51 protein-coding genes, 6 tRNA genes and 3 rRNA genes (2 of these 60 only partly in view) are annotated in these 57,671 nt (G+C 41.9%); 52 read left to right on the top strand and 8 right to left on the bottom strand.

All coding sequences use genetic code 11. The features are described from left to right. The 11 genes from nusA to ACFSN5_RS08975 all read left to right on the top strand — a co-directional run. Positions 1-575, top strand: partial view of a transcription termination factor NusA gene (gene nusA, locus ACFSN5_RS09025; RefSeq protein WP_398600680.1) — the end only. It extends 658 nt beyond the left edge of the window; only the last 575 of its 1,233 coding nucleotides appear in the window; its start codon lies beyond the left edge, outside the window; it ends in the stop codon at positions 573-575. 20 nt (positions 576-595) lie between these two features. Further along, positions 596-892, top strand: a complete 297-nt coding sequence (rnpM, locus tag ACFSN5_RS09020) for an RNase P modulator RnpM (RefSeq protein WP_165213232.1) — start codon at positions 596-598, stop codon at positions 890-892. Further along, a complete protein-coding gene (locus ACFSN5_RS09015; RefSeq protein WP_398600678.1) occupies positions 885-1,187 on the top strand; it encodes a YlxQ-related RNA-binding protein in 303 nt (100 codons plus the stop codon). The genes rnpM and ACFSN5_RS09015 overlap by 8 nt, the downstream gene beginning before the upstream one ends. A gap of 19 nt (positions 1,188-1,206) precedes the next feature. After that, positions 1,207-3,954 carry a translation initiation factor IF-2 gene (gene infB / locus ACFSN5_RS09010; protein WP_398600676.1) on the top strand — a complete coding sequence of 916 codons (2,748 nt, stop codon included), beginning with the start codon at positions 1,207-1,209 and terminating at the stop codon, positions 3,952-3,954. A 35-nt stretch (positions 3,955-3,989) separates the two neighbouring features. After that, a complete protein-coding gene (gene rbfA / locus ACFSN5_RS09005; RefSeq protein ID WP_165213238.1) occupies positions 3,990-4,343 on the top strand; it encodes a 30S ribosome-binding factor RbfA in 354 nt (117 codons plus the stop codon). Positions 4,344-4,738: 395 nt separating this feature from the next. Next, positions 4,739-5,287: a nucleotidyltransferase family protein gene (locus ACFSN5_RS09000; RefSeq protein ID WP_165213240.1), complete on the top strand. Its 549-nt coding sequence runs from the start codon at positions 4,739-4,741 to the stop codon at positions 5,285-5,287. A gap of 115 nt (positions 5,288-5,402) precedes the next feature. Next, on the top strand, positions 5,403-5,825 hold the full coding sequence (locus ACFSN5_RS08995; protein ID WP_398600673.1) for a CopY/TcrY family copper transport repressor: 423 nt from the start codon (positions 5,403-5,405) through the stop codon (positions 5,823-5,825). Between the two features lie 23 nt (positions 5,826-5,848). After that, complete coding sequence (locus tag ACFSN5_RS08990) at positions 5,849-8,086, top strand: heavy metal translocating P-type ATPase (protein WP_398600671.1); 2,238 nt, start codon at positions 5,849-5,851, stop codon at positions 8,084-8,086. 176 nt (positions 8,087-8,262) lie between these two features. Then, entirely contained in the window at positions 8,263-8,466 is a 204-nt protein-coding gene (gene copZ / locus ACFSN5_RS08985; protein WP_165213246.1) for a copper chaperone CopZ, read from the top strand. A 78-nt stretch (positions 8,467-8,544) separates the two neighbouring features. Then, positions 8,545-8,859, top strand: a complete 315-nt coding sequence (gene trxA / locus ACFSN5_RS08980; protein ID WP_165213248.1) for a thioredoxin — start codon at positions 8,545-8,547, stop codon at positions 8,857-8,859. 138 nt (positions 8,860-8,997) lie between these two features. Continuing rightward, the gene (locus ACFSN5_RS08975) at positions 8,998-10,044 is read left to right on the top strand and encodes an alcohol dehydrogenase catalytic domain-containing protein (protein WP_165213250.1); all 1,047 of its coding nucleotides are present in this window, start codon (positions 8,998-9,000) and stop codon (positions 10,042-10,044) included. 45 nt (positions 10,045-10,089) lie between these two features. Here ACFSN5_RS08975 and ACFSN5_RS08970 read toward each other — a convergent pair whose 3' ends face one another. Further along, a complete protein-coding gene (locus tag ACFSN5_RS08970) occupies positions 10,090-10,518 on the bottom strand; it encodes a YjdF family protein (protein ID WP_165213261.1) in 429 nt (142 codons plus the stop codon). Between the two features lie 353 nt (positions 10,519-10,871). On the opposite strand from ACFSN5_RS08970, the gene ACFSN5_RS08965 reads away from it, so the two are divergent. Together ACFSN5_RS08965 and ACFSN5_RS08960 are read left to right on the top strand one after the other, a co-directional pair. Beyond that, on the top strand, positions 10,872-11,150 hold the full coding sequence (locus ACFSN5_RS08965; protein ID WP_165213252.1) for a hypothetical protein: 279 nt from the start codon (positions 10,872-10,874) through the stop codon (positions 11,148-11,150). Between the two features lie 74 nt (positions 11,151-11,224). Next, positions 11,225-11,377: a hypothetical protein gene (locus ACFSN5_RS08960; protein ID WP_165213254.1), complete on the top strand. Its 153-nt coding sequence runs from the start codon at positions 11,225-11,227 to the stop codon at positions 11,375-11,377. A 62-nt stretch (positions 11,378-11,439) separates the two neighbouring features. On the opposite strand, the gene mutY is transcribed toward ACFSN5_RS08960, so the two are convergent. Continuing rightward, the gene (gene mutY / locus ACFSN5_RS08955) at positions 11,440-12,600 is read right to left on the bottom strand and encodes an A/G-specific adenine glycosylase (RefSeq protein ID WP_346773321.1); all 1,161 of its coding nucleotides are present in this window, start codon (positions 12,598-12,600) and stop codon (positions 11,440-11,442) included. Between the two features lie 1,156 nt (positions 12,601-13,756). Between mutY and ACFSN5_RS08950 the strand changes: the two genes are divergently transcribed. From ACFSN5_RS08950 to rpsR, 10 genes are all read left to right on the top strand, one after another. Beyond that, positions 13,757-14,038 (top strand): bacteriocin, encoded by a 282-nt coding sequence (locus ACFSN5_RS08950; protein ID WP_165213256.1) that lies wholly within the window; start codon positions 13,757-13,759, stop codon positions 14,036-14,038. Between the two features lie 2,613 nt (positions 14,039-16,651). Then, positions 16,652-18,955, top strand: coding sequence for a peptide cleavage/export ABC transporter (locus ACFSN5_RS08945; protein WP_165213258.1), 2,304 nt, complete (start codon positions 16,652-16,654; stop codon positions 18,953-18,955). A 14-nt stretch (positions 18,956-18,969) separates the two neighbouring features. After that, entirely contained in the window at positions 18,970-19,893 is a 924-nt protein-coding gene (locus ACFSN5_RS08940) for an HlyD family efflux transporter periplasmic adaptor subunit (RefSeq protein WP_398600665.1), read from the top strand. A 252-nt stretch (positions 19,894-20,145) separates the two neighbouring features. Beyond that, positions 20,146-20,319 carry a ComC/BlpC family leader-containing pheromone/bacteriocin gene (locus tag ACFSN5_RS08935; RefSeq protein ID WP_165213401.1) on the top strand — a complete coding sequence of 58 codons (174 nt, stop codon included), beginning with the start codon at positions 20,146-20,148 and terminating at the stop codon, positions 20,317-20,319. Between the two features lie 337 nt (positions 20,320-20,656). Beyond that, entirely contained in the window at positions 20,657-20,911 is a 255-nt protein-coding gene (locus ACFSN5_RS08930; RefSeq protein WP_165213399.1) for a hypothetical protein, read from the top strand. Positions 20,912-20,981: 70 nt separating this feature from the next. Next, entirely contained in the window at positions 20,982-21,212 is a 231-nt protein-coding gene (locus ACFSN5_RS08925; RefSeq protein ID WP_398600662.1) for a bacteriocin, read from the top strand. A gap of 85 nt (positions 21,213-21,297) precedes the next feature. After that, positions 21,298-21,528: a bacteriocin gene (locus ACFSN5_RS08920; RefSeq protein WP_165213397.1), complete on the top strand. Its 231-nt coding sequence runs from the start codon at positions 21,298-21,300 to the stop codon at positions 21,526-21,528. A 526-nt stretch (positions 21,529-22,054) separates the two neighbouring features. Next, complete coding sequence (rpsF, locus tag ACFSN5_RS08915) at positions 22,055-22,345, top strand: 30S ribosomal protein S6 (protein WP_165213395.1); 291 nt, start codon at positions 22,055-22,057, stop codon at positions 22,343-22,345. An 11-nt stretch (positions 22,346-22,356) separates the two neighbouring features. After that, positions 22,357-22,839 carry a single-stranded DNA-binding protein gene (locus tag ACFSN5_RS08910; protein ID WP_165213393.1) on the top strand — a complete coding sequence of 161 codons (483 nt, stop codon included), beginning with the start codon at positions 22,357-22,359 and terminating at the stop codon, positions 22,837-22,839. Between the two features lie 60 nt (positions 22,840-22,899). Continuing rightward, a complete protein-coding gene (rpsR, locus tag ACFSN5_RS08905; protein WP_000068664.1) occupies positions 22,900-23,139 on the top strand; it encodes a 30S ribosomal protein S18 in 240 nt (79 codons plus the stop codon). 42 nt (positions 23,140-23,181) lie between these two features. Here the strand turns inward: rpsR and ACFSN5_RS08900 are convergent, their stop codons facing one another. After that, positions 23,182-23,862: a DUF1129 domain-containing protein gene (locus ACFSN5_RS08900; protein ID WP_004226573.1), complete on the bottom strand. Its 681-nt coding sequence runs from the start codon at positions 23,860-23,862 to the stop codon at positions 23,182-23,184. A gap of 44 nt (positions 23,863-23,906) precedes the next feature. Beyond that, complete coding sequence (locus ACFSN5_RS08895) at positions 23,907-24,851, bottom strand: magnesium transporter CorA family protein (protein WP_165213391.1); 945 nt, start codon at positions 24,849-24,851, stop codon at positions 23,907-23,909. A gap of 213 nt (positions 24,852-25,064) precedes the next feature. Between ACFSN5_RS08895 and gmk the strand changes: the two genes are divergently transcribed. The 13 genes from gmk (at position 25,065) to ACFSN5_RS08830 (ending at position 40,314) form a co-directional block, all read left to right on the top strand. Continuing rightward, entirely contained in the window at positions 25,065-25,679 is a 615-nt protein-coding gene (gene gmk / locus ACFSN5_RS08890) for a guanylate kinase (RefSeq protein ID WP_165213389.1), read from the top strand. Between the two features lie 22 nt (positions 25,680-25,701). Beyond that, positions 25,702-26,019, top strand: a complete 318-nt coding sequence (rpoZ, locus tag ACFSN5_RS08885) for a DNA-directed RNA polymerase subunit omega (protein WP_004229934.1) — start codon at positions 25,702-25,704, stop codon at positions 26,017-26,019. Between the two features lie 655 nt (positions 26,020-26,674). Beyond that, entirely contained in the window at positions 26,675-29,059 is a 2,385-nt protein-coding gene (locus tag ACFSN5_RS08880; RefSeq protein ID WP_165213387.1) for a primosomal protein N', read from the top strand. A 35-nt stretch (positions 29,060-29,094) separates the two neighbouring features. After that, positions 29,095-30,036 carry a methionyl-tRNA formyltransferase gene (fmt, locus tag ACFSN5_RS08875; RefSeq protein WP_165213385.1) on the top strand — a complete coding sequence of 314 codons (942 nt, stop codon included), beginning with the start codon at positions 29,095-29,097 and terminating at the stop codon, positions 30,034-30,036. Further along, positions 30,020-31,345, top strand: coding sequence for a 16S rRNA (cytosine(967)-C(5))-methyltransferase RsmB (gene rsmB / locus ACFSN5_RS08870; protein WP_165213403.1), 1,326 nt, complete (start codon positions 30,020-30,022; stop codon positions 31,343-31,345). Before fmt ends, rsmB begins: the two co-directional genes overlap by 17 nt. Positions 31,346-31,369: 24 nt before the next feature. After that, entirely contained in the window at positions 31,370-32,113 is a 744-nt protein-coding gene (locus tag ACFSN5_RS08865) for a Stp1/IreP family PP2C-type Ser/Thr phosphatase (RefSeq protein ID WP_165213383.1), read from the top strand. Further along, on the top strand, positions 32,110-33,969 hold the full coding sequence (gene pknB, locus ACFSN5_RS08860; RefSeq protein ID WP_165213381.1) for a Stk1 family PASTA domain-containing Ser/Thr kinase: 1,860 nt from the start codon (positions 32,110-32,112) through the stop codon (positions 33,967-33,969). Before ACFSN5_RS08865 ends, pknB begins: the two co-directional genes overlap by 4 nt. 204 nt (positions 33,970-34,173) lie before the next feature. Next, positions 34,174-34,872 (top strand): cell wall-active antibiotics response protein LiaF, encoded by a 699-nt coding sequence (gene liaF / locus ACFSN5_RS08855; protein ID WP_165213379.1) that lies wholly within the window; start codon positions 34,174-34,176, stop codon positions 34,870-34,872. After that, complete coding sequence (locus tag ACFSN5_RS08850; RefSeq protein ID WP_165213377.1) at positions 34,869-35,906, top strand: sensor histidine kinase; 1,038 nt, start codon at positions 34,869-34,871, stop codon at positions 35,904-35,906. Before liaF ends, ACFSN5_RS08850 begins: the two co-directional genes overlap by 4 nt. After that, entirely contained in the window at positions 35,884-36,534 is a 651-nt protein-coding gene (locus ACFSN5_RS08845) for a response regulator (protein ID WP_206221368.1), read from the top strand. Before ACFSN5_RS08850 ends, ACFSN5_RS08845 begins: the two co-directional genes overlap by 23 nt. A gap of 571 nt (positions 36,535-37,105) precedes the next feature. Beyond that, positions 37,106-37,774 (top strand): fructose-6-phosphate aldolase, encoded by a 669-nt coding sequence (locus ACFSN5_RS08840; RefSeq protein WP_165213373.1) that lies wholly within the window; start codon positions 37,106-37,108, stop codon positions 37,772-37,774. A 777-nt stretch (positions 37,775-38,551) separates the two neighbouring features. After that, positions 38,552-39,949 (top strand): bifunctional Cof-type HAD-IIB family hydrolase/peptidylprolyl isomerase, encoded by a 1,398-nt coding sequence (locus ACFSN5_RS08835; protein ID WP_398600653.1) that lies wholly within the window; start codon positions 38,552-38,554, stop codon positions 39,947-39,949. Continuing rightward, entirely contained in the window at positions 39,949-40,314 is a 366-nt protein-coding gene (locus ACFSN5_RS08830; protein ID WP_398600651.1) for a S1 RNA-binding domain-containing protein, read from the top strand. Before ACFSN5_RS08835 ends, ACFSN5_RS08830 begins: the two co-directional genes overlap by 1 nt. 44 nt (positions 40,315-40,358) lie before the next feature. Here the strand turns inward: ACFSN5_RS08830 and cysK are convergent, their stop codons facing one another. Together cysK and ACFSN5_RS08820 are read right to left on the bottom strand one after the other, a co-directional pair. Further along, complete coding sequence (gene cysK, locus ACFSN5_RS08825) at positions 40,359-41,288, bottom strand: cysteine synthase A (protein ID WP_398600649.1); 930 nt, start codon at positions 41,286-41,288, stop codon at positions 40,359-40,361. Between the two features lie 99 nt (positions 41,289-41,387). Then, the gene (locus ACFSN5_RS08820) at positions 41,388-42,017 is read right to left on the bottom strand and encodes a YigZ family protein (protein WP_398600648.1); all 630 of its coding nucleotides are present in this window, start codon (positions 42,015-42,017) and stop codon (positions 41,388-41,390) included. Between the two features lie 46 nt (positions 42,018-42,063). Between ACFSN5_RS08820 and ACFSN5_RS08815 the strand changes: the two genes are divergently transcribed. The 12 genes from ACFSN5_RS08815 (at position 42,064) to ACFSN5_RS08760 (ending at position 50,914) form a co-directional block, all read left to right on the top strand. Beyond that, a complete protein-coding gene (locus ACFSN5_RS08815) occupies positions 42,064-43,362 on the top strand; it encodes a DEAD/DEAH box helicase (RefSeq protein ID WP_398600646.1) in 1,299 nt (432 codons plus the stop codon). Further along, positions 43,363-44,031, top strand: a complete 669-nt coding sequence (locus ACFSN5_RS08810; protein WP_165213365.1) for a ComF family protein — start codon at positions 43,363-43,365, stop codon at positions 44,029-44,031. 75 nt (positions 44,032-44,106) lie between these two features. Further along, complete coding sequence (gene hpf / locus ACFSN5_RS08805) at positions 44,107-44,655, top strand: ribosome hibernation-promoting factor, HPF/YfiA family (protein ID WP_165213363.1); 549 nt, start codon at positions 44,107-44,109, stop codon at positions 44,653-44,655. Between the two features lie 342 nt (positions 44,656-44,997). Further along, positions 44,998-46,545, top strand: a 16S ribosomal RNA gene (locus ACFSN5_RS08800). A gap of 202 nt (positions 46,546-46,747) precedes the next feature. After that, a tRNA-Ala gene (locus ACFSN5_RS08795) sits at positions 46,748-46,820 on the top strand. A 278-nt stretch (positions 46,821-47,098) separates the two neighbouring features. After that, positions 47,099-49,997: ribosomal RNA gene (locus tag ACFSN5_RS08790) — 23S ribosomal RNA — on the top strand. A gap of 190 nt (positions 49,998-50,187) precedes the next feature. Continuing rightward, positions 50,188-50,303, top strand: a 5S ribosomal RNA gene (gene rrf / locus ACFSN5_RS08785). Together the 16S, 23S and 5S rRNA genes with 6 tRNA genes alongside form the textbook arrangement of a ribosomal RNA operon. A 27-nt stretch (positions 50,304-50,330) precedes the next feature. After that, positions 50,331-50,403 (top strand) — tRNA-Val (locus ACFSN5_RS08780). A 114-nt stretch (positions 50,404-50,517) separates the two neighbouring features. Next, positions 50,518-50,590 (top strand) — tRNA-Asp (locus ACFSN5_RS08775). Between the two features lie 75 nt (positions 50,591-50,665). Further along, a tRNA-Lys gene (locus ACFSN5_RS08770) sits at positions 50,666-50,738 on the top strand. 5 nt (positions 50,739-50,743) lie between these two features. Next, positions 50,744-50,825 (top strand) — tRNA-Leu (locus tag ACFSN5_RS08765). 16 nt (positions 50,826-50,841) lie between these two features. Further along, positions 50,842-50,914 (top strand) — tRNA-Thr (locus ACFSN5_RS08760). 97 nt (positions 50,915-51,011) lie between these two features. Here the strand turns inward: ACFSN5_RS08760 and ACFSN5_RS08755 are convergent. Both ACFSN5_RS08755 and recX read right to left on the bottom strand, forming a co-directional pair. Next, entirely contained in the window at positions 51,012-51,545 is a 534-nt protein-coding gene (locus ACFSN5_RS08755; protein WP_004226094.1) for a nucleoside tri-diphosphate phosphatase, read from the bottom strand. Between the two features lie 95 nt (positions 51,546-51,640). Then, the gene (gene recX, locus ACFSN5_RS08750) at positions 51,641-52,417 is read right to left on the bottom strand and encodes a recombination regulator RecX (RefSeq protein ID WP_165211776.1); all 777 of its coding nucleotides are present in this window, start codon (positions 52,415-52,417) and stop codon (positions 51,641-51,643) included. Positions 52,418-52,549: 132 nt separating this feature from the next. Here recX and rlmD point away from each other — a divergent pair, with 132 nt between their 5' ends. From rlmD to ACFSN5_RS08730, 4 genes are all read left to right on the top strand, one after another. Further along, positions 52,550-53,902, top strand: coding sequence for a 23S rRNA (uracil(1939)-C(5))-methyltransferase RlmD (gene rlmD / locus ACFSN5_RS08745; RefSeq protein WP_165211773.1), 1,353 nt, complete (start codon positions 52,550-52,552; stop codon positions 53,900-53,902). A 172-nt stretch (positions 53,903-54,074) separates the two neighbouring features. Continuing rightward, positions 54,075-54,653, top strand: coding sequence for a DUF6287 domain-containing protein (locus tag ACFSN5_RS08740; protein WP_165211770.1), 579 nt, complete (start codon positions 54,075-54,077; stop codon positions 54,651-54,653). Between the two features lie 631 nt (positions 54,654-55,284). Continuing rightward, the gene (locus tag ACFSN5_RS08735; protein ID WP_165211767.1) at positions 55,285-57,432 is read left to right on the top strand and encodes a GBS Bsp-like repeat-containing protein; all 2,148 of its coding nucleotides are present in this window, start codon (positions 55,285-55,287) and stop codon (positions 57,430-57,432) included. Positions 57,433-57,597: 165 nt separating this feature from the next. Next, positions 57,598-57,671, top strand: the start of a protein-coding gene (locus tag ACFSN5_RS08730) for a hypothetical protein (protein WP_165211764.1). It continues 568 nt past the right edge of the window; only the first 74 of its 642 coding nucleotides appear in the window; its start codon is at positions 57,598-57,600; its stop codon lies off the right edge, out of view.

Genomic DNA, 57,671 nt, shown 5'->3' with positions numbered 1-57,671 from the left:
TTGAAATCATGAGTGTCTCTCGGGAAGCTGGGGATCGCACCAAAGTTGCGGTTCGCAGTCACAACCCTAATGTGGATGCTATCGGAACGATCGTTGGTCGCGGCGGTGCTAATATCAAGAAAGTTGTCAGCAAGTTCCATCCAGTTCGCCTAGATCCTAAGTCAGGTTTAGCTGTTCCTGTCGAAGAAAATATCGACGTTATTCAATGGGAAGAAGATCCAGCTGAATTTATCTATAATGCAATTGCGCCAGCGGAAGTAGATTATGTTATCTTCGATGATGAAAATAGCAAGCACGCTACGGTGGTTGTTCCAGACAACAAACTGTCATTGGCAATCGGCCGTCGTGGTCAAAATGTTCGTCTAGCCGCTCACCTGACTGGTTATCGTATCGATATTAAGTCAGCGACAGAATACGAAGCGGCCATGGAAGCAGAAGAAGCTTATGAAACTGAGGCTGATGACTTGGTGGAAGATACAAATTTGGAAACAGTTGACCAAGTACAAGCAGAAGAAGTTGCTCGGGCTAACCTTGATGCTGAACTGACCCAAGCTGAGTCAGCAGAAGCAGAATAAGAAGTTAAGGAAGGTGTTTTATGGCTAAAACAAGAAAAATACCTTTAAGAAAATCAGTTGTTTCAGGTCAAGTGATTGACAAGAGAGATCTCCTTAGAATTGTTAAAAATAAGGAAGGTCAAGTTTTCATTGATCCAACAGGTAAGCAAAACGGTCGAGGAGCCTATATCAAACTAGATAATGAGGAAGCCCAGTTGGCCAAGAAAAAGCGGGTTTTTAACCATAGTTTTTCTATGACTATTCCCGAAGAATTCTACGATGAATTGATTGCTTATGTGGATCACAAGGTCAAAAGGAGAGAGTTGGGCCTTGACTAGTTTAGAGAAATTATCAAATCTATTGGGTCTAGCTCAGCGAGCCGGAGCACTTATCTCTGGTGAAGGCTTGGTCATCAAGGCTATCCAGAAGCATCAGACCAGATTAGTTTTTCTGGCAAATGATGCTGCTCCAAATTTGACCAAAAAAGTAACTGATAAATGTCAATATTATGATATAGAAGTCTCCACAGTGTTTTCATCACTGGAATTAAGCGTTGCCATCGGTCGCTCCAGAAAAGTTTTGGCCGTGACTGACGCTGGATTTGCAAAGAAAATGAGGACTCTTATGAACTAAAAGAATAGGAGGACATGATTTGTCTAAGAAAAGATTGTACGAAATTGCCAAAGAACTCGGCAAACCAAGTAAAGATGTGGTGGAAAAGGCTAAGAGTTTAGGTTTGGATGTTAAGAGCCACGCTTCTAGCGTAGAAGATACCGATGCCAAACGCATTGTCAGTAGTTTTTCATCGGCTGCCAAGCCCCAAGCCCCAAAAGCAGTAACGCCAAAGGCTGACCAAGCTGACAGTAAGGTTACGGCTAAGTCGAATCAATCAGCTAAGTCTGAAGCAGAAGCTAAGCCAGCTCAAGGGACCAAACCAGCCTCAGAAAAAGCTGCTCAGGTTAAACCAACTGCCAAGTCAAAGCCCAAAATTCGTAATTTTAAAGCAGAACGTGAAGCTAAGGCTAAGGCAGAAGCAGAGCGTCGACAAAATCAAGGAAACAAAGGTAAGCAGAATAGCCGTGGTGATCGTCGCAATAATGATCGCCGTCGTGATCGCGACAATCGTTCAGGTAATCGTAATGATCAAAGAAACAATCGCAATCAGACCAATCAAGGCCCACGGATTGATTTCAAAGCTAGAGCTGCTGCGCTTAAGGCCGAACAAAATGCAGAATATTCGCGCCAAAGTGAAGTTCGTTTCCGCCAAGAGCAAGAAAATAAGGCAGCGATGGCGCGCCAACAAGAAGAAGCTCGTAAAAATAAACGAACAGCCCAAGATCAAGTTCAGGATCAGCCTGCTAAACCAACTCAAGTGGCCCCTGCTCCAGCAGCAGTCGCTTCTAAGCCAGCCCCAGCTAAGGATACTCGCCGCAAGAAATCCAATCGTTCAGACAAATCACGTGACTTTTCACATAAGAATGAAGATGGACCAAAACAAAGCAGAAATAAGAAGTGGAATAATCAAAATCAAGTGAGAAATCAAAGAAATAGTAATTGGAATCATAAGAAGAAAAAAGGGAAGAATAACCGCAATAAGGATGTGGCTCCAAAGCCAGTCACCGAGCGTAAATTCCATGAGTTGCCTAAGGAATTTGAATATACTGAAGGTATGACAGTTGCAGATATCGCAAAACGTATCAAACGCGAACCTGCTGAAATTGTTAAAAAGCTCTTTATGATGGGCGTAATGGCCACACAAAATCAATCCTTGGATGCAGAAACAATTGAGCTTTTGATGGTAGATTATGGTATCGAGCCTAAGAAAAAGGTTGAAGTTGACGATGCCGACATCGAGCGTTTCTTTGTCGATGATGACTATCTCAATGAAGACCAGTTAGTTGAACGGGCTCCAGTTGTAACAATTATGGGACACGTTGACCATGGTAAAACAACCTTACTGGATACCCTGCGCAATTCTCGTGTTGCTACGGGTGAAGCTGGTGGTATTACCCAACATATCGGGGCTTATCAGATTGATGCCAACGGTAAGAAGATCACCTTCCTAGATACTCCAGGACACGCGGCCTTTACTTCAATGCGTGCGCGTGGTGCCTCTGTTACTGATATCACGATCTTGATCGTCGCTGCGGATGATGGGGTTATGCCACAGACCATCGAAGCTATCAATCACTCCAAGGCTGCTGGCGTCCCAATTATTGTAGCCATCAATAAGATTGATAAGCCAGGAGCCAATCCTGAACGAGTTATCGGTGAATTGGCCGAACATGGGGTTATCTCGACAGCTTGGGGCGGTGAGTCAGAATTCGTTGAAATTTCGGCTAAATTTGGTCAAAATATTGATGAGCTCTTAGAAACTGTCCTTCTGGTTGCAGAATTGGAAGAGCTCAAGGCAGATCCAACCGTTCGTGCTATCGGTACCGTTATTGAAGCCCGTCTGGATAAAGGAAAAGGTGCTGTGGCTACCCTCTTGGTTCAACAAGGAACGCTGCACGTCCAAGATCCAATCGTTGCGGGCAATACCTTTGGCCGAGTTCGTGCTATGGCTAATGATTTGGGGCGCCGTGTTAAGACTGCCTTGCCATCTACGCCAGTTTCTATCACTGGGCTTAATGAAGCGCCTATGGCTGGTGATCATTTCGCCGTCTATGAAGACGAAAAAGCTGCTCGGGCAGCTGGTGAAGAACGGGCTAAACGGGCTCTACTCAAACAACGTCAAGTTAATCATCGCGTCAGCTTAGAAAATCTCTTTGATACTCTGAAAGATAGTGAAGTTAAGTCTGTTAATGTGATTATCAAGGCTGATGTGCAAGGTTCTGTTGAAGCCTTAGCTACCTCTCTTCAAAAGATTGAAGTGGAAGGTGCCAAAGTTACCATCGTTCACTCGGCTGTCGGTGCCATCAATGAATCTGATATTACTCTGGCTGAGGCTTCTGATGCGGTTGTTATTGGTTTCAATGTTCGCCCTACTCCGCAGGCTCGTGCTCAAGCTGAAAGTGATGAAGTTGAAATTCGTCTTCACAGCATTATCTATAAGGTTATCGAAGAAATTGAAGATGCCATGAAGGGTATGCTGGATCCTGAATACGAAGAAAAAATCATGGGTGAGGCTATTATCCGTGAAACATTCAAAGTATCTAAGGTCGGTACTATCGGTGGATTCATGGTTACCAGTGGTAAAGTCACTCGTGACTCTAGCGTCCGAGTTATTCGTGATGGTGTTGTTATCTACGATGGGAAGTTAGCCAGCTTGCGTCACTTCAAAGATGATGTCAAAGAAATTGGTAACGCTCAAGAAGGCGGTCTCATGATTGAAGGCTATAATGATATTAAAGTGGATGATACTATTGAAGCCTATATCATGGAAGAAATTGAGCGCTAAGCCTCTTGCTATACGAAGAAAGAAGGAGTGAGCGCATGGCCAATTCATTTCGTACCGATCGGGTTGGAATGGAGATTAAGCGGGAAGTCAATGAAATTCTGCAAAAGAAGGTTCGTGATCCCCGTGTCTCTGGTGTAACCATCACCGATGTCCAAATGCTAGGAGACTTATCCATGGCTAAGGTCTACTACACCATTATGAGTGACCTAGCTTCGGATAATCAAAAAGCCCAAACGGGTCTAGAAAAGGCCAAGGGAACTATTAAACGGGAACTTGGTAAGAATCTCCAAATGTATAAAATTCCAGATTTAACTTTCATCAAAGATGAATCTATTGCCTATGGTAATAAGATTGACCAGATGTTGCGCGATTTGGAAAGTAAGAAATAAATAGTTAGAGACTGAGAGAGACAGCCAATTCGCTATAGTGGTTGGCAGTAGTTATGAATGTGGGGCATTGAGACAAAAAATCTTGCTGTAGCTTAATGAAACTGCGCAGGGGATAGCAATCTATTTCCATTCGAACCTTAAAATGGAAGTGCGAAGAAAAATGAAGTCGCTATTTTATGGTGGATTTACCGATTTCTGTCCAACTCTCATAAAACCATTTTCATTGTGAGATCATTTATCAGCAATTCCTGTCTCTTGATACAAAAATCAAAAAACGAGCAAAATTAGAATTTTCAGCATTAGAAAACTAACTTTGTTCGTTTTTTTGTGCTGTTATCAGTCTTTTATTTTATACTTGTATTCAGTAGCCAATTGAGGATAGGTAGGAGAATAGAATGGATATAAAGGAGTTATTTGAAAGAGATTCGGATATCGTGAGAATTTTAACGATCATAGATCAGCTGGGACTTTCAGATGCATGGCTGGCAGCAGGAACCTTACGAAATTTTGTCTGGAACAAATTATCTGGTTATCCAGCTTTTGATAAAGAGACAGATGTTGATGTTGTTTTCTTTGATCAGACTATAACCTATGAAGAGACATTAGAAATAGAAAAGCGACTCCGCAAAGAGCATCCAACTTATAATTGGGAGCTGAGAAATCAAGCAGTTATGCATAGCCATAGTCCTAACACTCGCCCCTATACTAGTTCCAAAGATGCCATTAGCAAATATCCTGAGAGATGCACAGCAATTGGGGCTAGGCTTGACAACGACCAACACATAGAATTATTTTTGCCCTATGGGATAGAGGATATTCTATCTTTTAAGATTAGACCCACCCCTCATTTTCAAATAGATAAAGATAGAATGACTGTTTATCATGACCGTTTAGCTCAGAAAAATTGGCAATCTAAGTGGCCACAGTTAAAAATTGAAAACTGACCGTTAGGGAACCCAGATAACTTATTTCTTGCAGGTCATTTTGGTTTACATTTGTAAACAACTCTGTTATAATATATCTACAATTGTAGATGAAGAAATTTTGAAGGAGGCTGATATGATTTCAAATGCAGAATGGGAAGTCCTGCGAGTCGTCTGGACAAAAGGTCGGGTCACTAGTAAACAGATTATCGCTGTTTTGGCTAGTAAAAAGGATTGGTCAGAGTCCACTATCAAGACTTTGATTGGCCGTTTAGTTGATAAGGGCATTTTGCTTAGCCGCCGCGAGGGACGCAGCTATCTTTATTGGACAGAAGTATCAGAAGATGATGCAAACCTAGCCTGCCTGAAGGGGGAGCTGGATAAGATTTGTGTCACTAAGCATACAGGCCTTTTGGGAAAATTGCTAGGAGAAACACCCATGACGGCGCAAGATATCAAGACGCTGCAGGATATCTTGTCTGCGAAACAGGCCGTTACTGAGGTAACCTGTGACTGCACGCCTGGTCAGTGCCGCTGTCATGAAACTGGTGCAGCCTAATAGATTGGTAAGGAGGTGATCTCATGGTTAAAGAGACTTATGTTGTTGATGGGATGGTCTGTGCCGCTTGTGCTGCTACAGTCGAAGGAGCTGTTAAAAAATTAAGAGGTATGGAAAGTTGCGCTGTTAATTTAACTACCGAAAAGATGTCAGTGACCTATGATCAAGAACAATTGGATGCTGATCAGATAGCAAAAGCGGTTGCAGACTCGGGTTACAGTGCCCATGTGTTTGATGAAAAGAAAGATGCTAGTCAAGAAGAGCGGGAACTACAGCGTCTTGCTGGTATGAAAATTCGCTTGATTTGGTCTGCAATCTTTACCCTCCCTCTCTTATATATATCAATGGGAAGTATGGTAGGACTGCCCCTGCCGCAGATTGTAGATCATCACTCTCATCCGCTGGTTTTTGTTCTGAGTCAGCTTCTATTAACAGTACCAGTTATGGTATTGGGCTGGCACTTTTACAGATCAGGATTTAAATCTCTGAGCAAGGCCCATCCTAATATGGATAGCCTAGTTGCAGTAGCAACCAGCGCAGCCCTTCTTTACAGTCTTTACAGTACCTACCATGTGATTTTGGGACATCACCACTACATTCATCAACTTTATTTTGAGTCTGTTGCGGTTATTTTGACACTGATTACTCTCGGAAAATTTTTTGAAACCCTTTCTAAGGGCCGTACCTCTGAAGCGATTAAAAAGCTCATGCACCTTTCGGCCAAAGAAGCCTTGGTGATCCGAAATAATCAGGAAATACTGTTGCCTATTGAGGAATTGGTCATTGGTGATCGCGTTTTAGTTAAACCAGGTGAAAAAATTCCAGTCGACGGTCAAATAGTAACTGGTCAATCGTCAATTGATGAGTCCATGCTGACAGGGGAATCTATCCCCGTTGAAAAAACTGTTGGTGATCAGGTTTATGGTGGTTCTATCAATAGTCAGGGAGTTCTAACCGTTCAGGCTGAAAAATTGGGCAAAGATACCCTGCTTTCACAGATTATTCAATTGGTTGAGGAAGCACAAGAAACCAAGGCACCGATTGCTAAAATTGCCGATCAGGTTTCAGGCGTTTTCGTACCGATTGTCATGGGAATCGCCTTTGTGACAGGTCTGGTTTGGTTCTTCATCGGTGGAGAGTCCTTTACTTTTGCTTTGACTGTGGCCGTTAGTGTTTTAGTGATAGCTTGTCCTTGTGCTCTGGGGCTGGCAACACCGACTGCAATCATGGTTGGGACAGGCCTGGCAGCTGAACATGGTATTCTTTTCAAATCTGGTGATAGTCTTGAATTAGTTCATCAAGTTGATACCATTGTTTTTGACAAGACAGGAACGCTGACCCAAGGGAAGCCAGAACTGCTATCGGTTTACAACTATGCAGGCGATTTAGATCAGGCATCTTTACTGACTGTCATAGCTAGTCTAGAGGCCAATTCTAGTCATCCTATCAGTTCAGCAATCGTTGCTAAGGCTAAAGAAGACCAGCTTCAGTTATTAGATGTAGAGCAGTTTGAGAACCTAGCTGGTTTTGGACTTAAAGGCCAAATCAATGAGCAAGAATGGTTAATTGGTAATAAAAATCTGATGGAGCAGGCCTCTATTGATCTCACCCCAGCTCGCTCTGATTTTGATTTGTTGACACAGCAAGGACAGACCCCAATCTACGCTGCCAGTCAAGGACAGTTAATGGGGTTATTAGGAGTGGCTGATCAGCTTAAGCCAGACAGTCAAGAAGCTTTGAGCCAGCTTAAAGAACGTGGCTTTGATCTCGTTATGTTAACAGGAGATAATGAGCAAACGGCACAAGCTATTGCTCGAAAGGCAGGACTTGACCACGTGATTAGCCAAGTGCTTCCTGATCAAAAAGCCCAAACAATCAGTGATTTACAAGCTCAAGGTAAAAAAGTCGCCATGGTCGGTGATGGTATCAATGATGCACCAGCTTTAGCAACAGCTGATGTTGGCTTAGCCATGGGGGCTGGGACTGATATCGCTATTGAATCAGCCGATGTTGTGCTGATGAAGCCTGATTTAATGGACGTTGCTAAGGCCATGACGGTCAGTCAAGCCACCATTAAAACTATTAAGGAAAATCTTTTTTGGGCTTTTATCTATAATATTTTAGCTATTCCCGTTGCTATGGGTGTGTTGTACTTATTTGGAGGGCCACTTTTGAATCCTATGCTGGCAGGTCTTGCCATGAGCTTTAGTTCGGTTTCAGTAGTTCTCAATAGTCTTCGATTGAAGTATCGAAAGGTATAATATAGAAGAACGGTTATAAGTTATAATCATCAGAGCAGACATCATCAATCGAAAAAAGCTATTTTGGACTCTTCTTCTAAATTTCGGCTTCTTTGAAACTTTGATGATTCTTCAGTAACTTGTCTATTTTCTCTTGAATCGCTTAACAGCTTAATATCTTATAAAAGGAGTTTATTATGTCAAAAATCTATCAAGTATCAGGAATGAAATGTGATGGCTGTGCTAAAACAGTCACTGACAAACTTTCAGCAGTTAAAGGCGTCGAATCAGCTACTGTTGATCTTGAAAAAAATCAGGTCACCATCGAAGGAAAAGCTTGGAAATGGTCGCTGAAGCACGCTTTGAAAGGGACCAACTACCAATTAGGTCGTGAAGTTTAATTCTCGTAGCAAATATTTGGCAAAGTCATCTTTTTCCGTTAGAATGACACTATAATCAAAAGAAATGGAGATCTAATTATGGCAGAAGTCGTAACAGATAACACCTTTGAAGAAGAAACAGCCCAAGGTCTTGTCCTTGTAGATTTTTGGGCAACATGGTGCGGCCCTTGTCGCATGCAATCACCAATCTTGGAGCAAATGTCTGAAGAGTATGATGAAGACGAGTTGCGCGTGCTTAAAATGGACGTTGATGAAAATCCTGAAACAGCTCGTAAATTTGGCATCATGTCAATTCCTACCCTCCTCTTCAAAAAAGATGGTCAAGTGGTCAAACAAGTAGCAGGTGTCCACACTAAAGATCAAATTAAACAAATTATAGCTGAAGTAGGATAACTAAAAGGCAGCGTTCCCGTAAGGTTCGCTGTTTTTGCTGAGTGTTGCAAGTAGAATATCTATAGATATTAGGTATCTAATTTTGGTTAGCCAAACTACTACACTACATAAAAGTAATATAGTTAAGGAGTAGAAAAAATGAAGACTGCTATTTTTGAAAAAGCCGGTCAAATGATCGTTGAAGACGCACCAATGCCAACAATTCAGGCTGCTGATGATGCCATTATTAAAATTGTTCGTGCTTGTGTTTGTGGTTCGGATCTCTGGTCATACTCACACGGCGATGAACGCGAAGAACGCTCTGTAAACAGTGGTCACGAGGCACTTGGCATCGTCCAAGAAGTAGGACCTGATGTCATTAATGTCAAACCGGGTGATTTTGTTATCGTACCATTTACCCATGGCTGTGGCGAATGTGATGCTTGTCGTTCTGGATTTGATGGGACCTGTGATAACCATCCAGCACCAACTAACTGGGGCGGCGGTTTTCAATCTGAATATCTTCGCTTCCACTATGCTAACTGGGCTCTCATCAAGATCCCTGGTCAGCCATCAGACTATTCAGAAGGCATGATTAAGTCACTTTTGACTCTTGCTGACGTTATGCCAACAGGCTACCACGCAGCACGAGTGGCTCGTGTCGCTCCCGGTGATAGGGTTGTCGTTATTGGTGATGGTGCTGTTGGTCAATGTGCGGTTATTGCTGCTAAAATGCGCGGAGCTTCCCAGATTGTCCTGATGAGCCGTCATGAGGATCGTCAACAAATGGCCTTGTCTTCCGGTGCAACTGCTGTTGTTGCTGAACGCGGAGAAGAAGGTATTGCTAAGGTTCGCGAAATTCTTGGCGGCGGGGCAGATGTTGCTCTGGAATGTGTCGGTACAGAAGGGGCACTTGAGCAAGCTCTCGGTGTCCTGCATAATGGCGGCCGTATCGGCGCTGTCGGCGTGCCCCATTATGGCGATCATCGCATCGGTTCGACTTTTGCTCAAAACATCTCAATCGCAGGTGGCTCAGCTTCTGTTACAACCTATGACAAACAAATCTTGCTCAAGGCTGTTTTGGATGGCGACATCAATCCAGGTAAAGTTTTTACAAACACCTATAGCCTAGATGACATTAACCAAGCTTATCAAGATATGGCGGATCGCAAAACTGTTAAATCAATGCTGGTAGTAGCAGAATAAAACAAAAGGAACCTCTTTGATAAGGTTCCTCACAGGGACGCTAAATCAGTGTCCTTTTTTCTTTTGCCGGCGCTTTTCCTGCTTGAGCTGAAACTGTCTCTCCTTATATTCCTGCCGCTTTTGCCGTTTGGAGGCTTTCTTTTCCAGTTTCAGCAGCTCATGACTAGCCTGCATGGCATGTTGAGCCTTAGAGGATAGCGCAGGCTGTTTCAGCTGCTTGCTAATTTCTCTTTGCATTCGCTTAGGATTGATGGATTTATGCACAAGAGATGTATCTGGTTCGTCACTGACTAAGCCCAGCCTTTCTTGTTTTTGCATCAATTCAGTCAAGTGACGATAGACAAAATCAAGTATTTCGCTGTCCTTGGGCTCCTTGCCAAAGGGATAGCGAAAGGCTTGGTAGCCAAGCTGTTTGTCCTGATATTCAACCAAACCAAACCAGAAACCGCCGTCAAAAAATACTGTCATTTTCATGCCAGCCCTCCAAAAATGATAAATATTTTGATAAGGGACGACCGGAGGGAAGGTTACTGACACTTGTTGAAGATAAACAAAAGCAATGACCATGCATGATGGCTGCCTAATGCTGGAAATTTCCAGTCCTGACATGCCAGCTCTCCAAGTTGATCATTCCGCAAGTGCGTGCAGACTACCCAACTGCACCTGTGTTTTTATATCAATAGGGTTATTATAGCACTTTAAGTCTGCACCTGCTCAAAGGTTTCAATCATTATGTTTTTTTGCGTTCGACTGACACTCGCAAATGACTTTTTATTTTGATACAGTTAAGACAATGACTAGTGTTCAGAAAGGATGAAGGTTATGTTATGGATGGGAAAAAGAGTTTTCTTGAGCGACATGAATGGATTGGAATTATAGTAGATTGGGTGATATTTTTGGAAACGACTATTGTCTTAGGGGGTATCTTGTCTCAAGTCCTAAAAGATGGTGATTATTTTATTCCAATACTTGCTCTTCTAGTGGTCCCCATTTTTAGCTTTTATGTCAATATTCTTCGCCCGTCTAAAAGTGAACGGCTAAAGGAGTGGAAGGGTTATTTCTCGGGAAATGGTTTCTTCGCTTTGATTATCTGGGGCTGTCACTAGACGATTGGCCTCTATGGCAAATACAGACTGGCACAAGGTCCTGTCTGGAAGATGGGGCCAAGAAAGCTGTGCCTATGTTTGTCCTTGAAGGAGCGGTAACAGGCCTCTGGTTTCTCCTGGCCTATATCAGTAAAAAATACAATTGGCAAACGACTAAGTCACAACCAACTGATGAGCAAGAAGTGGCTATTATCGAAATAGCTACGAAAAACCGAAAAAAGGGCTGAGCTCCAGTGGAGCCAGTCCTTTTGCATGGTCAGAATTCAGTACATTAAGTTGCTTGTCCCATCTATTCTTGTACCTTCTCAAAGGCGTCAATCATTTTTTTCTGAGGTGTCGCCATAGGAAAATGCTCAAAGTCCTCAGGGGCTACCCAGCGGAGCTCACGCGAGCTAGAAAACTGGGCTTTCCCAACTTTTCCAGCTATGAGCTGGACCTGCCATTTTTGGTGGCTAAAGGTGTGCTTGACCAAGGGATAGTTGGTTTCTTGCCAGACAGGATTGATTTGGTAATCGTCCTCGAAAACCTTTAGCAATGAAAGGCTGTCCAGGACCTGGTTGTCAGTTTTGTCGAAGAGTGATAGTTGTTTCCCCACCAGCTGAGTCTCCATGATGGGGAAGGACCAAAAGCCAGCCAAGAGACCATCTTTTTGGTTTTTCTCAAGGAGAAATTCGCCCTTGTCATTTTGGATAACAAAAGCTTGTAAAGTCATGGGTTTTGGCTTTTTCTTAGGCAATTTAATCGGATATTTATCATAGGTGCCGTGCAGGTAAGCGGCATTAAAAGCTCGGATGGGGCTCTCGTCAGGTCTGGGATTTTTAGCCGATTCAATATCCGTTCCTAGGTCCATCAGAGCCTGATTGAAATCTCCAGGACGCTTGGGATCAATCAGCTCTTCCATAATGGCTTGGAAGAGCTTACGATTACTGGGATTGCCGATATCATAATCCACCTCGAAAAGACGGGCTATGACGCGCATAACATTACCATCAACGGCAGGCTCTGGTAAATCAAAAGCAATACTGGCAATAGCCCCTGCAGTATAAGGGCCAATCCCCTTTAGGGAGGCAATCTCATCATAGCTCTTCGGAAATTCTCCGTCGAAGTTCCCCACGATCTGCTGGGCTGCTACCTGCATATTACGAACACGAGAGTAATATCCTAGCCCCTCCCAAGCCTTGAGCAATCGCTCTTCGGGAGCACTCGCTAGATCGTCTACAGTCGGGAACAAGTCCAAAAAGCGTTGGTAATAAGGAATTACTGTCTGAACTTGAGTTTGTTGCAGCATAGTCTCTGAAATCCAAATGTAGTAAGGATTCTTTGTTCGTCTCCAAGGTAGGTCGCGTTTTTCTCTGTCGTACCAATCTAGGAGGGTTCGTCTAAAGGCGAAAATCGTAGGTTGATCCCACATCTCAATACCAAAATCACGTAAATTCAGCTTTTTCTTCATAGGAAAAATTATAACAAAAATATTAACTAAAAAAGCAATAAAAGCTTGACAAAAGAAAACGCTTACAATATAATAAGAGTGTAAACAAGATAAGACTTAATCAAGGAGGAATTCTCTATGATTAGACAAAACATTTCAAGGTACAAGAACGGTGACAGGCCTTAGACGGTAGGCAAAAAAAGATTAATTTTACAGTAAGTATTGTCACTAGTTCGTATGAGATATTGTGTTAAGTGGTGAAAGAAATGATTAACATGAATAAATCTCGGTACAAAAATGGAGACAGTCGTTTTAATGAAAATAAGCAAAATTATTCGATCCATGGTTGATTACTCGTTTTAGTTTGAGAAAAAGTGATAAGAAAATTTTTAAAGTGAAGCTCACAGTCCTAACAGTAGTTAATCATCAGTTTTTAAAACTTGCCAAAGTGTCGGAGGAAGGCTTATGTTGAAGTTTAACCTGAGTCGTTATAAAAATGGAGATAACTTAAGCTGTCGTCTAAAATAGCTTAAGGGGTGAAACCGATGTAATATTAATAGTTTATACTTAATGAAGACCCGATGTAAGCTTAGTTTGTAGGTGAGATGCTTGTCAGAAAGCCAGTATAACTAAGAAATAGATTTCTTCGTAGAGTGTCATGTTAAATATTGTTGAAGAGGTGGTCTTATGCTAAAGATGAATTTAGGTCGTTATAAAAACGGAGATACTGAGTTACTTTAACCTCCTTATGAGAAAATGAAAGGTGTGATGCCAGTGACTGAAAGTGAAATAGAAACGTAGAATCCGATTCTAAGCGTGCAAGAATCGGATTTTTTTGTGCTTTGGTAACGATATCAGATATTCCAATTATAAAGCCAGTCTAAAACGTAAATTTCTTAAGAATTTACTGTCGCCTTTACCTATACCTAAGAAAAACTACCAGGGTTCTACTGCCTAATCTATTACTGTTTTTAGTAAGATAATTACTTTTTTCTAATTTATCGATAAATCTTCTAAAAGATTCGTTTTATTTTACATAACGATTGCTGCTATCTAACATTTTTTAATCAATCTTGAAAAAAACTAAAAAATATAATAAAATGAACCTATATTAACAGATGAGTTGGTACCACTATATCTATTAGTATAAACTATTAACAAATTTAAGGAGAATTTTATGAATTCATTAGCATTTGAAGATTTTGAAGTCGCAACTACAGATAGCCTTTCTGAGATAGAAGCAGGCGGAGTCCTTTTAGGTGTTTTAGGAGCAGTAGGCGGTGGAGTTGGTGGCTTCTTCACAGGCGGGGTTGCTGGAGCAGCTGCTGGAACAATAACTTTGCCAATCGTTGGAACAATTTCAGGGGCTGCAGCTGGAGCTATCGGTGGAGCAGCAACTGGCGCCGTTACTGGTGGTTTAGCTGGAGCCGGTGTTAACACTTGGGGTAAATGGATCTAATCTACCCTAAGAAAAGGAGATGCGTATGTTGTCACCTAAGTTATGCTGGTTTGTTTTAGCTAGCTATCCTATCATGTTACTTATTCCTATGCTATTTCCACAGATAAAAAATATTAAGCTTATCGTATTTTCTATACTATTGGTAGAAAATTTACTGGTAATAGCCCTTTATTTAAAAGGTAAGTATTACAGCTAATTAGGTATGTTTCATGGGTGCTTCAGCACTTGTTCCTCTACTTTCTAATAGCTTAACTACTGCTATATAAGCATAGAATCCGATTTTAAGCGTGCAAGAATCGGATTTTTTTGGCTCTTTGTCAACTGTAGTGGGTGATGAAAACAGGTGGACTATAGAGAATTCTAATAAAAAGTAGATAAACAGGAGTTAAATTATAAGCTTATTTGACAAAAGGTTATTCTATCAGTTAAACTAGCGGAAAAAATTTAAGGGGGGATAAATTAATGTATTCCACAAGTATCAGGCTGAAATACTGCTTAAATAAAATATGATGATGGATTCATTAATAAAGGAGATTTTATTTTATGTCAAAGATTTCAGCCGTTCTAATATTACTTGGTGTTTTTATGTTGGCATTTGTCTCTTCTCATACCAAAAGTTCTAATGTAAAAATTGCTTGTTTTGCAATTTTGTTTCTCGTAGCTATTTATACCGTAGGAGATTTAATATATTCGTTTCTAACTTAAAATTAAACTTTATAAATTAGTCTTTAAGATCATAGACTCTTTATCAGAAAATAATAATGGATATGATAGTGTTAGCCATCTACACCATTTTATTTACATAAGTAGTTACTACCCTGTTTCCATCATGGTGCCAGAGTAATTTAAAAGGTGACTGATTCAGTGAGTTGACTATTGAAAGTTCTATTGGCGGAGGTATTGGATCTGAACTTGGAAATTCAATTTATATATTCGGTACGCCATCTGAGATAAGGATATCAATATGGAATGCCTTATCTTGAAAACGATTGGCTGGTTTAGTATCAGCTAGTTATCTTGGAGCTAGCGTCAATAAAGGTGGCCTCCTTTAAATGTTAGATGTACCTAATATGTGAGAATAGCTATATAATTTATCAAAAGTAAGGACTAAAATGAAAACACCAATTGATATCATTAATGCAATAGTTATTATTGCTATGTTTTTTTAGCTGATCAAGGACTTAAAAGTATTAAATCAAAAAAATTAGATTTTGTGTTTCAGGTTCTTTACTGCTCTATTTGATTGTGATGGCGATATATTATTATTTACATAACAGATAATTTTACACGAATTATCAGAATTTTTTTGGCGACATGTCATCTTTGTTTTTCTTTAGTTAAAACCTCCTTAAAGTTATTGCCAACTGAGAATAATTGCGCTAAACTAACCACCGTTAATTTATATTAGCAAATGCAAAATTAAAGGAGAATTGTTATGAACACAGTAGCATTCATTGGACGCGACGGTTTTTGATAACTTTGAACGCAGCTGACAAGAGTTGCCTAGCTGGTATTGAAGCTGGGGCGAGTTTGTTGATGCTACCGCTGAAAGAGCTTGGACGGGTGCAATAGGTAGTGGTATTGCAGTAGCAGTCGAAGGTGCTGCATCATATTTGATTACGTGTGATTAGGAATATGAAATATATTATTATTGGTATTATTGCTTTTATATCAGTCATTGTACTAGCTGTAATTTTTTATAAATTAGGTATTATAAAATTTAAATAACTGTACAATAATTAACTTTTATGGAATATTCCTCTCCTTGTTATGTAGCTGGCGCAATTTTAGGCGGTATTGGTGGTGCCGTTGTAAACGGAAGTTGGTATTTAATAAAGGGAGGCGACTGAGAATAATTATGAAGTATATTGTGCTTATGATCATCGGTGCTATATCAGCAATTGTAGGACGAATTATTTTAGAAAAAATAAGGAAAAGATAAAACATAGTAAGAAAGTGGTGAGGAAGCTTCTTCTATCGGATATTTTTCACTACTTTTATTGCTTGTCTTTCCAAATCAGAAGGGAGCGGTTTACTTCTTGGTGTTGCTGGCATCGTTGTAGGCGGTATTACCTTTGGGGTCCTTGGTATGCCAGTGCATCTGTTGGTACATGGAGGCTGTGAGGTATACAGGATGCAGTTTCCTAGGTTTACTAACATGATTATAAGAGGTATACTGATATTTCCGATTCTACTAGTTTTGTTTCCCAATAATAAAATAAGACTTTTCATTTATGCATTACTTATAGCTAATGCTCTAGTGATTGCTTATCTTTTTTTGAAAAATAGATATTTTATCAATAAAATTGATTTGCCCCTTTTCCACTCTGGTGTCGAAATCTTTTATATCCACTCCCTAACGTAAGAAAAATTGACCTCGCCTACGACTCTGTGAATTAGATAAATGCCCTAGAAGCTTTGATGCTTCGCTGTCTATTTTCTAAAATTCTTTGAGTCTCTAAACAGCTTAGCGACATGAAGAAACTTCGGTCGAAAATACAGAAGTTTCGCAATTAGTAAAGTGCATAGCTAACTATCATAGTAGTTGGCGTAGTAGAGCAAGGTAGAAATACCTTAGCAATACTCTGCACTTGTATCTTTGGAAGGAATCTTATGAAACAAGAACAAGTCACTTATATTATTTTAATTGTAGCGCTTGTCATAGCAATTAATATTATTTTAGAGGCTGTCAGACGCTACTTTAGATCCAGAGGAGCAGCTCCTGTTTCTCAATCCGCAGCTAAAGCTTCTGGCTCCTCCAGCCTATTTTTCCGCAGACGCTACAAGCTTGTTCCTCAGGTTGACACCAGGGACTGTGGGCCGGCGGCCTTGGCTTCAGTAGCTAAGCACTATGGTTCTGACTATTCTCTGGCACATCTGCGGGAATTATCTCAGACAGATAAGCAGGGAACAACTGCTCTGGGGCTGGTGGAAGCCGCTAAGGCTATCGGTTTTGAAACCCGCTCCATTAAAGCTGACATGAGCCTTTTTGACTACACAGATTTAACCTATCCTTTTATCGTTCATGTGCTCAAGAATAAGCGTCTCCAGCATTATTATGTGGTTTATGCCAATGAAAAGGACAGCCTGATTATCGGAGACCCCGATCCCAATGTCAAGGTCACTCGCCTGTCTAAAAAGGACTTTCAGGAGGAGTGGACAGGGCTGGCAATCTTTTTGGCGCCGACTCCAAGCTATCAGCCTAAGAAGGATGAGAAAAACGGTCTGATGAGCTTCGTCCCAATTATTCTGCGGCAAAAGGCACTGCTGACCTATATCATCCTAGCCAGTCTGATTGTCACCCTGATTGATATTGTTGGCTCTTACTACTTACAAGGGATGCTGGATGAATACATTCCAGACCAACTGATTTCGACTCTGGGGATTATCACTATTGGGTTGATCATCACCTATATCATCCAACAGCTGATGAGCTTTGCCAAGGAATACTTGCTCAATGTTCTCAGTTTGCGTCTGGTCATCGATGTCATTCTTTCTTATATCAAGCATATCTTTACCCTCCCTATGTCCTTCTTTGCGACGAGGCGGACCGGTGAGATTACCTCCCGTTTTTCTGATGCCAATCAGATTATTAATGCCGTAGCGTCCACCATCTTCTCAATTTTCTTAGATGTGACTATGCTATTGGTAGTCGGTGGGGTTCTTTTGGTGCAAAATAACCACCTCTTCCTTTTGACCTTGCTGTCCATCCCGATTTATGCCATTATCATCACGGCCTTCCTCAAGCCTTTTGAAAAGATGAATCATGAGGTCATGGAAGCCAATGCTGTGGTATCATCTTCTATCATTGAAGATATTAACGGGATGGAAACCATCAAATCTTTGACCAGCGAAACCAATCGTTATCAAAATATCGATGGGGAATTTGTCGATTACTTGGAGAAAAATTTCAGGCTCCAGAAGATGAATGCCATTCAAACCTCGCTTAAGAGCGGTGCCAAGCTCATTCTCAATGTAGTTATCCTCTGGTACGGGGCTCAGTTAGTTATGGATGGTAAGATTTCTGTCGGGCAACTGATTACCTTTAACGCCCTCTTATCTTATTTCCAAAATCCGATTGAAAATATTATCAGCCTGCAAACCAAGCTCCAATCAGCCCGCGTGGCTAATACCCGTCTTAATGAGGTTTATCTGGTGGAGTCCGAGTTTGAAAATGATGGTGAGCTCTCTGAAGACAGCTTCTTAGATGGGGATATTTCCTTTGAAAAATTGTCCTACAAGTATGGCTATGGCCGTGATACGCTGTCAGATATCAACCTGACCATAGCGAAGGGCTCTAAAATCAGCTTAGTTGGACCATCCGGTTCCGGTAAGACAACCTTAGCGAAGATGATGGTCAACTTCTATGAGCCCAATCGCGGGATCGCTCGGATCAATGGTTACGACCTCAAGGTTATTGATAAGACAGCCCTGCGGCAGCACATCAGCTACCTTCCTCAACAGGCTTATGTTTTTAGTGGGACCATCATGGACAACCTGACCTTGGGAGCCAAGGAAGGTACAACTCAGGAAGATATTATCCGAGCTTGTGAACTCGCTGAGATCCGCTCAGATATTGAACAAATGCCTCTGGGGTATCAGACCGAACTGTCTGATGGTGCAGGTGTCTCTGGCGGTCAGAAGCAGCGGATTGCCCTAGCTCGTGCTCTTTTGACTCAGGCTCCGGTTTTGATATTGGATGAGGCTACCAGCAGTTTGGATGTTCTGACGGAAAAGAAAATTGTCGATAACCTCATGGCCATGACCGATAAGACGATTATTTTTGTGGCGCACCGCCTGAGTATTGCGCAGCGGACAGAGCGTATTATTGTGATGGATCAAGGAAAGATTGTAGAGACCGGTAGCCATAAGGAACTGTTGGCGAATAAAGGCTTCTATTACACACTGTTTAACTAAGGGAGGACGTTATCATGAATCCAAAATTACTCGAAAGTGCGGAATTTTACCGCCGCCGCTACCATAATTTTGCGACAGTGCTGATTGTGCCCTTGGTTATCTTGATTGTTTTCATCGTTGTCTTCCTTTGTTTTGCTAAAAAGGAAGTCACGGTCATCTCTCAAGGTGAGGTGGCCCCGACTGAGGTTTTAGCCATTATCCAGTCTGGCAGTGATGCTTCTATTGCTCAAAACAAATTGGATGACAACACCAAGGTGAAAAAAGGGGATCTTTTGGTGCGATATAACGAGGAGACAACTCCTGCACAAAAGAATTCGCAAAAAGAAGCCATAAAGGAACGCAATAAGCGTCTGGACAAAATAGAAGAGAAGAAAGAAAAGAAGACCAAGAAAAAAAACAAAAAGCTCTCTAAAAAGGCCAGAAAAAAAGCTGAAAAAAAGGCTAAAAAGAAAAAAGATGCTAAGAAGAAAAAGCGCGATGAGAAAGATAAAAAAGAAACGGCTCATGTCTCTCTCTTTGCGCCGGATAATGGCATTATCCATACCAATCCCAAGTACGAAGGGGCTCATGTCATTCCCCAATGGTCAGAAATTGCTCAAATTTATCCTGATATCCAAAAGACCAAGACGGTATTGATTACCTATTACGTGTCATCAGACGATGTGGTCTCAATGGAAGAAGGACAAAAGACTCGCTTGACAGTTGAGAAAAAAGGCAATGACAAGATGATTATTGAAGGTAAGATCACTAAGGTTGCTTCTTCAGCCACGTCCACTAAAAAGGGAAATCTCTTTAAGGTGACTGCCAAGGCTAAGCTCTCCAAAAAGGACAGCAAGCTCGTCAAATATGGCATGACTGGTAAGACCGTTACGGTAATTGATAAGAAGACCTACTTTGACTACTTTAAAGATAAACTTCTGCATAAAATGGAGAATTAGGTTCGATTCACAATCCGACTCAAACTGAGTTGGATTTTTATTTATATTCAAATGAAAACAAACAGAAAATTTAGCAGCTCTTATCAGAGACTTTTTAATTTGATTAAACCGCTAAAAATCGCTTGATTCTAGGTCTTTTATCCCTTACAATAACTACTGTCAATTGAAAATAATTTTGATTGATAAGTAAAAAATCAGGTCAGATTACATGAAGTAGTAGACGACCATGTAAAAAACAAGAAGGAGATTCACATGAATACAAACATTTTAGAAAATTTTGAAGAAATGAACTCAGAAAACTTGAACACCATCACAGGAGGTGGCTTCTTTGATAGTGTGACGGATTTCGTTGATACAGTTGAGACAGTTATTACCGCTGTTGATAATGCATATTCAATTGTAAAAGATGTAATCGTCATCTCGTAATAGACCAGTGTGCACTCGGCTAAGCAAACTTGAAGGTTGGTTCTGAAATCATGTTTTCAGTAATTGATCAAAATAAGACTAAAAATAGTTAAGTTCGATTCTAGGTTCTTAGGATTGAATTTTTCTATTTATTTTCAAATGAAAATAAATAGAAAATTTAGTGGCTGGTATCAGAGGTCTTATAATTTGATTAAACCGCTCGAAATCGCTTGATTCTAGGTCTTTTATCCCTTACAATGACTACTGTCAATTGAAAATAATTTTGATTGATAAATAACCAAACGGGTCAGATTACGTGAAGTAGTAGACGACCGAGCAAAAATAAGGAGGTATTCGCATGAATACAATCGCATTTGAACAATTTGAAGTGATGAACACAGAAAGCTTAACCACTTTTAATGGTGGGGGGTACAAAGATCCTTTACGCTGTCTTGAGGCTATGGAAGGTGGAGGCCTTGCTGCAAGCTCTGCAGCAGCACTTGCAATAGGAAGTGGTCCAATTGGTTGGGCGGGGGGTGCCCTTATCTTTGGTGCAGGTGTTGGTGCAGGTATGTTGGCAAATGGTAGTGCGGATTCTTGTACAATTGAATAGTATGATAATGACGTATAGTTCTATCTGAATATCTTAAGCAAATCCTAACTATTATAGCAAAAAGGAGATTATGATGAATACAGTGGTATTTGAAGAATTTGAAAAAGTAAATAAAGAAGAATTGACAGTTGTTTCAGGAGGATATCTAATAGATCCACCTTTCCCAGGCCCAATTCCATATCCAGATCCTATTTCTGGTGCAGCTGCTGGCGTCGCTATCGGTGCTGGTTTTGCTGAGTTGCCACCAGTGGGTGTGGGTGCAGTGGCCGGAGCTGCTGTCGGAGCCCTTTCAGACTATTAAGAGCCATAGCTAAGATAAGGTCAGTCTGGCGCGGATTTTCGCTGATAGACTGACCCAATGACAGTTTAAAGCAAAAAAGGAGATTATGATGAATACAGTGGTATTTGAAGAATTTGAAAAAGTAAATAAAGAAGAATTGACAGTTGTTTCAGGAGGATATCTAATAGATCCACCTTTCCCAGGCCCAATTCCATATCCAGATCCTATTTCTGGTGCAGCTGCTGGCGTCGCTATCGGTGCTGGTTTTGCTGAGTTGCCACCAGTGGGTGTGGGTGCAGTAGCAGGAGCTGCTGCCGGAGCCCTTTCAGACTATTAATAGTCCATAAGCTAAGACAAGGTCAGTCTGGCGATGATAGACTGACCAAATGACGATTTAAAGCAAAAAAGTTTTAAGGCGATTCTTTCTGGGTTCTCCGATTGTTCCGATTACTCCTATTCTGGGTTTGGAACTTTTAATCGGTGGCGTAGCTGATAGACTATGATAGTTTTGCTGGTAGATCCGTTACTGGTGCCTTAGTGCCTTAACTTATTTATGTAATTAATTTTTAGATATAAAACGCTTCTGTTAAATCTAGTTTCTAGATACATAGGGGTGTTTTTTCTACTCTAAAAAGTCAGTTCATTGACGATATCTAGTCTTGAGATGAGTAGCTTGGAAATAGTATCGCTTGACCGCCTTTCTTGTTTTTTATCACTATTTTCAGGCACACAGGACAAAAATGCAAAATGGGATTTTTTCTTGCAATCGGCGCAGCTTTCCTGTATAATATTGTTTTGTGAGTATCCCTCACTTACCCCTTGCAGTGACTGGGGGTCATTAGACCAAAAGGAGGAAAACATCAATGGCTAAATACGAAATTCTTTATATTATTCGTCCAAACATTGAAGAAGAAGCTAAAAACGCTTTGGTAGAACGCTTTGACGCTATCTTGACAGACAATGGTGCAACTGTTGTTGAATCAAAAGATTGGGAAAAACGTCGTCTGGCTTACGAAATCCAAGATTTCCGTGAAGGACTTTACCACATCGTTAATGTTGAATCTGACAACGCACATGCTCTTAATGAATTTGACCGTCTGTCAAAAATCAACAACGATATTCTTCGTCACATGATTGTTAAGCTTGACGCTTAAGAAGGTAGATTATGATTAATAATGTCGTACTCGTGGGGCGCATGACTCGTGATGCAGAGCTTCGCTACACCCCGTCTAATCAAGCCGTTGCAACCTTCAGCTTGGCTGTTAACCGCAACTTTAAAAACCAAAACGGTGAACGTGAGGCCGATTTCATCAACTGTGTGATTTGGCGTCAGCAAGCCGAAAACTTGGCTAACTGGGCTAAGAAGGGAGCTTTGATTGGAATTACTGGTCGTATTCAGACTCGTAATTATGAGAACCAACAAGGTCAACGGGTTTATGTAACTGAAGTAGTCGCTGACAATTTCCAGCTTCTGGAAAGTCGTGCAACGCGTGAAGCTAATGGCACAGGTTCCTATAATGCTGGTGGCAATACTTCGTCAAACTTTGGCGGTACTCAACAGCAAACAACACCGAACTTTGGCCGTGACGAAAGTCCTTTTGGCAATTCAAATCCAATGGATATTTCCGACGACGACCTTCCATTCTAAGTGACAAAAGACAAGGGCTTGCTGCAAACAAGTCAAAAAATAATATAAAGGAGAATAAACATGGCTCAACAACGTCGTGGCGGATTCAAACGCCGTAAAAAAGTTGATTATATCGCAGCTAACAAGATTGAATATGTTGATTACAAAGATACAGAATTGCTCAGCCGTTTCGTTTCAGAACGTGGGAAAATTCTTCCTCGTCGTGTAACAGGAACGTCAGCTAAGAACCAACGTAAGGTAACAACAGCAATCAAACGTGCTCGCGTGATGGCACTTATGCCATTTGTAAATGAAGATTAAAAAGCTCAGCCGAATTTGGCTGAGCTTTATTTGTTATAACATTTATTTCTTATTAGAAGTTTCAGGAGCTTGGGTTGCCAAAGCGCTTTGAATATTGTATTGCTTCTTGAGATAGTAGCGAAGTCCAAAGCTAGCCCCACCGATAGCCAGTGTCACCAGCCCCGGCAGAATGGGATTCAATTGTTTTGGAATAAGCGCTGTCAGTCCGACAATGCCAATCCAGAGCAGGGTAAACACTGCCATATAGGCTAGAGATTTCCAAAGGTTTGGACGTTCTCCCTTGGGTTTACCAGCATGTTGATAAACAAAATAATAGAGGGCATAGAGGACAGCCCCACCCGTAAAGGCGATGATAACCGTGGTCAAGATACCATAGCTAGCCCTATAGTTTTTATTGGTGAGTCCGACAATACCGTAGAGCAGGCCAAAGAAACCAAGTAAGAGTAGACTGCTATCCAGCCACATGAGCCAAGGATTTTTATTAGTATCACTAGTTACACTTCCACTTTCGATAGCGGTATCACTAAATGACTTGGCCCAAGCTGACGGAGCGCCGAGCAAGTGGCGGGCGGTATTTCCTTTTTTCTGATTTTCTAGGATGATTGGTAAGACTTCATCAAAAATGTCTTTGATTTCTTGTTCTGTTTTGCCATCTGCTTCTAACTGATGGCGAGCAATGGTGATAAATTCTTGATTTTTCTTGGTCAGTTCTTGTAAATCCATGGTCGTACAGGACTCTCTTTCTTAAGTAGTAGTAATAATTTTGCTTAAAACCAGCGTTTGCGGATGAAGTAAATCACGACTGTGGCACTCAAGGCGGCGGCAATAGCCACAATAAACCAAAAAGCGTGTTCCAGACCATTGAGAGGCAGCCAATTGTTTTTGAAATTCATCCCATAGGCTGAAAAGATAACAGTGGGAATATCCAGTGCCATGGTCATCAAGGCCAGAGTCTTCATAATTGAGTTTTGGTTGTTGGAAATAATCGAAGCAGACGTTTCGGTCATGACATTGAGGACATTTTCATAGATGCTAGCCATTTCGATGGCCTGTTGGGTTTCAATCAGGGTATCTTCCAGCAGGTCTTCATCGGCGACGTATTTTCTAAGACTGGATGCATTGCCGCTCAACTTTTTAACAATTCGTTCGTTGATTTTCAAGGACGCTTTTAGATAAATGATGGATTTTTCCAGCTCCATCATGTCAATCAGTTGTTCATTGCGTGTGGCATCTTCCAGCTGTGCTTCGATACGATCGCTCTGCCGGTCAATGGAACGCAGAGCGGTCAGAAAGAGCTCTGCATTGCGATAGAGTAGCTGGAAGACGAAGCGCGTTTTCATAAAGGTATAAAAGCCACGCACGCGGCGGTTGAGAAAATTCTCAAAGAGTATCAGCGGCTCCAAACAGGTTGTAATCACGGCATCTTCTGTAACCACGATACCAAGCGGAATGGTAACATAGTAGCTTTTGCCGTTACGATCTTCCTGAGTTGGAACATCAACAATAATCAGGGTGTAGTTGTCCTCAACACTAATCCGAGAACTTTCTTCTGCATCCAGCGGTGCTCGCAGATCAGTAATATCAATATTGAATGCTTCGGCGAGGCGAACAGATTCTTCCTGGGAAGGGTTTACAAGATTGATCCAAGCACCGGGCTCGAATGTTTCGATTTCATTGAGTTGATTGTTTGCAGAAAGAAACATTTGTTTCATGAGAACCCCTCCTCGTGTTACTGATTTTGCCTTTAAGGCACACCATATCATTATACTACAAAAGAGCCTATTTGTGGGAGAGTTTTGCAGAAAAAATTCTGCCTGAAAGTGCCCTGTCCTAGCGCCTTTTTACGGTGTGGCTTTCACTTGAGTGCTTGATAAAACCTGCTATTTTTGTTAAACTAAAGCATAAGAAATTTTAAGGAGTCTGCTATGTCCGAACGTGGATTGTTGATTGTTTTCTCCGGGCCATCAGGGGTTGGCAAGGGAACGGTTCGTCAGGAAATTTTTTCCACACCAGACCATAAATTTGAATATTCGGTCTCAATGACAACCCGTAGTCAACGTCCCGGTGAGAAGGATGGCGTAGATTATTTTTTCCGCACCCGAGAGCAATTTGAAGATCTTATTCGTCAGGGTCAAATGCTTGAGTATGCGGAGTATGTCAATAACTACTATGGAACTCCCTTGACTTATGTCAATGAAACGCTGGACAAGGGGATTGATGTCTTCTTAGAAATTGAAGTTCAAGGAGCTTTACAGGTTAAGAAAAAAGTTCCAGATGGTGTTTTTATCTTTCTGACCCCGCCGGATTTGGATGAGTTGAAAGACCGACTAGTTGGCCGTGGAACGGATAGCGATGAGGTTATTGCCCAGCGGATTGAGCGAGCTAAGGAAGAGATCGCTCTTATGCGTGAGTATGATTACGCCGTTGTTAATGATGAAGTGCCTTTGGCTGCTGAACGTGTCAAGCGGATTATCGAAGCGGAGCACTACCGAGTTGATCGCGTTATTGGCCACTACAACAAGATGATTAAAGATATTTAAGTTAGAAAAGAGATATTGCCTTATGATGTTAAAACCTTCTATTGATACGTTATTGGATCACATTCCTTCCAAGTATTCCCTCTGCATTTTGCAAGCGAAGCGGGCACATGAATTGGAGGAAGGCGCACAGCCAACTCAAGGATTCAAGTCTGTCAAACCGACCCTGCAAGCACTTGAAGAGATTGAGTCTGGCAATGTAACCATCCACCCAGATCCTGAAGCTAAGCGTGCGGCAGTTCGTGCGCGTGCCGAGGCGGAACGTCTAGCTAAAGAGGAAGAAGAACGCAAGATTAAAGAGCAAATCGCCAAAGAAAAAGAAGAAGAAGGCGAAAAAATCTAAGCGAAATCGGATTAGTCATTTAGAAAAAAATAGGGTTGAGCAAAAGGAGATGCTCAGCCCATATTTATTGAAACTCTTTATTGAAATCGGGAAGTTAGCTAGTCTTTACTAAGTTAAGGCTTTTTTCCGCCGAGGTTAGGCAAAAATTCGTCCAATATGCCTGTTTTGGAATACACTCTTAGCGCAGTGGTTCACTTGCATGGTAGTTAAACAGCCCACTGGGCTGTTTAAGGTGGACGCTTAAAAACTAAGAAGCGCCAGTTACAGAAAAGCCAATCAGCAGTGGTTCATTGGTGCTAAAGCACCTCATGAACTGTGCAGGGGTAAGACTTCTTGGCCTAGCCCACAAGTCTTACTCCCAGCCGCCTTCGTCAATCTGGTAAATCTAAAACAATGCTAATGAGTCTGGTCTTTTTATACGTAATCTTCAGAGATTACAATGCTTTGTGGGTGAGGGCTAAGCTATCATGGCTGTTTGTCCCAGACTCACTGCTGGCTGGTTTTCTTTTTGCCACAAGGCCAAAGCGTAAAGCCCAGCCAACTGTGCCAAGGTGGGAATAGGAACCAAAGTTTTCAATTCTTGGGGTTACTCCTACTCCCTAGAAGTATATCAATGCTTGATTTAAATGGTTTTAATTAGAAAGGGAAAGGAAAAATGGGGAAGATTGCCAAAATTATTGTAGATGTCCCGCTCATGCAGACAGATAAGCCCTTTTCCTATCGGGTTCCAGATGATTTGTCAGACAGTATCAGTCTAGGCAGTCGGGTCCACGTTCCCTTTGGTAAGGGAAATCGATTGTTACAGGGGTTTGTCATAGGATTAGAAGACGGAGAGATAACAGATCTTAAGCCTGTCACATCCGTGCTAGATTTTGAACCAGTTCTAAACCAAGAGCAACTGAACTTGGCTGAACAGATGAGGCATACCGTTTTTTCCTATAAGATTTCCATTCTCAAATCTATGATTCCCAGCCTTCTCAATTCTAATTATGATCGTATTTTAGAGGCCCAAGAGGACCTGTCTGATTCGGACAGAGACTGGATTTTTGCTAGGCGTAATAAGGTTTCCTATGCAAGCTTGGATAAGGAACGTCAAGCTAGAGTTGCTAAGTTAGTGCGCATGGGACAAATTAAGACTACCTATTCTGCTAAGGATAAAAAGACACTCAAAACCGTTAAATATTATCAGGCCAAACCAGAAGTTTTAGCGGACTTAGAAATTTCCAAACGGGCTAAAAAGCGTCAGGCATTGAAAGACTACCTCTTGGCTAAGCCTGAGCGTGCTCTTCTATCTGATTTGCAACAGCTTTTTTCTCGCGACCAAATTAAGTATTTTGTTCAAGCGGGAGCTCTTGACGTCGACGAGGTCTCGGTCAATCGCAGTCAGGATTATTTTGACAAGGTGAAAAGGACGGACTTTTTAGAGCTCAATCAAGAGCAGACTCATGCCGTTGAAAGCATTGTATCAGATATTGGTCAGTCCAATAAGCCCTATCTGCTCGAGGGAATCACAGGCTCGGGTAAGACAGAAGTTTACCTCCATATTATTGATCATGTTCTTAAACTGGGAAAGACAGCCATTGTCCTTGTGCCGGAAATTTCTTTGACACCCCAGATGACTAATCGTTTTATTTCTCGTTTTGGTGAGCAGGTTGCTATCATGCATTCGGGTCTGTCTGACGGGGAAAAGTATGATGAGTGGCGAAAAATAAAATCAGGTCAGGCTAAGGTTGTTGTTGGTGCGCGATCGGCTATTTTTGCTCCTTTGGAAAAGATCGGTGCTATCATCATTGATGAAGAGCATGAAGCCACCTATAAGCAGGAATCTAATCCGCGCTATCATGCCCGCAATGTTGCTCTCCTTCGGGCCAATTACCATCAGGCAGTTCTGGTTATGGGGTCAGCAACACCAAGTATTGAGAGTAGGGCCAGGGCTAGTCGAGGTGTTTACCATTTTATTCGTCTGACGCAAAGAGCTAATCCTATGGCCAAAATTCCTCAGGTTCAAATTCTTGACTTTAGGGATTTTCTGGGGAAACAGGAAGTTAGCAATTTTACCCCGCCTTTAGTCGATAAAATTAAGGACCGCCTAGAAAAAGGGGAACAAACTGTCCTTATGCTCAATCGCCGAGGCTTTTCCAGTTTTATTATGTGTCGCGAATGTGGCTATGTCGATGAGTGTCCTAATTGTGATATTTCCCTGACTCTGCACATGGATACCAAGACAATGAACTGTCACTACTGCGGTTTCCAAAAGGGCATTCCAAGAGCATGTCCTAATTGTGGCAGCCGTAGCATTCGCTACTATGGTACAGGAACTCAGAAGGCCTATGATGAATTGCAGGAAATTTTGCCGCAAGCCAGAGTGCTGCGGATGGATGTTGATACTACAAGAAAAAAAGGGGCTCACGAAAAGATCCTCCAAGACTTCGGCCAAGGGAAGGCCGATATTCTTCTGGGAACTCAAATGATTGCCAAGGGTCTGGATTTTCCTAATGTCACCCTAGTTGGGGTGCTCAATGCCGACACTTCCCTTAACCTACCTGATTTTCGGGCGGCAGAGCGGACTTTCCAGCTCTTAACCCAGGTTGCTGGCCGGGCAGGACGGGCTGAAAAAGAAGGGGAAGTCATCATCCAGACTTATAATCCTAAAAATTATGCCATCCAACTGGCTAAGGAGCAGGACTATGAGGCTTTTTATGCCTATGAGATGAAGGTTCGCCATCAGCTGGCTTATCCGCCCTATTTTTATACGGTTGGACTGACCTTCTCTCACAAGAATGAGGAAGTCTTGGTTCAGAAAGCTTTTGAAGTCTTTCATTTATTAAAAGAGCAACTCAGTGATCAGGTTAAAATTTTAGGGCCAACTCCTAAGCCAATTGCCAGAACTCACAATCTCTATCACTATCAAATTATGATTAAGTATCGCTTTGAAGATAAACTAGAGGCTGTCCTCAACCAAATTTTAGACTTGACCCAAGATAAAAGCAATAAGGATTTACGTCTGATTATTGACCACGAACCGCAAAGTTTTGTCTAAGCTAGAAAGGAAGGCCCTTAGGCCGAAGAGAATTGATGAAAAAAATTGTATTTATGGGAACGCCCGCCTTTGCAGCAACTGTCTTAGAAGGCTTAATTGCTAGCAAGGCCTACGAAATTTTAGCTGTGGTGACCCAACCAGACCGAGCAGTCGGCCGTAAGAAAGCGATTCGCATGACTCCGGTCAAGGAAGTAGCCTTAGCCAATAATTTAGCAGTCTATCAGCCTGAAAAATTATCTGGTTCTCAGGAAATGGCAGATTTAATGGCTTTAGGAGCTGACGGGATTATTACTGCAGCCTATGGCCAATTTCTGCCCAGCAAGCTTCTTAATCGGATGGACTTTGCTCTCAATGTCCATGCCTCCCTTTTGCCCAAGTATCGTGGAGGCGCACCGATTCATTATGCTCTCATTAATGGTGATGATAAAGCTGGCGTAACCATCATGGAGATGGTTAAGGAGATGGATGCTGGCGATATGGTTGCTCAAGCTAGTCTTCCCATACTGGATGAGGATAATGTTGGCAGCCTCTTTGAAAAATTAGCGGATCTTGGGCGTGACCTGCTCTTGGAAACTCTTCCGGACTACTTGGCAGGCAAGCTTCACCCCCAGCCTCAGGATCCAGCCCAAGTGAGTTTTTCGCCTAATATCACCCCTGAGCAGGAACGTTTGGATTGGAATAAGTCTGCCCGTGCCCTCTTCAATCAAGTTCGAGGAATGTATCCGTGGCCGATTGCTCATACGCTTTTAAATGGTCAGCGTTTTAAAATCCACCAGGCCCAACCATTAGAGTTAGAGGGACAGGGCCAGCCTGGTCAAATTATTGAAAAAACAAAGAAAACACTAGTCGTCGCAACGGGTCAAGGTGCTCTTTCTCTTATCGAAGTGCAGCCAGCGGGCAAACCTAAAATGAAAATTACTGATTTTCTCAATGGGATGGGCCAGAAACTTAAAGTAGGTGATTTCTTTGGCGGTTAAAAAAGAAAAATCTGCCCGCGGTCTAGCCCTACAAATCCTTGAAGAGGTCCTCCAGCAAGGGGCCTACTCTAATCTTGCCCTCAATCACGGGCTTTCAGGCTCGAGTATTAGTCAGCAGGACAAAGCCTTGGTGACCGAATTGGTCTATGGAACAGTGGCGAGGAAGATTACTCTAGAATGGCAGTTGGCTCATGTTATCGAAGATCGCGATCAATTAGAGCCTTGGGTGTACACTCTACTGTTGCTCAGTCTTTATCAACTACTTTATCTGGATAAAATTCCCAGTCATGCCATTGTTAATGAAGCAGTTGAATTGGCTAAGAGCCATAGTCAAAAAGGGGCGGACAAGTTAGTGAATGCTGTCCTGCGGAAATTAGCCAAGGGCCCCTTACCGGATCCAGCTTGTATTAAACGCAAGAATAAGCGTTACTCGGTTCAATATTCCCTGCCTGTCTGGCTAGTCAAGAAGATTATTGAGCAGTACGGTGAAGAACGCGCCATCAAAATTTTTGCTAGTCTCTTTGTCCGCAACAAGGCTAGTGTTCGGGTGACTAATCCGGCCAAACTGGCAGAGATTCAGGCAGTGACAGGGGCGGAACGCTCCAGCCTCTCACCGGTCGGTTTGGTTAAAAAATCTGGCCATTTTGCTGGAACAGATTACTTTAAAAACGGTGAGTTAACCATTCAAGATGAATCCAGCCAGCTAGTGGCACCGACCTTAAAGCTTGAAGGGAAGGAACAGGTTCTAGATGCTTGCGCAGCTCCTGGTGGTAAAACGACTCATCTAGCCTCCTACCTTACAACAGGGCGTGTAACAGCCTTAGATCTTTATGACCATAAGTTAGACTTGATCAATGATAATGCCCGCCGCCTGCATGTGGCTGATAAAGTTCAAACGCGTAAGTTGGATGCAGGTCAGGCCAATCAGGAGTTTGGGCCAGACCGTTTTGATAAAATATTGGTTGATGCTCCTTGTTCAGGTATCGGCCTTATTCGACGTAAGCCTGATATCAAGTACAGCAAGGATAGTCAGGATTTAGTAGCCTTATCAGACATCCAGTTGGCTATCTTGAACAGTGTTTGTCAAACCCTGCGCAAAAATGGTATAATAACCTACAGTACTTGTACCATTTTTCGGGAGGAAAATCAGGACGTGATTGATAGATTTCTTGAGGCCCATCCGAATTTTGAGCAGGTAAAACTGGAACATAGGCAAAAAGACATTCTGACAGATGGATTTATCAGTATTACACCTGAACTCTATCAGACAGATGGTTTCTTTATTGCTCAAATTAAGCGGATTTATTAGCTTGAAAGGACAGTTAAACAATTCATGGAAATTGCTTTGCGTACTGATATCGGTCAAAAGAGGTCTGAAAATCAGGATTTTATCAATCAATTTAGTAATAAGTCAGGGATAACCCTTATCATCTTAGCAGATGGCATGGGGGGACATCGTGCTGGTAATATTGCCAGCGAGCTGACAGTGACAGACCTAGGGAAAATTTGGGAAGAAACCGATTTTTCTGATTTGAGTCAAATCCGTGATTGGATGATTGATGTTATTGAAAAAGAAAATCAAAAGATTCATGAGCTTGGGAAAGAAGAGTCTTACCGTGGTATGGGAACAACCATCGAAGCTGTTGCTGTTGTCGGTAATGCTGTCCTCTATGCTCATCTAGGAGACTCTCGGATTGGTTTGGTCAGAAATGGCCAGTACCAGCAACTGACAACCGATCACTCTTTGGTTAACGAGTTGCTTCGGGCTGGTCAAATTACTGAGGAGGAGGCTGCAATCCACCCTCAGAAAAATATCATCACTCAGTCCATTGGTCAACAAAGCCCAATCGAGCTTGATTTAGGGGTTCAACAGCTAGAACCGGGGGACTTCATTTTGATGAACAGCGATGGTTTGACCAATATGATTTCCAATGAGACTGTCGTTAATGTCTTGTTGGCTGATGATGAAAGTCTTCCAGAAAAAGCTAATCAGTTAGTAGCTCAAGCCAATAAGGCTGGCGGCTTAGATAATATTACCGTGGGACTCTTGCACGTAGAAGGTGAGGCGGCATTATGATCCAGATTGGCAAATTATTTGCTGGTCGCTATCGCATTCTCAAGTCCGTCGGTCGAGGTGGTATGGCTGATGTTTACTTGGCTAATGACCTGATTTTGGAAGGAGAAGAGGTTGCCATCAAGGTGCTTCGGACCAACTATCAGACTGACCAAGTAGCTGTGACACGTTTTCAGCGAGAAGCGCGTGCCATGGCTGAACTCAGCCATCCTAACATTGTTTCAATTAGAGACATTGGCGAAGAAGATGGGCAGCAGTTCCTTGTAATGGAATATGTTGATGGCTCAGACCTCAAACATTATATTCAGGATAAGGCTCCCTTATCTAATTCTGAAGTTGTCAGGATTATGGAAGAAGTCCTATCGGCCATGACTTTGGCTCATGAAAAAGGAATCATTCACCGTGATCTGAAACCTCAGAATATTCTTTTAACTAAGGATGGCACGGTCAAGGTGACCGACTTTGGAATTGCTGTGGCTTTTGCGGAGACTAGCTTAACCCAGACAAATTCCATGCTGGGCAGTGTCCATTATCTGTCACCTGAACAGGCACGTGGTTCTAAAGCAACGGTGCAATCAGACATCTATGCCATGGGGATTATGCTCTTTGAAATGCTGACTGGGCATATTCCTTATGATGGTGATAGTGCTGTGACCATTGCTCTGCAGCATTTCCAAAAGCCGTTACCATCAATTAGGGAGATTAATCCTGACGTTCCTCAAGCGCTGGAAAATGTTGTTATTAAGGCAACAGCCAAGCGTTTGAATGATCGCTACAAATCAACCTATGAAATGAGCCGAGACCTCATGTCCAGTCTCAGCTATAACCGCAGTCGAGAAGCTAAGCTTGTCTTTTCTGATGTGGCGGATACTAAAACCTTACCGAAAATTGATACCAATACAGCCAATGCTTCGACAGAGCAGCTGCTCAAGGCAACTGATAAAAAGGTTAAAGCACCGGTAAAACCTGCGCCCAAGCCTAATGAAAAGGTTAAGCCCAAGCGTAAGCATAAGAGCTATAGTATTTTTAGCAAGGTTGCAATTGCCTTAGTTCTAGTTCTAGTCGCTATTTTTGCTTTTCTGATGCTGCGGAATCCATCGACAGTGTCTGTTCCTGATATATCTGGTCAGGAACTGTCGGCTGCGAGGACTACAATTAAAGATTCAGGTCTTAAGGTAGGCCAAGTTATTAAGGTGGAAAGCGATTCTGTGGAAAAAGGAAAGGTTGTTCGAACTGACCCAGCTGCTGGGACCTCAAAAAAAGAGGGAACATCTGTTGATATCTATGTGTCCAGCAGTGGCGGTAGTTTCAAAATGAAGGACTATACGGGGGAAAATTCTGACGATGCTGTAGAAGATCTGACATCTAATTATGGTGTCGATAAATCAAAAATAGAAGTTACGGAAGTTTCTACGACTGATTATGAAGAAGGAACCATTATCAGTCAGAGCCCATCAAAGGGAGATAAATTTAATCCATCTGGTGATGATACCATTAAGTTTACAGTTGCTGTCTCTGGTTCGACAACGATGCCGAATTTGACAGGTATGACCTACTCTCAGGCTGTATCCACGCTAACAGCGATTGGTATTAAGTCATCACGAATTAAGATTTATTCTTCATCGACTGGATCTGAGACTTCGCCATCATCTTCCAGCATTATTTCTGGTCAAAATCCTTACTATGGAGCCAGCCTAGACCTGTCTTCCAATGATGATATCATCCTCTATGTGCAGGATGCTTCATCGAGCTCATCAAAGTCAAGCTCATTAAATTCCACAAGCGATGAAGGAGATAGTTCAAGTGATAGTACGACTTCATCCAGTTCGGATGATTCGGAACCCTCGCAATCACAGTAGCCTTTTATCTAAAGGTAAAGAAAGCAAATCAAAGTATACCCCAAGCTCCCTGCTCATTTGAGTGGGGATTTTTAGTCTCTAGACCTATCTTTAAAGCTGATAGCTCAAATCCTACTGCAATTTCGAGGGATTTTTGGTACAATGGGCAGGTAATACAGATAGGGAAACTAGGTGCGAACGTCTAGTTGTCGATGAAGGAAAACCATGAAAAAATTTCAATTTTTCTTGTTGGTAGAGGCTTTGCTTTTGAGCATGGCCCTATTGACCATCTTGTCAGAAAGTTTAACCGCCTTTATTTTAATTTTGGCTTTGACTCTGCTGGCCCTCCTCTTCTTTAACAAGGATAATCGAGGGAGCTTTTTACTGACGGTTAGTTCCCTCTTTCTTTTTCTGGTCTTTATGCTCAATCCTTATATAATTGCAGCGGTTCTGCTAGCGGTAGCCTATACCATTATCAACCATTTTTCGGAGGTTAAGCATCGCAATCGCTACGCTGTCATAGAATTTGAAAAGGATCATCTCGCGGTTACCCCCAAACCTAACCAATGGATTGGTGTCAGTCGCCATATCAGTCAGGACTTTTATACTTTTGATGATATCAACGTTATTAGAATTAGTGGCTCTGATACTATTGATTTAACTAAGGTTATCGTAACAGGGCGGGATAATGTCGTGATTATACGAAAGATTTATGGGCCGACCAAGATTATTGTTCCACGGGATATTGCGGTTAAATTAGACGCTAGTGCTATCTATGCTAGTGTTTCCTACCTGGGTTTTCCTGAATATGATCTCCGCAATCAATCGATTAAGTTGGAACAAAAAGATGATCAAGAACTTTTGCGATCGGTTAAAGTGGTTGTTAATATCTTTGCTGGTTCTGTAGAGGTGGTGCGAGCATGAAGCGAAATGATTTTTTGTTAATTTTTCTCTATGTTTGCGTAACCGTAGGATTTATCATTTTTATAATTTTTGATAGTCTCAACCTAGATGCTAGACTGGTTTTTGCTGATCCGAGGGTCTTGGAACAGTTTGTTTTTTCGGTTACTTTGCTCATGTTTTCTGTCAGCTTTCTCCTGATTTTGGTCTGGTTGGTGGTTGATGACAATAGTAAACGTCACTTAAATAAAAGCTTGCGGCGGATTATTAATAATCAAGCAGTTGGCAAACAACCAGAATCAGAAGTTGGTAAAAATATTGAGCGTTTGTCAAAGCAGATGAGTCGGATAACAGCTAATCTGCAAAAAACTGAGAATGCTTATATTTCCAATAGCCGGGCTATTGTTACTCAAGAACGTAAACGAATTGCTCGTGACTTACACGATACAGTCAGTCAAGAGCTCTTTGCTTCCTCTATGATGCTGTCTGGTGTAGCACAAAATTTAGATAACTTAGATAAAGACAAACTGAGAGAACAGTTAAATTTAATTGAAACGACTCTTATCAGTGCCCAGAATGATTTAAGAATCATGCTCTTGCACTTGCGGCCAATTGAGCTGCAGGATCGCACACTTTCTGAAGGTATTTCCATGCTTTTGAAGGAGCTCAAGGACAAAAGTAACATTGAGACGGTCTTTCAAGAAGAAGTTGGCCAGTTGCCAAAAATCATTGAGGACAATCTTTTTCGGATTGCACAAGAGTTTATTTCTAATACCCTCAAGCATGCTCGAGCCAGTCGGTTGGAAGTTTATCTCTACCAAATTGAAAACGAAGTTCAGTTTAAAATGATTGACAATGGGCAGGGATTCGATATGGATGCTAGCCGGGAACTCAGTTACGGTCTTAAAAACATCCAAGATCGAGTTGATGATTTAGCAGGAACCGTGACTATGCTCAGCAGTAAGGGAAAAGGCGTTTCGATGGATATCCGTTTGCCAATTTTAGATGATTACGATGAAGAAGAGAAAGTTGAGGATGAACACGATGGAAAAGACTAAAATTATCCTAGTTGATGATCATGAGATGGTCCGATTGGGCTTGAAAAGTTTCTTTAATATGCAACCGGATATTGAGGTTATCGGTGAGGCTGACAATGGCAAAGATGGAGTTGAAATGGCTCTTGATTTGCGACCAGATGTTGTGGTCATGGATTTAGTTATGCCCGAGATGGATGGGGTTGAAGCTACTCTGGCCATTCTCAAGAAGTGGAAGGCTGCTAAAATCCTCGTTTTGACTTCTTATCTGGATAATGAAAAAATTTATCCGGTTATTGAGGCGGGCGCCAAAGGATATATGCTCAAAACTTCCAGTGCTGCTGAGATTCTCAACAGTATTCGCAAGGTAGCTCAGGGCCAAGTAGCAATTGAGACAGAGGTTGATAAGAAAATCAAGTATCACGACCAGCATCCAGACTTGCATGATGACTTGACAGCACGAGAACGTGATGTTTTGGCTCTCTTGGCCAAGGGTTACGACAATCAAACTATTGCTGATGAACTCTTTATTTCGCTCAAGACAGTTAAAACTCATGTTTCGAATATCTTAGCTAAACTTAATGTTGAAGACCGTACGCAGGCAGTTGTCTATGCTTTCCAACATAATCTGGTTTCACAAGACGATCAATAAAAATTATTTTATAGCCGAGAGATGCATCGCACTTTCTTGACTTCGTTCCCCCAAGCAATCGTCAGCTATTTGCATAGGTTGCAAAAATAGGCCATGACTACTAGCTAAATTGTTTTTTAAAATAACTAATATTATGTTTGAGAGAAATATCTTAGTACAAATCTAGGAGAATGAGCTGAAATGCTAATCGTTTGGCAATCTCGCTGAAGAAGTTTATAGTTACTCTCACCGAATGGCAGGAAACTGCTAGGTCTAATTAAATATTGAGACAGCTCAAATAAGAGATTATTGGTGGAGCTTCCCCGATCGAAAGTTAGCCCACAGAGTTTAGCAAAATAAGATAAGCAAAAAACTGATGATTTTGCTTAGGAACTCTTTAATTGTTTATATGGTTATTACATCCAATATCATGTCGTTTCACGCAAGATTTTGATAGGATGCGCAAGTGTAAAATCATCGTTATTTAATTAATCCGCATTGCAGGCGACTTGGCCTTCTTTGCTGTTTTTCTAAGTTGATACAAGATGATAAATCATTTAATTTAACAAACATACTATTTAAGGAGGCACTTATGGAATTTTTATTAGATACATTGAACTTGGAAGCCATAAAAAAATGGCACCACATTTTACCCCTGGCTGGCGTTACGTCAAACCCCAGTATTGCTAAAAAAGAAGGCGAGATTGATTTTTTCCAACGTATCAATGAAGTTAGAAAAATCATTGGTTTGGATGCCAGTTTGCATGTTCAGGTCGTTGCCAAAGATTATCAAGGTATTTTGGCTGATGCTAAAAAAATCCGTCAAAAAACGGATGATCAGATTTATATCAAGGTACCTGTAACTCCAGATGGCCTTGCTGCCATTAAAAGCTTAAAGGCAAAAGGGTATAATGTTACAGCCACTGCCATTTATACTACTATGCAGGGCTTGTTGGCCATCTCTGCTGGAGCTGACTATTTGGCGCCCTATTTTAACCGCATGGAGAACTTAGATATTAATGCTGAACAGGTTGTTATGGAATTGGCCCAAGCCATTGAACGTACAGATTCTTCTAGTAAAATTTTGGCGGCCAGCTTTAAGAATGCCAGCCAGGTGACTAGGGCCCTGGCCTGCGGAGCACAAGCGGTAACTGCAGGGCCGGATGTTTTCGAAGCAGCTTTTGCTATGCCATCGATCGCTAAAGCAGTGGATGATTTTGCTGCCGATTGGCAGGCAATCCAGCATAAGGATACTATTTGAACGAATTATCTCCAATGTTTATAGACGTTAATAATGGCTGTCTAAGGTTACAGAAAAAGGGTTTTTTCGTTCTGTTTTAGCAGTGATATTAAATATTTAGCGTAATAACAAATTGGAGAGTTGGACTCAATCAGTAAATCGTGATAAAATCACAATTTTGATTTTCCTCGTCCTCTTATTTTGGGGCTCAGAGCTCTGCCACTTTCCTATTTTTAGGTGGTAGATTATCCCAGACTGCCAAAGTCCACTGGAGCATTTCAATCCCACCTCCGCACAGTTGATCTTGGTCTTTTTCAAACGGTCTCCCAGACTGTTTGACCTATCCTTGCAGTCCAGTGGATTGTTGAAGAAGGTGCCTGAAAATGGGCCTGCAGTCCCAAGACAAGGACCGCCAATCAGCAATGGTTCATTGGTGCTAGTACTAATGAACCTGTTGAATTGTACAGGGGTAAGCCTTCTCGGCATAGTCAACAAGTCTTACTACCAACTACTGCGTCAATCTAGTAAACTAGGTCAATGCAAAAGGTGCAGGACTTTTCCAGACTCTTCTTCTGTACAACGGGCTACTCAAAGCTTATCTCTCACAAAGCAAGGACCGGTCAGCCGTTTGGGTGATTACTGTTTTAAAAAAATAAATTGGGCCGTCGTTATGCCGAACGGCCTCTATTCAATTGTGCGGACTAGTTTATCATAACCTGAAGGCTCTGAGCGAATAACCATTCTGACGCTATCTTTCCTAAAGTTTCTGCTATAATAGTACTCAATAGGAGTGATGTTATGGACGCAAAAACAAAATATAAGGCTAAAAAGATTAAAGCCGTCTTCTTTGATATTGATGATACTCTTCGGACGAAAGACACTGGTTATATGCCGGAGTCTGTTAAAAAAGTCTTCGAACAATTAAAAGAAAAAGGAATTATCACTGGTATTGCTTCTGGGCGAGCTCGCTATGGCGTTCCCCAAGAGGTACAGGATCTAAATGCTGATTACTGTGTTAAATTGAATGGGGCTTACGTCAAGGACAAGGATAAGAATATTATTTTTCAGCGCCCAATCCCTGCGAACTTGGTTAAGGCCTTCAAGGCTTGGGCCGATGAAATTGGTATTTATTACGGTCTGGCTGGTCGTCACGAAGCGGTCTTGTCCTACCGTAACGATGTGATTAGTGATGCTATTGACATTGTCTACTCTAATTTAGATGTTAACCCTGATTTTGATAAGAATCATGATGTTTATCAAATGTGGACCTTTGAAGATACTTTAGAGGATTTGAACTTACCAGAATATTTAGCTGAGCACTTACGATTAGTGCGATGGCATGATCACTCCTTTGATGTTGTGTTGAAGGATATCTCTAAAGCCCTAGGTGTTTCAAAACTAGTAGAGTATTTAAACCTCAAGCCAGAGAATATTTTATTCTTCGGCGATGGTCCAAATGACCTAGAAATGTTCGACTATGTTGGTCTCAAGATTGCCATGGGGAATGCTGTTCCCGAATTAAAGGAAAAAGCGGACTTTGTTACGAAAACAGTAGAAGAAGATGGTATTTTATATGCCTTGGAGGAATTAGGTTTGGTTGAAAAAGAATTACACTTTCCACAATTGGATTTAGAAAATCATAGTGGCCCTGTTGCTACTATCAAGACAAGTCAAGGAGATCTGATGGTAAAGCTCTTCCCTGAACAGGCTCCTAAAACCGTTGCCAATTTTATTGCCCTAGCGAAAGATGGCTATTATGATGGTGTAATTTTCCATCGTATTATCCCAGACTTTATGATTCAAGGTGGCGATCCAACAGGCACTGGTATGGGTGGTGAATCCATCTATGGGGAACGTTTTGAAGATGAATTTTCAGAGGAACTCTATAATTTGCGTGGGGCCCTGTCAATGGCTAATGCGGGTCCAAATACCAATGGTAGCCAGTTTTTTATCGTACAAAATAAAAATTTTCCATATTCGGCCAAGGAATTAAAACGTGGTGGCTGGCCAGAAGCTATTGCGGATGCCTATGTAGCAGGCGGGACCCCGCATTTAGATCGCCGTCATACGGTATTTGGTCAGTTGGCAGACGAGGCTTCGTTTGATATTTTGGATAAAATTGCAGCTGTTGAAACTGGTGCTCAAGACAGGCCGATTCAAGATGTCCTAATTGAAACAATTGAGGTTCAGGATTGATGAAAATTGGTGAAAAATATAAGGGAGTCATTACAGGCGTCAAGCCTTATGGGGCCTTTGTTGCCCTCGAGAACGGGACGACTGGTCTGATTCATATTTCAGAAATCAAGACCGGTTATATTGAAAATATTTTCGAGGCACTCAAGCTTGATCAAGAAGTACTTGTCCAAGTTTTGGACTATGATGAATTCAGTGAAAAAGCCAGTCTCTCCCTGCGAACCTTGGAGGAAGAAGGGCACCATTTTTCTCACCGCCATCGTTTTTCGAACAGTCGTTATAAGATTGGATTCAAACCTTTGGCAGATAATATGGAGATATGGGTTAAAGAGGGGTTAGATTACCTTAGTAGAAAAAAGGTTGACTGATATCAATGTCAGTCAACCTTTTTTCTAGTTTTATATTAATTTGCTCACTCTTCAAAATCATAGAGAGTAGTTGATAAATAACGTTCACCATTATCAGGTAAGAGTGTTAAGACTTTTTTTCCAGCACCTAGTTCTTGGGCAACTTGGATAGCTGCATAGATAGCAGCTGATGAAGAGATGCCTGGTAGGAAGCCTTCTAGGCCACCGATAAGGCGACCAGTTGCGATAGCATCATCGGATTTCACCCGAACAATACTATCGTAAGCCTTGGTGTCTAGGGTTTCAGGGATAAAGCCAGCAGAAATACCTTGAATCTTATGAGGACCGGGTTTATCTCCAGAAAGGATGGCTGATTCATCTGCTTCAACAGCATAAACTTTAACAGATGGGTTAGCTTTTTTTAGAGCATGGGAAACACCAGAAAGAGTACCCCCTGTACCAACACCAGCAACAAAAGCATCTAACCCAGTTGAACCAAAGGCTTCGATGATTTCTGCTCCAGTAGTGGATTCATGGATAGCAGGGTTAGCAGGATTATTAAATTGCAACGGTACCCAGCCTCCGATTTCTGTAGCTAAGTCTTTAGCCTTTTGGATGGCTCCCTTCATACCCTCGCTGCCTGGTGTCAGAACTAATTGAGCACCATAAGCCTGAATGATTTTGCGACGTTCGACACTCATGGTCTCTGGCATTGTAATAATAACCTTATAACCTTTAGCAGCCCCAACCCAAGCTAAACCAATACCAGTATTCCCGCTGGTCGGCTCAACGATGATACCGCCAGGTTTCAAGAGGCCCTTTTGTTCGGCATCTTCAATCATTGACAAAGCAATTCGATCTTTGACAGAAGAGCCAGGGTTAAAGGATTCTAATTTGACATAGACATCGGCAGCCCCCTCGGGGACACTCTTGTTTAATTTAACAATGGGAGTATTGCCAATCAATTCCGTGACATTATTATAGATTTTTGTCATACTTTCACCTCTCAAAGAATCTTAGAATTGCTAATAGTATAGATGTCAAAAGAACTTTTGTAAAATACAAATTCTTTATCAAGTGATAAAGAATAATTATCAGCTAATTGGAACTTCGACGACTTTACTACCGGATTTCTTACTGGTAACCTTACCCTGGTAAAATTCAACTAAGGCTGAACAAGTAGCTTCTACTTTATCAGGATCGACATAAATAGTGGTTCGGACCCTATCAGAGAACTCTGTATCTTGCTCTTGCAAGACCTCTTGGGCTAAGAAGTTGGCAAAAGTTTGATACTGGGGATAGGTAAGTTCGATTTGAATACCTGCCTGATCCTTGACCTCAACCACTCCCTGTTTCTTAATGGTGTCAGCAACAACACTGGAATAGGCACGGATAAGGCCGCCTGTACCTAATTTTATCCCCCCAAAATAGCGAGTCACAACAGCAACAATATTGGTCAGGCCCTGCTTTTCTAAAACGGTGAGCATTGGTACGCCAGCCGTTCCGCTAGGCTCCCCGTCATCGCTTGAACGCTTAATTTCAAAATTTTGGCCAATGATCATAGCAGAACAAGAATGGTTAGCCTTGTGGTGTTCCTTCTTAATTTGAGTGATGTAGGTACGTGCCTCTTCTTCACTGGTTACTCGTTTGATTTGGCAAATAAAGCGAGATTTTTTAATGATTTCTTCTCTGGTACCATCTTTGGCGATTGTTTTATAATTCATGAAAAAATTTTATCATATTTCAAAACTTATGCGAATAGATAAGTAAATGGAAAACTTAGAAAATTACTATGGTCGCCAATTTTTATCTTGGCAGTTACCCCCAGCATTAAAAGCACATGCCCAGACTGTACCGGCTACAGTCAAAAAGTCTGGGAAGATCTATTGTGGGCGTTGTAACAGCTACCTATTACCAGCTTGGATGCTACCAGATGGTTCTTATTACTGCAGAAATTGTATTGCCTTCGGCAGGGTCACAAGTACAGACCAACTGTGTTATTTTGAACAGAAATCCTTTCCTTGTGTTTCTTATTTGAGCTGGCAAGGACACTTAACTCCTTATCAGCAGGAAATTTCCGATAAACTTGTCGCTGCTATTAAGAAGAAAGAAAATATCCTAGTCCACGCTGTGACGGGTTCGGGTAAAACCGAAATGATCTATCAGGCAGTTGCCTCAGTCCTCCAAAAAGGAGAGACAGTTGCCTTAGTCAGCCCCAGAATTGATGTCTGTCATGAACTCTATCAGCGTTTTCAATGTGATTTTACATGCCCGATTTCATTGTTGCACTCAGGGTCGGAAAATTATCATCGCTCACCTCTTTTAATTTCAACTGTCCATCAACTTTTTAAGTTTCGCCAGGCTTTTGAGTTGATTATTATTGATGAAGTAGATGCTTTTCCTTATGTAGATGATCAGGGCCTTTACCAAGCTGTGGCGAATGCTCTTAAGCCTCAAGGATCGAAGATATTTTTAACAGCAACTTCGACTGACAATTTAGATAAAGCAGTGAAGAAAAGACAGATAAAGGAAGTGCATCTAGCTAGACGGTTCCATGCCCATCCGCTTGTCCTCCCTAAATTGATCTGGTTAGCAAACTTGGATATGAAGATAAAAAGAGGACAGCTACCTGCTAAATTACTCAGTGATATCAAAAGACAAAGAAAAACTAAATATCCTCTGTTACTTTTCTATCCTACTATTGCAGAAGGTCAACAGCTTGCGCAACTCCTTCAAAATTATTTACCAGAAGAGAAGGTGAGCTTTATTTCTAGTCGAGCAGACCAGCGATTGGACTTAGTTCAAGATTTTCGTGATGGTAAAATAGACCTTCTTGTTTCGTCGACGATTTTGGAAAGGGGAGTAACCTTCCCCAAAATAGACCTTTTTGTCTTAGATGCCCATCATAAATTGTATACCAAATCCTCCTTGATCCAAATTGCTGGCCGAGTTGGTCGAAGTAGTGAGCGACCAACTGGCTCATTACGTTTCTACCATGGGGGTGTTACAAAAGCTATGCGGCTAGCGATTTCTGATATTAAAACGATGAATAAAAGAGGAGGTTTCTAAATGGAGTGTTTGATATGTCGTAATCAAATTCAAAATAACATTAAATTTACCTCGCTCTTTTTTATGTATCAGGATGAAGTCTACCTTTGTGACGAATGTAGGGACCAATTCGAACCAATTCGTTCGAAACATTGTCCGAGTTGCTACAAATCTGGGATTGATGAAGTTTGCCAAGACTGTCTTTATTGGCAGAAGAGAGGGAAAGAAGTCAATCACAGAGCACTGTATACCTACAACCAGGCAATGAAACAATACTTTTCTGCGTATAAATTCCAAGGAGATTATTTGTTAAGAAAAGTGTTTTCGCCTATTATTAGAAAAGTTTTAGTTGCTTATAAAGGGTACACAATTGTCCCAATTCCCCTAAGTAATGAAAGTTTTCAAAAGAGGAAATTTAATCAGGTCACTGGATTTTTAGATGCTACCGCTTTGACATATTGCAATCTCCTAAAAATTAGCAGACAAGGAAAACCCACTCAATCTAGTAAGACGAGAGAAGAAAGACTAAAGGCTGAACAGTTTTTTGTGATCGATTCCACTAAAAAAATTCCAGAAAAGGTCCTATTAGTGGATGATATCTATACGACAGGGGCTACAATGATTCTAGCTAAAGATTTACTTGTTGAAAGTGGCGTGAAAATTGTAAAAACTTTTTCATTGGCGCGCTAAAAATCCTTGCAAAAAATTCCAAATATAGTAAAATAAAATAAAAGAAAGCGTTTTAACGCAAGAAAGAGGAAGCCTATGATTAAATTTAGTATTCGCGGTGAAAACATTGAAGTTACTGATGCTATCCGCAATTACGTAGAATCAAAATTAGCTAAAATCGAAAAATACTTTAATCAATCACAAGAGTTGAATGCTAAAGTAAATTTGAAAGTTTATCGTGAAAAAACAGCCAAAGTAGAAGTAACTATTCCAGTTGGTTCTATCACCTTACGGGCAGAAGATATCTCGCAAGACCTTTATGGATCAATTGATCTTGTTTCAGATAAAATTGAACGTCAAATTCGTAAAAACAAGACCAAAATTGCTAAGAAACACCGTGAAAAGATTGCGACTGGCGAAGTATTCTCAGCAGAGTTTGTTGCTGAAGCAGTTGAAGAAGTTCCTGAGGCAAAAATTGTTCGAACCAAAAACATTGATTTGAAGCCAATGGATGCAGAAGAAGCCATCCTTCAAATGGATTTACTTGGACACGATTTCTTTATCTATACAGATGCCGAAGATGGAACAACAAATGTTATTTATCGCCGTGAGGATGGAGATTTCGGTCTTATCGAAGCAAAATAAATGATTAAAGACTCTAGGAATAAAAATCACATTTTAAAATAGGAGTTAATCCTTTTGAGTGAAATTATTTCTGGAGTTTTTTTCTTGATTCTATTGACAGCTTTTTTAGTTGATGTTAAACTTTAGAAAGCTAAAGTTAAAGCTAGAAAAAATAGTTTGTAATTTTTTTCAAAACTATTGACAAGTTATTAAAAAAATAGTAAACTATAAGAGTTGCTTTAAAAGAAAGCATAAGACCTTTGAGAACTGAATAGAGACGAACCAAGACGTGCGGGTTACGAGAGTAACCTGTCAAAGGACAATAAGTCAGCGATGACACAAGTGAGTTAAGCGCTCAAACTATTAGATGAGAGTTTGATCCTGGCTCAGGACGAACGCTGGCGGCGTGCCTAATACATGCAAGTAGAACGCTGAGTACTGGAGCTTGCTCTAGTACGAGGAGTTGCGAACGGGTGAGTAACGCGTAGGTAACCTGCCTGTTAGCGGGGGATAACTATTGGAAACGATAGCTAATACCGCATAATAGTGACTAACTCATGTTAGTGATTTGAAAGGTGCAAGAGCACCACTAACAGATGGACCTGCGTTGTATTAGCTAGTAGGTGAGGTAAGGGCTCACCTAGGCGACGATACATAGCCGACCTGAGAGGGTGAACGGCCACACTGGGACTGAGACACGGCCCAGACTCCTACGGGAGGCAGCAGTAGGGAATCTTCGGCAATGGGGGGAACCCTGACCGAGCAACGCCGCGTGAGTGAAGAAGGTTTTCGGATCGTAAAGCTCTGTTGTAAGAGAAGAACGATGTGTAGAGTGGAAAGTTACACAAGTGACGGTATCTTACCAGAAAGGGACGGCTAACTACGTGCCAGCAGCCGCGGTAATACGTAGGTCCCGAGCGTTGTCCGGATTTATTGGGCGTAAAGCGAGCGCAGGCGGTTTAGTAAGTCTGAAGTTAAAGGCAGTGGCTCAACCATTGTTTGCTTTGGAAACTGTTGAACTTGAGTGCAGAAGGGGAGAGTGGAATTCCATGTGTAGCGGTGAAATGCGTAGATATATGGAGGAACACCGGTGGCGAAAGCGGCTCTCTGGTCTGTAACTGACGCTGAGGCTCGAAAGCGTGGGTAGCGAACAGGATTAGATACCCTGGTAGTCCACGCCGTAAACGCTGAGTGCTAGGTGTTAGGCCCTTTCCGGGGCTTAGTGCCGGAGCTAACGCATTAAGCACTCCGCCTGGGGAGTACGACCGCAAGGTTGAAACTCAAAGGAATTGACGGGGGCCCGCACAAGCGGTGGAGCATGTGGTTTAATTCGAAGCAACGCGAAGAACCTTACCAGGTCTTGACATCCCGATGCCATCCCTAGAGATAGGGAGTTACTTCGGTACATCGGTGACAGGTGGTGCATGGTTGTCGTCAGCTCGTGTCGTGAGATGTTGGGTTAAGTCCCGCAACGAGCGCAACCCTTATTGTTAGTTGCCATCATTAAGTTGGGCACTCTAGCGAGACTGCCGGTAATAAACCGGAGGAAGGTGGGGATGACGTCAAATCATCATGCCCCTTATGACCTGGGCTACACACGTGCTACAATGGTTGGTACAACGAGTCGCAAGCCGGTGACGGCAAGCTAATCTCTGAAAGCCAATCTCAGTTCGGATTGGAGGCTGCAACTCGCCTCCATGAAGTCGGAATCGCTAGTAATCGCGGATCAGCACGCCGCGGTGAATACGTTCCCGGGCCTTGTACACACCGCCCGTCACACCACGAGAGTTTGTAACACCCAAAGTCGGTGAGGTAACCTTCGGGAGCCAGCCGCCTAAGGTGGGACGGATGATTGGGGTGAAGTCGTAACAAGGTAGCCGTATCGGAAGGTGCGGCTGGATCACCTCCTTTCTAAGGAAAAACTAAGTAACGGAGGGCGTTTAAAAGCGACTTGATTTTAGGAAACCAAGGCAGTATGCTTGCATACAAGGTGGTTTATCTAAATCACAAGCTTTTAGCCCGAGTACAATTTAGCCGATAAGGTTAAAGGTACCCTTATTTAGCTACGGAAGCACGTTTTAGGGCGTCTCTATTTAGTTTTCAGAGGTTTTGTGGGGCCTTAGCTCAGCTGGGAGAGCGCCTGCTTTGCACGCAGGAGGTCAGCGGTTCGATCCCGCTAGGCTCCATAGGATACGAGAGATGATTCGCTTTAGCGAAAACTTGTATTCTAAGCTAAATAAGATATTGTTCAAGAAATTGAACACGACCTCATTTTTTAGGAAAAAAGATAAATCTCCTTGTGTGCAAGTCACACAGCGTTGATTTCCTATTTTTCTACAAAAATGCCCAACAAGTTGGGACGGTCTTAGTATCTTAGACTTGTCCATTGAAAATTGAATATCTATCAAATAGTAACAAGAAAATAAACCGAAACGCTGTAAATATTTAATGAGTTTTTTAATAAGGTTAAGTTAATAAGGGCGCACGGTGGATGCCTTGGCACTAGGAGCCGATGAAGGACGTGATTAACGACGAAATGCTTTGGGGAGCTGTAAGTAAGCTGAGATCCAGAGATATCCGAATGGGGGAACCCGGCAACTACAGGTTGTCATCCATATCTGTTAAGGATATGAGAAGGAAGACGCAGTGAACTGAAACATCTCAGTAGCTGCAGGAAGAGAAAGCAAGAGCGATTGCCTGAGTAGCGGCGAGCGAAAGGGCAGGAGGGCAAACCAGGATGTTTACATTCTGGGGTTGTAGGACTGTGAAGAGTGATCAAACGTCATAAAAGAACGACTTGGGAAAGTCGGCCAAAGAGAGTAAAAGCCTCGTATTTGAAATGATGGAAGACGCTAACAGGATCCTGAGTACGGCGAGACACGAGAAATCTCGTCGGAAACTGGGAGGCCCATCTCCCAACCCTAAATACTCCCTAGTGACCGATAGTGAACCAGTACCGTGAGGGAAAGGTGAAAAGCACCCCGGAAGGGGAGTGAAAGAGAACCTGAAACCGTGTGCTTACAAGAAGTTCGAGCCCGTTAATGGGTGAGAGCGTGCCTTTTGTAGAATGAACCGGCGAGTTACGTTATTGTGCGAGGTTAAGTTGAAGAGACGGAGCCGTAGGGAAACCGAGTCTGAAGAGGGCGGATAAGTACAATGACGTAGACCCGAAACCAGGTGACCTACCCATGAGCAGGGTGAAGGTGAGGTAAGACTCACTGGAGGCCCGAACCAGAGTACGTTGAAAAGTGCTTGGATGACTTGTGGGTAGCGGAGAAATTCCAAACGAACTTGGAGATAGCTGGTTCTCTCCGAAATAGCTTTAGGGCTAGCGTCGACAATAAGAATCTTGGAGGTAGAGCACTGTTTGGGTGAGGGGTCCATCCCGGATTACCAATCTCAGATAAACTCCGAATGCCAACGATTTATGGTCGGCAGTCAGACTGCGAGTGCTAAGATCCGTAGTCGAAAGGGAAACAGCCCAGACCACCAGCTAAGGTCCCCAAATAATTGTTAAGTGGAAAAGGATGTGGGGTTGCACAGACAACTAGGATGTTAGCTTAGAAGCAGCTATTCATTCAAAGAGTGCGTAATAGCTCACTAGTCGAGTGACCCTGCGCCGAAAATGTACCGGGGCTAAAACAATTTACCGAAGCTGTGGATCCTTTAGGGATGGTAGGAGAGCGTTCTATGTGTGGAGAAGGTATACCGTGAGGAGTGCTGGAGTGCATAGAAGTGAGAATGCCGGTATGAGTAGCGCAAGACAGGTGAGAATCCTGTCCACCGTAAGACTAAGGTTTCCAGGGGAAGGCTCGTCCGCCCTGGGTTAGTCGGGACCTAAGGAGAGACCGACAGGTGTATCCGATGGGCAACAGGTTGATAGTCCTGTACTAGAGTATAGAGTGAAGGAGGGACGCAGAAGGCTAACTCAACCAGACGACTGGAAGTGTCTGGCCAAGCAGTGAGGTGTGGACTGAGTCAAATGCTTAGTCCTGTAACATTGAGCTGTGATGGGGAGCGAAGTTTAGTAGCGAAGTGAGTGATGTCAGGCTGCCAAGAAAAGCTTCTAGCGTTAATGTATACTCTACCCGTACCGCAAACCGACACAGGTAGTCGAGGCGAGTAGCCTCAGGTGATCGAGCGAACTCTCGTTAAGGAACTCGGCAAAATGGCCCCGTAACTTCGGGAGAAGGGGCGCTCAGCTAGACTGAGCCGCAGTGAAAAGGCCCAAGCAACTGTTTATCAAAAACACAGCTCTCTGCGAAATCGAAAGATGAAGTATAGGGGGTGACGCCTGCCCGGTGCTGGAAGGTTAAGAGGAGGGTTTAGCGTTAAGCGAAGATCTGAATTGAAGCCCCAGTAAACGGCGGCCGTAACTATAACGGTCCTAAGGTAGCGAAATTCCTTGTCGGGTAAGTTCCGACCCGCACGAAAGGCGTAATGATTTGGGCACTGTCTCAACGAGAGACTCGGTGAAATTTTAGTACCTGTGAAGATGCAGGTTACCCGCGACAGGACGGAAAGACCCCATGGAGCTTTACTGCAGTTTGATATTGAGTATCTGTACCACATGTACAGGATAGGTAGGAGCCATAGAGATCGGGACGCTAGTTTCGAAGGAGGCGCTGTTGGGATACTACCCTTGTGTTATGGCTACTCTAACCCGCTAGGCTAAGCGTCTAGGGAGACAGTGTCTGACGGGCAGTTTGACTGGGGCGGTCGCCTCCTAAAAGGTAACGGAGGCGCCCAAAGGTTCCCTCAGATTGGTTGGAAATCAATCGCAGAGTGTAAAGGTATAAGGGAGCTTGACTGCGAGAGCGACAACTCGAGCAGGGACGAAAGTCGGGCTTAGTGATCCGGTGGTTCCGCATGGAAGGGCCATCGCTCAACGGATAAAAGCTACCCTGGGGATAACAGGCTTATCTCCCCCAAGAGTTCACATCGACGGGGAGGTTTGGCACCTCGATGTCGGCTCGTCGCATCCTGGGGCTGTAGTCGGTCCCAAGGGTTGGGCTGTTCGCCCATTAAAGCGGCACGCGAGCTGGGTTCAGAACGTCGTGAGACAGTTCGGTCCCTATCCGTCGCGGGCGAAGGAAATTTGAGAGGCTCTGCTCCTAGTACGAGAGGACCAGAGTGGACATACCGCTGGTGTACCAGTTGTTCTGCCAAGAGCATCGCTGGGTAGCTATGTATGGAAGGGATAAACGCTGAAAGCATCTAAGTGTGAAGCCTCCCTCAAGATGAGATTTCCCATGATTATATATCAGTAAGAGCCCTGAGAGAAGATCAGGTAGATAGGTTGGGAGTGGAAGTAGTGTAAGCTATGAAGCGGACCAATACTAATCGCTCGAGGACTTATCCTAAAGAAGGTATTGACAGCGCGAGGTAAGGCTTGATACAATAGATAGGTATTCAATTTTGAATTGGCAAAATAAGTAATGAGAACGTGAAGAAAAGCGTATGATTTTAGGAAATCACCGCAGAAGTCTAAGGACTTCAAGAGGATTTATCTAAATCACTAGCTTTTAAGTTCGAATACAATTCAATTCATAGTTAAGTGACGCTAGCCTAGGAGAGACACCTGTATCCATGCCGAACACAGCAGTTAAGCCCTAGCACGCCTGAAGTAATTGGGGGTTGCCCCCTGTGAGATAAGGGAGTCGCTTAGCGCATAGGAATCTAAGAAGGTTCCATTAGGGAGTTTAGCTCAGCTGGGAGAGCATCTGCCTTACAAGCAGAGGGTCAGCGGTTCGATCCCGTTAACTCCCATGATTAAGTAATGAGAACGTAAAGCAAGCGTAGGAAATGGGTAAGAAATCCTGATTTCTTAAGCCTTTTATCTAAATCACTAGCTTTTAAGTTCGAATACAATTGCTTAGAATAGGTCCCGTGGTGTAGCGGTTATCACGTCGCCCTGTCACGGCGAAGATCGCGGGTTCAATTCCCGTCGGGACCGTTGAAATAGTCTGGTGGACTATTTCAATCTGGAAAAAAGTAAGCGTAGTTTACAATAGTTTCTGGACAATAGTCAGACTCGTTAGCTCAGTTGGTAGAGCATTTGACTTTTAATCAAAGGGTCACTGGTTCGAGCCCAGTACGGGTCATAGATGCGGGTTTGGCGGAATTGGCAGACGCACCAGATTTAGGATCTGGCGCTTAACGGCGTGGGGGTTCAAGTCCCTTAACCCGCATAATAAGAAGCAATAGGCCGGCTTAGCTCAGTTGGTAGAGCATCTGATTTGTAATCAGAGGGTCGCGTGTTCAAGTCATGTAGCCGGCATTTGCGAACGTAGTTCAGTGGTAGCGAATATTATTCGTTACTTTTTTGTTTAGACCATTAAAAAGCACTCATAAATTTAATGAGTGCTTTTACAACTTTAACGATTCTTGAGTTCAAGATAACGCTTGTACCAGATATTGATATAAGATTCTGAGAAAGGCCCTTTTTTATTGTTAATCCACTCAACAAGAATTTTGACATTCTCTTTCAGAATATAATCAATATCTGCTGAATAATGCATTTCTTTTTTATGGCTTTCATATTCGTCAACATCTAAAAGCTTTTTTTCGTGATTCTCAAAGACTTTGACATCTAAGTCGTAATCAATATATTTGAGGGCTTCCTCATCCATAACATAGGGACTAGCTAAGTTACAATAATAGGAAACACCGCTATCACGAATCATTGCAATTATATTGAACCAAAATTTTTTATGAAAATAAACAATGGCTGGTTCTCGAGTCACCCAGCGTCTGCCATCACTTTCAGTAACAAGTGTATGGTCGTTTACACCAATAATTGCATTTTCAGTTATTTTTAGTACCATAGTGTCGCGCCATGTTCGGTGCAAACTACCATTATGCTTATAACTCTGAATTGTAATAAAGTCGCCTTCTTTGGGTAATTTCATGGCTAAAACCTTCTACAATTTAGTTTATCCGTTATAGTTTAACATAATTTGATGGAAAAAGCATTTGTTAAGAAAGAAAATGGTAGAACTATTGCTTATAGATAGTCAGCTAAAGCAGATGAAATGTCGGAAAAATCATAGCCCTTTCGAGCCAAAGCTTGGATTAAATGCTGTTTAAGTGCATAATCCTCATATCTCTTTTGATACTTTGGTAGAAGCCTATCCAGATCTCGATAGATAAGAGTAATGTCATCCTCTTTATTTTTATCAATAGCTAAATTTTCGAGCGCTTGATTAACTGTTTGATAGTCAAAACCTTTGCTAAGAAGATTTTGCTGAATTTTAGCCTTGATGGTTTTTGCTGGGTAACGACCTGCATACTTTTTATAAAGTTTTTGTCCAACCTTGACAACAGTATGGGAAAAGTCTTGTCCGTCTAGGCATTCTTCAATAATGGACTTTGCAATCCCTTTCTGGGAAAGCTTCTGGCTTAGAACGAAAGGTCCCTTATCACCATTTGTTAAATTTTGATTGATAAAAACCTCAGCGTAATGATAATCATCAATCCACTTATCTTTTTTTAAATCTGTTAGGACTTTTGGAATAATTTTTTCCTCAATATCATGCTTATTGAGATAATCTTTAACCTCTTTTTCTGTTCTTTGTTTGAAGGAAAGGAAGTAGAGAGCTAGATTCTTACCATAGGAAAACTGAGCAAAATTCCTAATTTCTTCCAATTCTTCCTCAGTGATAATTTTGTCCTTTGAGAGCATGAAATGGACAATAGTATCTTCGGTAATATAGAGCTTCTCTTCATCATCTAATTCAAGAAGGTAGAGTCGTTTTTTCTTTTCAATCTTAGTAATTTTCATAGGTTTATTATAGCAAAAATGGTAGAATATTAGGGTACGTAGCCAGCTTGACAATTTTAATGGAAGATTGCCGTTGAGAGTCACTCTTATTTATTCGCTTTTTATTTTTAAGTTAGAAAGGACTTTGCAAGAATGAATTTGCAGGTCAAACAAAGGATTCCCCTGAAAATCAAACGGATGGGGATCAACGGGGAGGGTATTGGTTTTTATAAAAAAACTTTGGTCTTTGTACCAGGAGCCTTAAAAGGAGAAGATATCTTTTGCCAAGTGACAGCTGTCAAGAGGAATTTTGTCCATGCTAAACTTTTGAAGATCAATAAAATATCTAAGGATCGAGTACAACCACGATGTCCCATATATGAGAAATGCGGGGGATGTCAGATTATGCACCTAGCATATAAGAAGCAGCTGGATTTTAAGAATGACATTATCAAACAGTCTTTGAAGAAATTCCAGCCTACTGGATATGAAAATTATGAAGTGCGGCCCACCAAGGGGATGGAAAATCCTTATCACTATCGGGCCAAACTCCAATTTCAAACACGTCATTTTTCTGGATCAGTTAAAGCAGGACTTTTTGCCAGTAATTCTCATCATCTGGTTTCGCTGCAAAACTGCCTGGTTCAAGATGAATTGACACAGAGGATTGTTAATAAGGCCACCGAACTGTTAGATAAGTATAAAATTCCAATTTACAATGAGCGAAAAATTGCTGGTATCCGGACAATCATGGTTCGTAAAGGGCAGGCGAGCTCCCAAGTTCAACTTATTTTTGTGACTAGTCGTGGCTTACAGTTGACTGCTCTAATTAAAGAACTGAGGCTGGCTTTCCCTGAAATTGTGACAATTGCTGTTAATTATAATAAATCAAAATCAAGTGAAATTTATGGCGATGAGACAGATATTCTCTGGGGAAAAGAGTCTATACAAGAAGAGGTGCTAGACTATAGTTTTTCTTTGTCGCCTAGGGCTTTTTATCAACTGAATCCTCAGCAAACTCATGTTCTTTACCAAGAAACGGTTAAAGCTTTAGACACCACTAAGGAGGATAACCTCATAGATGCCTATTGTGGTGTGGGGACAATTGGTTTTGCTTTTGCAGATAAGGTGAATTCTGTTCGAGGAATGGATATAATTCCTGATGCCATTGTGGATGCTAAAAAGAATGCGAAAGCGCTTGGCTTGACTAATACTCACTATGAAACTGGCAGGGCAGAAGATCTTATTCCCAAATGGTATAATGCGGGTTATCAAGCTAGTGCTTTAGTGGTCGATCCACCGAGAACGGGCTTAGATGACAAGCTTATCAAAACCATTCTTGAAGTAAAACCTGAAAAGATGGTTTATGTTTCTTGCAATGCTTCAACTCTGGCCCGTGATTTGGTGCCTTTGACAAAAGTTTATCAAGTGGACTATATCCAGTCAATCGATATGTTTCCTCATACCGCTCGAGTTGAAGCGGTTGTTAAGTTGAGAAAAAAATAGAAAATAACTTTTAAATACGAATAAAGATGAGAGTAGCTATGCAGTTACTCTTATTTTAAATTTACAAAACGATTACAAAAATTTCTTAGAAATTAAAAAAGTTACAATTGTATGTTGACGGTAAATTTAAACTAGGCTATAATAAAATTGAAAAGAGAAAGGAACAAAAATTATGAAAAAGCCTTACAAATTTGTAGCTGTGTTTATACTAGGTACTACTTTATTTTTAACGGGCTGTCACAAGAATAGTTCTCAAAATGAAACTCATTCAACTTCCATAAAGACTAGCCAAACAAGTAAAGCAAAACCTCAAAAAGGAAGTTCACAACATCAGTCTAGTTCCCAAGTTAGTAGTAATAATCACGATAATGGAGAAACTACTAATCCGTCAAGCTCTACAAGTCAAAGTTCAGCTAATAGTCAAGTTACTTCTCCTCGCCTTGATGTTACTGCTATTGCTAACGGAGACTTCTCCAGCCTCGTTGGTACTTGGCAAACTGCTAATGGTGATACATTAGTTTTTGATAATAATGGTTTGGTCTCAGATACTCAAGTTATCTCCTCACAAGGTGTTAGTGGAGAAAAGGCCCTATTTACGATTGCTCCAAAAGATTCAGAAGTAGGTAGTGCAGCCCTGTATGTCATTCCTGCAGGTGTGCCAACTGTTGGAGGTAAAACTTATCAACAAGATGCTTTGGTAGTAGGTCAAGGTGAATCTGCCGAAGATACTCCATATTATCGAGCAGGCTGATGAACTGCAAAGAGAGTGGAACAAAAATCACGATTTTGATTTTCCTCGTTCTCCCATTTTAAAACTCAGGTCTTTGCCACTTTTCTGTTTTTAGGTGACAGGCTTTGACAGTCTATCCCCAGACTGCCATAGTCCACTGGAGCATTTCAATCCCACCTCCGCACAATTGATCTTGGTTTTCTCTAACAGTCTCCCAGACTGTTTGACCTATCTCTTGCGTAGTAGTTAAACAGTTCTGTGAACTGTTTAAGAGGGCGTCTGAAAATGTAACTGCACCCTACCAAGATAAGGGCAGCCAACCAACAGTAGTTTATTGGTGCTAGAGTACCTAATGAACTGTGCAGGAGTAAGCCTTCTTAGCCTAGACAATAAGTCTTACTCCCAATCATTGCGTCAATTTGGTAAATTTAGAATAATGCTAACGAGTTTGGACTTTTTATACGTAATCTTCAGAGATTACAATCTTTGTGGGTGAGGGCTAAGCTATCATGGCTGTTTGTCCCAGACTCGTTAATTAGAAAAAAATAATATTACTAAAATATTTCATTATTACAGAAAAATATTGACGCTGCTTATCTATTTTTTTATAATGAAGGCGAAATAAAGTAATATGAATATAAGGAGAGTTATCATGAAAAAAGATTTATTATGGAGCGAAAAACAACGTTTTTCCATTCGTAAATATTCCTTTGGTGCAGCCTCAGTTTTCCTTGGAGCCAGTCTGGTATTAGGGGGGCAGGTTTTAGCTGACGAACAAACAGCTCCAACTAGTCAGCCACAGGATACCAGTACACAGACAACTACGGTCAAGGAAACTGGTACAGAAGCTGTCACACCAAAGACAGATGGTGCTGTGAGAGAAGCTGTTATAGATAAGGTTACCCAAGAAACTGCTGAAAAACCGATAGCAGTTAGCGATGCTGAAATTTCAACTGATGAAGTCGCTACAAGAGAGACTGATGTTGATAACCCTACAGTACCAACAAAAGTTGATGCTGCTACTCAAACTAATGATTATACAGCTCCTAGCGAAATAAATTCAGCAGACCAAGCGCAACAGGCAGGAACAGTAACTAATGCTTCACCTGTTATGACGATTCAAGAAGTCGGTAAAGACCTCCCAAGCTCAGGCTATTATACTTATCCTGAACGCACAGAGATCAAGAATAGTCCGTCAGCTTCGGCTCCTCTAGCCTTCTTTGCCAATGCCGGTGACCGTGTTTACTATGACCAAGTCCCCAATCAAGATGGCTATCAATGGCTGAGCTACAAATCCTATAGTGGTATCCGTCGTTATGCCAATATTGCCAAGTTAGTAGCTAAGGAAGTATCAGCCGATAAGCCAGATCCTCAAGCTGGTGAAAAGCCGGGAATTGACAGCGAAGAGACTACCCTTCCAGCTTTGGAGCGCTATAGCTTTGACAAAGAAGTTGAGGTCAAGAACGAGGCAAAGGCCGCTGCCAAGACAGAATTTACCTTTGGGGAGGGTGACTCCATCAGCTATGATAAGATTCTTAAGACGGATGGTTATAAGTGGATTTCCTATGTTTCTTACGGCGGTACTCGTCGTTACGTCATGCTGGATAAGTTACCGGCTCAAGCTAGCGAGCAAAAGACAGAATCCAAGCTAAGCGGTCAAATTAGTGTTGAAAACCAAACTGATAAGGGTTTTGATGTTCGGATTTCTAACATATCAGATAGCAATGGTATTCTGGCTGTTAAAGTCCCAATCTGGACAGACAAGGATGATCAAGATGACTTGATTTGGTACGATGCTGTTAAGCAAGGTGATGGCACCTATAAGGTGGCTGTGAGTATGTCCGAACATAAGAACGAAAGTGGCCTCTACAATATTCATCTCTATTATGTTGAAAATGATGGCGCTATGAAAGGCGTTGCAAGTCTGCAATATACCTTTTCTGAACCTGAAAAGCCTCAAGCAACTCGGACAGGGACCCTTTCCTTTAGTAATAAGGATAATGGTGACTTTGATGTTATCATCTCAGATGTGGTTGATAGCCAAGGCTTGAAAGCTGTTAAGCTTCCAGTTTGGACAGATAAGAACGATCAGGACGACCTCGTCTGGTACGATGCGGAGAGACAGGCCGATGGGACTTACAAGGCGGTTGTTAAATTAGCTGATCACAAAAATGAAACAGGCACCTACAATATCCACCTTTATTATCTAGAAAATGATGGTCAACTTGTAGGTGTTGCTGGAAGCCAACATCAGGCGGACGTTAAGAAAAGTGATAATCAGCCAAAGGCTGAAATTACTATTCAAAATCAAACTTCTGATGGATTTGACATTTTAGTCACTAATGTTAGTGGTAATCAAGTCTCAGCTGTTAAGGTACCGGTTTGGACAGATAAGGACGGCCAAGACGATATTGTTTGGTATGATGCTACTAAGCAAGTCAATGGTGATTATAAGGTCAGTGTTAAGGTTAGCGATCATAAGAACCAACATGGGGTTTATAATGTCCATCTCTACTATGTTGAAAATGATAACAAGTTGGTTGGCGTCGCTGGGACCCAAACAACAGTTCCTGAACCAGCAGTTAAACCGAACTATGAAACAACCTTCCCGTCATTGAAAAGCTATACTTTTGTCAAGCAAGTTGATGTTAGAAATGAACCTCGAATGGCTGCGGAGATAGCCTTCACCTTCCAAGCCGGCGAGGGTATCAACTATGATAAGATTATGCACAAGGATGGCCATGATTGGATTTCCTATGTCAGTTATGGCGGTCAACGGCGTTATATCGTCATTAATTGAGCTTCCTAACAAGCCTTTTATAGATGAAATTACCTCTGTTTGTTTAAACAGGGGTGATTTTTGGGTTAGGATAACGAAGAAAAATGGCTAAAGAGAGGCTTGATATAGCTACTTTGACAGTATTGTGAATTTGTGATATTATGAGTCGAGAAAGTAGAGTAAAGTATGTATCGCGTATTAAGTATTAATGATGAGGTCATAGTACTTGCTAATACGGACGGTCACGTCAAAAGGATTGA

Source organism: Streptococcus tangpeifui (genome assembly GCF_044503215.1).
In the GTDB taxonomy this organism is placed as follows: Bacteria; Bacillota; Bacilli; order Lactobacillales; family Streptococcaceae; genus Streptococcus; species Streptococcus tangpeifui.
The sequence above is the reverse complement of the archived record's forward strand: the minus strand, read 5'-3'. Positions and strand labels throughout refer to the sequence as shown.

Coding starts and splice junctions, on each gene's coding strand:
- ACFSN5_RS08735 (WP_165211767.1), top strand. CDS start 55,285: ATGAAAAAAGATTTATTATGGAGCGAAAAACAACGTTTTTCCATTCGT.
- ACFSN5_RS08840 (WP_165213373.1), top strand. CDS start 37,106: ATGGAATTTTTATTAGATACATTGAACTTGGAAGCCATAAAAAAATGG.
- ACFSN5_RS08935 (WP_165213401.1), top strand. CDS start 20,146: ATGAATACAAACATTTTAGAAAATTTTGAAGAAATGAACTCAGAAAAC.
- recX (WP_165211776.1), bottom strand. CDS start 52,417: ATGAAAATTACTAAGATTGAAAAGAAAAAACGACTCTACCTTCTTGAA.
- ACFSN5_RS08900 (WP_004226573.1), bottom strand. CDS start 23,862: ATGGATTTACAAGAACTGACCAAGAAAAATCAAGAATTTATCACCATT.
- hpf (WP_165213363.1), top strand. CDS start 44,107: ATGATTAAATTTAGTATTCGCGGTGAAAACATTGAAGTTACTGATGCT.
- ACFSN5_RS08880 (WP_165213387.1), top strand. CDS start 26,675: ATGGGGAAGATTGCCAAAATTATTGTAGATGTCCCGCTCATGCAGACA.
- gmk (WP_165213389.1), top strand. CDS start 25,065: ATGTCCGAACGTGGATTGTTGATTGTTTTCTCCGGGCCATCAGGGGTT.
- ACFSN5_RS08990 (WP_398600671.1), top strand. CDS start 5,849: ATGGTTAAAGAGACTTATGTTGTTGATGGGATGGTCTGTGCCGCTTGT.
- ACFSN5_RS08895 (WP_165213391.1), bottom strand. CDS start 24,851: ATGAAACAAATGTTTCTTTCTGCAAACAATCAACTCAATGAAATCGAA.
- mutY (WP_346773321.1), bottom strand. CDS start 12,600: ATGAAGAAAAAGCTGAATTTACGTGATTTTGGTATTGAGATGTGGGAT.
- ACFSN5_RS08850 (WP_165213377.1), top strand. CDS start 34,869: ATGAAGCGAAATGATTTTTTGTTAATTTTTCTCTATGTTTGCGTAACC.
- copZ (WP_165213246.1), top strand. CDS start 8,263: ATGTCAAAAATCTATCAAGTATCAGGAATGAAATGTGATGGCTGTGCT.
- liaF (WP_165213379.1), top strand. CDS start 34,174: ATGAAAAAATTTCAATTTTTCTTGTTGGTAGAGGCTTTGCTTTTGAGC.
- rpoZ (WP_004229934.1), top strand. CDS start 25,702: ATGATGTTAAAACCTTCTATTGATACGTTATTGGATCACATTCCTTCC.
- ACFSN5_RS08925 (WP_398600662.1), top strand. CDS start 20,982: ATGATGAATACAGTGGTATTTGAAGAATTTGAAAAAGTAAATAAAGAA.
- ACFSN5_RS08865 (WP_165213383.1), top strand. CDS start 31,370: ATGGAAATTGCTTTGCGTACTGATATCGGTCAAAAGAGGTCTGAAAAT.
- ACFSN5_RS08830 (WP_398600651.1), top strand. CDS start 39,949: ATGAAAATTGGTGAAAAATATAAGGGAGTCATTACAGGCGTCAAGCCT.
- ACFSN5_RS08995 (WP_398600673.1), top strand. CDS start 5,403: ATGATTTCAAATGCAGAATGGGAAGTCCTGCGAGTCGTCTGGACAAAA.
- ACFSN5_RS08910 (WP_165213393.1), top strand. CDS start 22,357: ATGATTAATAATGTCGTACTCGTGGGGCGCATGACTCGTGATGCAGAG.
- pknB (WP_165213381.1), top strand. CDS start 32,110: ATGATCCAGATTGGCAAATTATTTGCTGGTCGCTATCGCATTCTCAAG.
- rpsF (WP_165213395.1), top strand. CDS start 22,055: ATGGCTAAATACGAAATTCTTTATATTATTCGTCCAAACATTGAAGAA.
- ACFSN5_RS09000 (WP_165213240.1), top strand. CDS start 4,739: ATGGATATAAAGGAGTTATTTGAAAGAGATTCGGATATCGTGAGAATT.
- ACFSN5_RS08940 (WP_398600665.1), top strand. CDS start 18,970: ATGAATCCAAAATTACTCGAAAGTGCGGAATTTTACCGCCGCCGCTAC.
- ACFSN5_RS08930 (WP_165213399.1), top strand. CDS start 20,657: ATGAATACAATCGCATTTGAACAATTTGAAGTGATGAACACAGAAAGC.
- rnpM (WP_165213232.1), top strand. CDS start 596: ATGGCTAAAACAAGAAAAATACCTTTAAGAAAATCAGTTGTTTCAGGT.
- ACFSN5_RS08960 (WP_165213254.1), top strand. CDS start 11,225: ATGTTTGTCCTTGAAGGAGCGGTAACAGGCCTCTGGTTTCTCCTGGCC.
- ACFSN5_RS08815 (WP_398600646.1), top strand. CDS start 42,064: ATGGAAAACTTAGAAAATTACTATGGTCGCCAATTTTTATCTTGGCAG.
- ACFSN5_RS08820 (WP_398600648.1), bottom strand. CDS start 42,017: ATGAATTATAAAACAATCGCCAAAGATGGTACCAGAGAAGAAATCATT.
- fmt (WP_165213385.1), top strand. CDS start 29,095: ATGAAAAAAATTGTATTTATGGGAACGCCCGCCTTTGCAGCAACTGTC.
- ACFSN5_RS08920 (WP_165213397.1), top strand. CDS start 21,298: ATGATGAATACAGTGGTATTTGAAGAATTTGAAAAAGTAAATAAAGAA.
- trxA (WP_165213248.1), top strand. CDS start 8,545: ATGGCAGAAGTCGTAACAGATAACACCTTTGAAGAAGAAACAGCCCAA.
- rlmD (WP_165211773.1), top strand. CDS start 52,550: ATGAATTTGCAGGTCAAACAAAGGATTCCCCTGAAAATCAAACGGATG.
- ACFSN5_RS08810 (WP_165213365.1), top strand. CDS start 43,363: ATGGAGTGTTTGATATGTCGTAATCAAATTCAAAATAACATTAAATTT.
- ACFSN5_RS08755 (WP_004226094.1), bottom strand. CDS start 51,545: ATGAAATTACCCAAAGAAGGCGACTTTATTACAATTCAGAGTTATAAG.
- cysK (WP_398600649.1), bottom strand. CDS start 41,288: ATGACAAAAATCTATAATAATGTCACGGAATTGATTGGCAATACTCCC.
- ACFSN5_RS08835 (WP_398600653.1), top strand. CDS start 38,552: ATGGACGCAAAAACAAAATATAAGGCTAAAAAGATTAAAGCCGTCTTC.
- rpsR (WP_000068664.1), top strand. CDS start 22,900: ATGGCTCAACAACGTCGTGGCGGATTCAAACGCCGTAAAAAAGTTGAT.
- ACFSN5_RS08945 (WP_165213258.1), top strand. CDS start 16,652: ATGAAACAAGAACAAGTCACTTATATTATTTTAATTGTAGCGCTTGTC.
- ACFSN5_RS08970 (WP_165213261.1), bottom strand. CDS start 10,518: ATGAAAATGACAGTATTTTTTGACGGCGGTTTCTGGTTTGGTTTGGTT.
- ACFSN5_RS08965 (WP_165213252.1), top strand. CDS start 10,872: ATGGATGGGAAAAAGAGTTTTCTTGAGCGACATGAATGGATTGGAATT.
- ACFSN5_RS08975 (WP_165213250.1), top strand. CDS start 8,998: ATGAAGACTGCTATTTTTGAAAAAGCCGGTCAAATGATCGTTGAAGAC.
- ACFSN5_RS08740 (WP_165211770.1), top strand. CDS start 54,075: ATGAAAAAGCCTTACAAATTTGTAGCTGTGTTTATACTAGGTACTACT.
- ACFSN5_RS08950 (WP_165213256.1), top strand. CDS start 13,757: ATGAATTCATTAGCATTTGAAGATTTTGAAGTCGCAACTACAGATAGC.
- ACFSN5_RS08845 (WP_206221368.1), top strand. CDS start 35,884: ATGAACACGATGGAAAAGACTAAAATTATCCTAGTTGATGATCATGAG.
- rbfA (WP_165213238.1), top strand. CDS start 3,990: ATGGCCAATTCATTTCGTACCGATCGGGTTGGAATGGAGATTAAGCGG.